Raw genomic sequence first — 55,995 nt, forward strand, 5'->3', positions numbered from 1 at the left:
CTTGCTCTCCTTGCAAAGGGCCAAAAGTGTAACCCATCTATCCGGAATGAACTGTCACCCATCTCTCGGGAAGGGCATAACACCCAAATAGATGCGAGATCCGACCCACGGGCGCTTCCATGTCCGGGGCGATCTAAGCAGCACATTTGTCTGCGTCTCCGGCAATCGGAACAAAAGCTTGCGCGCGGCTGTTTCCCTGTTGAAGGGACCGCAATCTGGGATGCGGATACAGTGGACGTACTGAACTTGGAACTGGCCAGGGCCAGGCTGCGCGTCAAGCGCGCAGAAACTTCGCTCAATCATGCAAAAGAAATGCTGGATGAAGAATGTGGCGTCGGGATCAATCTCGCGCTGTGCGACCGCATAAGGTCGGAGAAGAAGCGAGTGGCGGAGGCCAGAAAGCGGCTGATGAAGATCGCTTCGACCGCCTCAGCGTAAAGGGGTGACTTGCTCGAAGGCAAGAGAGATCCTGCCGCGTTGCCTTGTCCCTGGATGGGGTCGTGGTTAAACTCGGCGCCTCCGAGGGAGGCTCCAGGATGGCACTTGACCTTTCGGTAGATGCGCAGGCGCCCAAGGCGGCGACGCCGCCGGGCAGATATCTTTTCGGCCCGGTTGCCGATTTCCTGATGCTCGGCGGCAGCGCGTTTCTGATCCTGCCACTGCTGTTCCTGGTGCCGCGCGAGTATGAAGGCTCATTGGCCGCGACGATGGTCGTCGTGGCCTATCTGGTGAACTATCCGCACTTCGCCCACTCCTACCAGATTTTCTACCGCAATTTTGGCCGCAAGGCGCGTGGCGAGGGCTACGACAGAACCCTGCAGCTCCGCTACATTTTCGCCGGCGTCATCGTGCCAGTGGTCATGGCCCTGTTCTTTGCCTATGGCGCGGCGACATCGAACACGCGGCTGCTCGGCTTCGCGGCCAACGCGATGTTCTTCTTCGTCGGCTGGCACTACGTCAAGCAAGGCTACGGCATGCTGATGGTCGACGCCGTCCTGAAGCGCAAATTCTTCGACGACCGGGACAAGAAGGTGCTGCTCGTCAACAGCTATGCGGTGTGGATCCTGGCCTGGCTGCAGACGAATACGGCCGTGACGCAAGGGCAATATTACGGCCTTCAATATTACACCTTCGCGGCGCCGTCATGGATCACCGACATTGCCGTGCTGGCGGCCGTCGGATCGACGGCGGCCACGCTTTTCATGCTGGTCAGCCGCTGGCGAAGGAATGGCGGCGGACTGCCTTACAACGGCATCGTGGCCTATGTCGCCTCGCTCTATCTCTGGATCCTGATCGCCAGGATTAACCCGCTCTGGCTGCTCGTAGTGCCGGCGCTTCACTCGCTGCAATATCTGGCCGTGGTGTGGCGCTATCAAACCAATGTCGAGCGTGATGTCTCGGATGCCGCGCGGGATCCGGAGCCGAAGATGTTATCTGTGCTCGGGCCCCGCTATAGGTTGCGTGTGCTGGGATTCATCATCGGTGGCGGCGCGCTCGGCTATCTCGGCTTCTGGCTGATCCCGTTCGTGCTGACTGCCCTGGTACCCTACGACGAGCAGGTGCTCGGTTCGTCGCTGTTCTTCTTCATCGTGCTGATCTTCATCAACGTGCACCACTATTTCCTCGACAACGTGATGTGGCGCCGCGGCAATCCGGAAGTGTCCAAATATCTGTTCCGGTAAGGAAATCAGCGTTGCGGGTAAACGCGCCAGGTCACGCGATCAGCGACACATTTCCGCCGGCGTGGCGCTCGAGCCGTCCGGCAAGGTCCAGTTCCAGCAGCACCATCGATATCTGCGCTGCACTCATGCCGGTGTGTCGGATAATGTCATCCACCGCGATCGGCGTGGGCCCGAGCGCTTCCAGCACATCGGCGCGGTCGTTTTCGCCTGGCGGCGGCATGGCTGATATGTCGGGCGCCTCGGCAAGTGGGGCGGTTCTTGGAAGCCGGGCGCCGGCAAGCGGCGCCAGCGCGCCGAGCACGTCGGCCGCCTCGGTGACGAGCGTGACGCCGTCCTTGAGCAGCGCGTTGCAGCCGGCGGCGCGCGGATCGAGCGGCGAGCCCGGCACGGCGAAGACCAGCCGGCCCATTTCATTGGCCAGGCGCGCGCTGATCAGAGAGCCGGAGCGCTGCGCCGCCTCAACCACCACCAGTCCAAGCGCCATCCCTGCGACCAGGCGGTTGCGGCGTGGGAAATCCTGCGCGCGCGGCTGCCACCCGAAGGGCATCTCGGAAACGATGGCGCCGCCGCGATCGGCGATCTCATCGCAAAGGCCGGCATTCTCGGGCGGGTAGGGGACATCGAGCCCGCCGGCCAGCACGCCGACTGTGCCGGTCGAAACGCTGCCTTTGTGCGCGGCCGTATCGATGCCGCGCGCCAGGCCGGAAACGATGGCGTAGCCGTCTCGGCCGAGATCGGCCGCCAGCATGCGCGCCATCTTGATGCCGGCCAGCGAGGCATTGCGAGCGCCGACAATCGCCACCGCCGGCAAGCGGAAGACCGCGCCTTCGCCTTTTACCGCCAGCAACGGCGGCGGGTTGTCGAGGGTCTTCAGCAAGGGCGGATAATCGGCCTCGCCGATGCCGACGAAGCGGGCGCCGGCGCGCCGTGCGGCCTGCAACTCGGCTTCGGCCTCGGCGATGGAGGGGATGCGGACGATGCGATTGGCGCCGCCGGAGATCATCAGCTCCGGCAGCATTTCAAGCGCGGCTTCGGCCGAGCCGAAGCGGTTGATCAGCTCGCGAAACGAGGCCGGGCCGACATTGGGCGTGCGGATCAGGCGAAGCCAGGCAAGCCGCTGCCGATCGCTGAGACGCGGGCCGGCAGCCAGGGCGCTCATCCCTTCGCCCCGATCTTGCCCTCGGTGCCGGCGAGCAGTCGCGAGATGTTTGCTCGATGCTTGACGATGACGATCAGGCTCATCGCCGCGAACAGGCCCGCGATCTGCGGCGTGCTTGTGACATAGAGCGCGATCGGCACGACCACCGCGGCCGCCAGCGCCGCCAGCGAGGAATAGCGGAACAGGAAGGCCATCGCGAGCCAGACAACGGCGAAGACAAGCATGCCTTGCCAGGCAAGGCCAAGCAGCACGCCGAGATAGGTGGCGACACCCTTGCCGCCCTTGAAGCCGAGCCAGACCGGGAAGAGGTGGCCGAGAAAGGCACCGAAGCCGGCCAACAGTCCGAAGTCCGGCGAAAAATGTCCGGCGATCAGCACCGCGGCAGTGCCTTTCAGCGCATCGAGCAGCAGTGTTGCGGCAGCAAGGCCCTTGTTACCCGTCCTCAGCACATTGGTCGCGCCGATGTTGCCGGAGCCGATCTGGCGGACATCGCCGAGCCCGGCCGCACGGGTGATCAGAAGCCCGAACGGGATCGAGCCGAGCAGATAGCCGAAGACGAGCGCGATCACGTAACCCATTGTTTCCCCCATATTTCCTGCCGCCCGGTACCTCTCTCTATGATTGATACACTGTGCGCGATACAACCATAGTTTGCAAGTGCTGGCCCTGCTTGGGCGTGAATTTATCATAATGGTAGAGTCGGGAGGGTTCGCCAAGCAAGTCTATGCCGGGCAGGCTGAGCAGGGTTCAAGCGATGCGGTGGCTTATGCGGAAAACACCGTGCGGCCCGCCACCACCGTTTGCAGGACCTTGCCCTGCAGGCGTGCGCCCTCGAAACAGGTGTTCTTCGAGCGCGAGCGCAGACCGCTTTCGCTGACGATCCACGGCTCGTCCAGATCGACGACCGCGAGATCGGCCGGCGCCCCCGGCTTCAGCGTGCCGCCCGGCAGGCCGAACAGTCTGGCCGGCGCCGTGGACAGCGTCTCGATCAGCCTCAACAGCGGCACGTCGCCATTGTGGTAAAGCCGAAGCGCCGCGCCCAGCAACGTCTCCAGCCCGATGGCGCCGGCAGCGGCGTCGGCGAAGGGCAGGCGCTTGGTGTCGACGTCCTGCGGGTCATGCGAGGAGACGATGATATCGATCGTGCCGTCCTTGATCGCCTCGATCATCGCCAGCCGGTCGTCCTCGGCGCGCAAGGGCGGCGTCAGCCGGAAGAAGGTGCGGTATTCGCCGACGTCGTTCTCGTTGAGCGACAGATTGTGGATCGCGACGCCGGCCGTGACGTTGGCGCCATCGGTCTTTGCCCGGTTCACCGCGCCGGCCGCCATCGCCGACGAGATTTTTGCCGCGTGATAAGCGCCGCCGGTCAGCCGGGCCAGCGCCAGGTCGCGTTCCAGCGGGATCAGCTCCGCCTCGCGCGGAATGCCGGACAGGCCGAGCCAGCTCGCATAGAGCCCTTCGTTCATCACGCCGGACGAGGCGAGGTTGGCATCTTGCGTTTCGTGCGCGATGACGCCGCCGAAATCGCGGGCGTAGGTCAGCGCGCGGCGCATCACCAGCGCATTGGCGATCGTGTGGCGGCCATCGGTGTAGGCGACGGCGCCGGCCTCGCGCAGCAGGCCGAACTCGGTCATCTCGCGGCCTTCGAGGCCCTTAGTGATCGCTGCCGACGGGAAGATGTTGACGCTAGCGGTGTCGCGTGCCGTGCGCAGCACGAATTCGACCAGCGCGACATTGTCGATCACCGGATCGGTGTCCGGCATCATGACGATGGAGGTGACGCCCCCCGCCGCCGCGGCGACGCTTGCCGAAGCGATGGTTTCGCGATGCTCGCCGCCTGGTTCGCCGATGAAGACGCGCGCGTCGACAAGGCCTGGAATGATCGTCTTGCCGGCGCAGTCGACGACGGCGGCGCCTTCCGGCACGCCCTGGTTCAACGCGGCTTTCCCGGCAGCGACGATCTTGCGGCCGTCGACGATGACGCTGCCGATCTCGTCCACGCCGCGCGAGGGGTCGACAATGTGCGCCTTGCTGAAGACGGTCATGCTCATGCGCCGCGCCCCTCATGGTTGCGGCGCGGATCAAGCAGCGCTTCCATCACCGCCATGCGCACGGCGACCCCCATCTCCACCTGTTCCTGGATGACGCTTTGCGGTCCGTCGGCGATCTCGGAGGCGATCTCGACGCCGCGGTTCATCGGGCCGGGATGCATGACCAGCGCATCGTCTTTGGCAGCTTTCAGCTTCTCGGCATCAAGGCCGAAATAGCGGAAATATTCGCGGATCGACGGCACGAAAGCGCCTTCCATGCGCTCGCGCTGCAGGCGCAGCATCATGACCACGTCGGCGTCCTTAAGGCCTTCGGCCATCGAGCGCGACACGATCACGCCCATCCTGTCGATGCCAGACGGCAGCAATGTCGAGGGCGCGACGACGCGCACCTGCGCGCCAAGCGCGTTCAGAAGCATGATGTTGGAGCGGGCGACGCGCGAATGCAGGATGTCGCCGCAGATCGCCACGATCAGCTTCGACAGCGGCCCCTTGGCGCGGCGGATGGTCAGCGCGTCGAGCAGCGCCTGCGTCGGGTGCTCGTGCGCGCCGTCGCCGGCATTGACCACCGAGCAGCCCACCTTCTGGGCGAGCAGGGCAGCCGCGCCCGCCGATTGGTGGCGGATGATCAGGATGTCGGGGCGCATGGCGTTGAGGGTCATGGCCGTATCGATCAGCGTCTCGCCCTTCTTCACCGAGGAGCTTGCCACCGACATGTTCATGACGTCGGCTCCGAGACGCTTGCCGGCGAGCTCGAAGGACGACTGCGTGCGAGTCGATGCCTCGTAGAACAGGTTGATTTGGGTGCGGCCGCGCAGCGTCGAGGTCTTCTTTTCCGATTGCCGCGAGATTGCCACGGCCTGGTCGGCCCGATCGAGCAACAGCTCGATATCGGCGGGGGAAAGATCGCGGATGCCCAGAAGATGGCGGTGAGGGAAGAGCGGCAGGGACGAAGCGTCGGTCATCTCAAGGCGCTGCTATAGGGTGCGGTCCGGCCCGCCGCAAGCGCCAGGTTTGGATTGCGGGCGTTCTCCCCGGTATTTTCGTCGCGCGCTTTCCGTGGCTTGGGCTATAAGGCCCAGTGGCTTCGGATTCGCGACCGCGGGCTTGGAAATGGTAAGAACCTCTCGGCCAACTGAAGGATTGGGCAACTGAAGGATTGGGCGTGACCGACGAGGTGATCAACCAGCCGCCGCCGTTGGCAGGCGGCAATGCATGGCGGGGCGATCCGTTGCTCATCCAGCTAGCCGAGCGTTTTTCCGATCCCGTGCGCAAGGATCTCGACGGGCTTGGCCGATTCGTGATGACGCAGGAGGCGCAGGAGCTTGCCCGGCTTGCTAACACCGACACGCCGAAATTGCGCACCCATGACCGCCAGGGCCGTCGCCTCGACCTGATCGAATATCATCCGGCCTATCATGCCTTGATGCGCCGCGCGATCGCCGGCGGCCTGCATTCTTCGGTATGGGAAAACGGCGATGCCGAGATCGGCCGCCGCCATCAGGTGAGGGCGGCACGCTTCTACCTGACCGCGGAGCTCGAGACAGGGCATCTTTGCCCCATCACCATGACCAGCGCTTCGCTGGCGGCCTTGATGGCAAGCCCGAAGCTTTTCCGCGAATGGGCGCCGCGCGTAACCACGCGCAAATACGACCAGACGCAGAAGCCTCCGGTGCAGAAGACCGGGCTGACGCTCGGCATGGGCATGACCGAGAAGCAGGGCGGCACCGATGTGCGCGCCAACACCACCAGAGCGGAGCGAACCGGTAGTGGTTTTTACCGGTTGACCGGTCACAAATGGTTCATGTCGGCGCCGATGTCGGATGCCTTCCTGGTGCTCGGGCAGGTTCCGGAGGGGCTGTCCTGCTTTCTCGTGCCGCGCATCCTGGGCGATGGTTCCGGCAACGGGTTCCGCTTCCAGCGGCTGAAGGACAAGCTCGGCAACCGCTCGAACGCCTCGTCGGAGGTGGAGTTTGTCAACGCGATCGGCGAGATGGTCGGCGACCCGGGCGCAGGCGTGAAGACGATCATGGACATGGTGACGCTGACCAGGCTCGACTGTGCGGTCGCTTCGTCGGCGCTGATGCGGGCAGGCCTTGCAGAGGCCGTCCATCACACGCGTCATCGCCAGGTGTTCGGCTCCAACCTGATCGACCAGCCGCTGATGCAGCGGGTTCTGGCCGACATGGCGCTCGACGTCGCCGCGGCCACGGCGCTGTCGTTCCGGCTGGCGCGCTCTTTCGACGAGGCGGCAAGCGACCGCGGCGAGGCGGCCTTTGCCCGCGCCATGACGCCTGTCGTCAAATACTGGGTCTGCAAGATCGCGCCGCAGCTGCTTTACGAGGCGATGGAATGCCTTGGCGGCAACGGCTATGTCGAGGAAGCGCCGCTTGCCCGCTACTACCGGGAGGCGCCGGTCAATGCGATCTGGGAGGGCTCTGGCAATGTCATGGCGCTCGACGTGCTGCGCGTGCTCGGCCGCGCGCCGGGCCTGTTCGAGGAGGTGCTGACCGGCATCGACCGCGATCTCGGCACCGGCGGGCGGGGCACCATCGGCGTGCTGAAGGCCGCCATGCAGGTCGCCGCGACCGACCAGGGCTCGGCGCGCCTGCTCACCGAACAGCTGGCGCTTTCGGCCGCCGCGGCGGAGCTGCGCAGGCTGGGGGCAGGGCGGATCGCCGACGCTTTCGTCGAAACGCGGCTGGGCGGCCAGTGGCGCACCACCTACGGCATGCTCGACTCGCGCCACGACGCGCGCATGATCATCGACACGCTCTATCCACCGGTGACCTGATCCGCCTCTAAATCTCTAAACCAAGAGATTGAGCATCACGTCATCCGAAAACCGCATCACGCTTTTTCGGCATCATACCGTAGAGCGCATCGCGCCGAAACGGATTCGGGTGACGCGCTTCAAGTCGTTGTTGTGATGAATGTCGTTATCCCAGAACCGCTGCGCACTCTGGGCGACATGCATCAACGGCAGATTGCCGATTTGTGGATAGCTGTTAACCTTAACAAATGGTTTCCGTTGCGGCGAGCCGATGTAAAGCCCACTCTCCACTTTGCTGGAGTAGGGAAGGGTTAACCATGACCTCCCCGAACTCCGCCAGCGGGAAACGTATGCGGCACGTGTTGAGCTCAGTTCTGGCCTTGCATTGGGCGGTGGTTTTCGCCCTGCTTGCCTATGTCTGCATGGACGGCAGCCGCGGCATAGCGACGGCTCTTGGCGTGCTCGGCCTTTCCGTCCGGGGCAACCGGTTTCCGCAGTTTGAAAATGCGGCCGTGGTCGCGCCGCTTTCGATCGCGTTGTTGATCGTCGCGGTGTTGTTCTGCTGGGCCTTCGTCGAAACGCTGCTGAACGCGGCGGCAAGGCCGGACGCGGGCGAGAGCGTGGCCCGGATCGCCTTCATCTCGGCATCTTTCCTCCTTTCGCTGATCCTCATCGGCGGCGTGGTTCAAGGCATAGACGGCCTGTTCATGATCGTCGCCATCCAGATGACGGCGCTGCTTGCCTCCTACATCGCCGTGCTGGCTGAACGTCGCTCCACCTTTGCGGCAATGCACTTGCCCGAGGGTGATATCCGCGCCGCCTCGCGCATGGCGATAGGAGCCGCGCACAGTTCGCTTCTTTCCCGCATATCCGGCCGCCCGGAAAACAAGCCTGGAGGCAGGCGCTGATGCGCACGATATTCACGCTCTGGGCTGCTCCGATGGCCATTTTTTGGGGATGGTTCTTCCTGTCGGCCAACGACATGAATTTCGGCTATGCGATGCTGAGCCGACAGGTGCACGATTTCGCTTTCCAGCTCTACGGCCAGATGCTCGGCGTCGATCCGGCGATCATTCCGGGCATGGTGGCGCGGACCTGCATTTTCGACTTTTTCCTGCTCATGGGGCTTTGGGCCTTCCGGCGCCGGCACAACATCGCCGAATGGATCAGACAGCGCCGGCAGGGCGATATCAGTTCCGATCGGCTCGGCCGAGCGACTGAAGCCGGTCCAACGCTCCCTGCAGAATAAAGGCGGCGGCCGCCGAATCGATCTTGCCGGCGCGCTTCTTGCGCGAGAAATCCATCTCGATCAGCGTCCGTTCGGCCGCAACCGTCGATAGCCGCTCGTCCCACAGCACGAAGGGCAGGTCGGAAAGCGGCGCCATGTTGCGGACGAAGGCGCGGGATTTTTGTGCTCGGGGCCCTTCCGAGCCGTCCATGTTGACCGGGAGGCCGAGTACGACGGCGCCGACATTGTCCTTCTGGAGCTGAGCGAGAAGCTGGGCGGCATCCAGCGAAAATTTCTTGCGCAGGATGACCGGGCGCGGATGGGCGAAGGACAGCCCGCGGTCGGAAACCGCCACACCGATCGTCTTGTCGCCGAGATCGAGCCCGGCGAGCGTCTTGCCGCCGGCAAGCCGCGCCGGAAGTTCCTCGATTGAAATAATGCCCAACGGCTTCCTCTGACATCCAGGCGTCACATCCTTTTGACGTTTAGGAGGAGGGCGCCACTTTCAATTTGCGACTAGCGTTCTATCTTCCGGCAACGGAGAAATCGAGGAAAGCGTTCATGAAACTGACCTGGTACGGACATTCGGCATTCCGCGTCGAGACCAAGGACGCCACCATTCTCATCGACCCCTATCTGGTCGGCAATCCATCGTGGACGGGCGGCTGGGAGGGGCCGGCGGAAGGCGTGACCCATGTTCTCCTGACTCATGGCCACAACGACCATGTCAGCGGCGCGGTCGAAGTGCTGAAGAAAAGCGGCGCCATGCTGGTCGCCAATTTCGAGATCTGCATGTACCTCGTCGGCCAGGGCGTCAGCGGCGACAAGATCAATCCGGGCAATATCGGCGGCACCGTCGATTGCGGCCCTTTCACCACGACCTTCGTCCAGGCGCTGCACTCGTCCTCCTTCGGCGGCGAAGGCGGCACGAACACCTATCTCGGCAATCCGGGCGGGCTTGTCCTGCACTTCCCCGATGACAAGACGCTCTACCACATGGGCGACACCGACATCTTCTCCGATATGGGGCTGATCAACGAATTGCACGAACCGAAGATCGGCATCGTCCCGATCGGCGACCGCTTCACCATGGGCGGCGCCGTGGCGGCCCTTGCCTGCCGCCGCTTCTTCGGCTTCGACACGGTCGTTCCCTGCCATTTCGGCACTTTCTCGATGATCGACCAGACCGCCGACAAGTTCGTCGCCGGCATGGAAGGCTCGGGCGTGAAGGTGACGCTGCCGGACATCGGCAAGGCGATCACGATCTAGGTTTCTCTGCGTCGGAAGAGCTCTGCTCGCAAGCCAGGAAAAGATACGCTGTAGCCAGGCCGGCAAACCGTGGCAGCCACTATCACTGCGAGGGCGTGGCATTGCCGCGTAAGCGACCGGGGAGCGACCGCGTGGCGATCGAACCGGCATGATCCGTGTTGCACGCTGAGCGCCGCGCCGCTATAGCCCGAACTGGTTTTCCCGAGGCGATAGAACATGTCCGTTGATCTTCAGACCGTGAAGCGCGTCGCGCACCTTGCCCGCATAGCGGTGAGCGAGGAGGACGCCGAGCGCATGACCGGCGAATTGAACGCCATCCTCGGCTTCGTCGAGCAGTTGAACGAGGTCGATGTTTCGGGCGTCGAGCCGATGACCTCGGTCACGCCGATGGAGATGAAGAAGCGCCTGGATGCCGTCACCGACGGCAACAAGGCCGCCGACATCGTCGCCAACGCGCCGGCGACGGACGAGAACTTCTTCCTCGTTCCGAAGGTGGTGGAGTAGAGCGTGGCTGTCGAGATCGCCGTCGAGACGCCTTTGCAGGACGACGTGCGCGCGTTGGTCGCCGAACTCAACGCCGCGCTGCTCGAACTGACGCCGCCCGAGCACTGCTATCATCTCACCGTCGAGCAGATGGCCGACGAGGATACGACGGTGTTCATCGCCCGCGACAACGGCCTTGCTGTCGGCTGCGGCGCGCTCAAGCGCCATGACGATGCGGTCGGGGAGGTCAAGCGTATGTACACGCGGCCTTCGCATCGCGGCCGCAAGATCGGCGCCGAGATTGTCGCACGTGTCGAGGCGCTTGCCCGGCAGGAAGGGCTGAAGCGCCTGGTCCTTGAAACCGGCGATCGGCACCCCGCCGCCTGGACCGTATATGAGCGCGCCGGATTCTCGCGTTGCGGACCGGTGCTGGATTATCCCGATTCCGAGTGGTCGGTGTTTTACGAAAAGAGCCTTGCCTGATGAGCGATCTCACACATCTCACCATTTCCGAGGCCCGCGCCAAGCTGCGCGGCAAGGAGATCACCGCGGCCGAGATCACCGAGGCCTATCTCGCGGCGATCGAGCGCGCCAATCCCGTGCTCAATGCCTATGTGACTGTGACCGCCGACAAGGCGCGCGACATGGCCAAGGCTTCCGATGCCAGGTTGGCCACGGGCGAGGGCGGCGCGCTGGAAGGCATTCCGCTCGGCATCAAGGACCTGTTCGCCACCGAAGGCATCCACACCCAGGCTTGCAGCCACGTGCTGGACGGCTTCAAGCCGCGCTACGAGTCGACCGTGACGACCAATCTGTGGGCTGACGGCGCCGTCATGCTCGGCAAGCTCAACATGGACGAGTTCGCCATGGGCTCGTCCAACGAGACCTCCTATTACGGCCCGGTGATCAATCCGTGGCGTCGCTCGCGTGTCGATACGGTCGTCATGCCGACGACGCATCAGGGTGATGGCGGCTTTGTGTCCGCCGGCGGCACGAAGACGGCGCGGACCTTGGACAACGCCCAGCTGGTGCCGGGCGGCTCGTCGGGCGGGTCGGCTTCGTCGGTGGCCGCCTTCCTTTGCGCCGGCGCCACCGCCACCGATACCGGCGGCTCGATCCGCCAGCCAGCCGCCTTGACCGGCACGGTCGGCATCAAGCCGACTTACGGCCGCTGCTCCCGCTGGGGCATCGTCGCCTTCGCTTCCTCGCTCGACCAGGCCGGGCCGATCGCGCGCGATGTGCGCGACGCCGCGATCCTGCTGAAGTCGATGGCCTCCGTCGACCCGAAGGACACGACCTCGGTCGACCGTCCGGTGCCGGACTATGAGGCGGCGATCGGCAAGCCGATCAAGGGCATGAAGGTCGGCATTCCGAAGGAGTATCGTGTCGACGGCATGCCGGAAGACATCGAGGCGCTCTGGCAGAAAGGCATCGCATGGCTGAAGGACGCCGGCGCGGAAATCGTCGACATCTCCCTGCCGCACACCAAATATGCCTTGCCGGCCTACTATATCGTGGCTCCTGCCGAAGCTTCGTCGAACCTCGCCCGCTATGACGGCGTGCGCTACGGCCTGCGCGTGCCCGGCAAGGATATCGTTGACATGTATGAGAAGACCCGCGCCGCCGGTTTCGGCCGCGAGGTCAAGCGGCGCATCATGATCGGCACCTATGTGCTGTCGGCGGGCTATTACGACGCCTACTATCTGCAGGCGCAGAAGGTGCGCACGCTGATCAAGCGCGACTTCGAGAACGTCTTTGCCGCCGGCGTCGATGTGATCCTGACGCCGGCGACGCCGTCGGCCGCCTTCGGCATCGCCGACGAGGACATGGCCTCCGATCCGGTCAAGATGTATCTCAATGACATCTTCACCGTGACGGTGAACATGGCGGGCCTTCCCGGCATTTCGGTGCCGGCCGGCCTCGACGGCAAGGGCCTGCCGCTCGGCCTGCAGCTGATCGGCCGCCCGTTCGACGAGGAAACGCTGTTCCAGACGGCCAACGTCATCGAGCAGGCGGCTGGGAGGTTTCAGCCGGAGAAGTGGTGGTAGCGTCGTCCCTCATCTGACAAGGGGCGATGCATGTTCTACTATCTTTCCAAGATTCTCTGGTTCTTCATCCAACCGATCAACCTGGCGATCTTCCTGTTGCTTGCCGGCCTGCTGGCAGCGCTGTTTGGGCGCCGGCGGCTGGCGGCTGCGGGCAGTGTGCTCGGCATCGCGATCCTGGTCCTTTCGGCCTGGACGTCGGTCGGCGCGATGATGCTCACTCCGCTCGAAGAGCGCTTTCCCAAGCCGCCATTGCCCGAGAAGGTCGACGGTATCGTCGTGCTAGGCGGCGGCTTCGAGGGCGCCATCAATCTGGCGCGCGGCGGCTATGAGTTGAACAGCAGCGGCGACCGCATGGTGGAGACAGCGATCCTTGCGAGACGCCTTCCCCAAGCGAAGATCGTCGTATCGGGCGGCAATGGCTCGCTTTTTCTCGACGGCGAGGGCGACGCCGACACGGCGCCGCGGCTGCTCGGCGCTTTAGGCGTTTCCGCCGATCGCCTGATCCTAGAGGATAAATCCCGCAACACTTACGAGAATGCGGTGTTCTCGCGAAAACTGGTCGAGCCGAAGCCGGGCGAGACCTGGCTGCTGGTAACCTCGGCTTTCCACATGCCGCGCGCCAAGGCGCTGTTCGACAAGGCGGGGTTTGCGACCGTTCCGTGGCCGGTCGACTATCGCACCTCGGGCAGGGAAGGCGTCGGCCTCTACCGCGACAATCCGGTGGATTCGGTGCAGGCGACTACCATCGCAGTGCGCGAATGGATCGGGCTTTTCGCCTACAGGCTGTCCGGCAAGATCGATCAGTTCTTTCCCGGGCCGGGCGGCTGACCGAGCACGGCTTGCCGCGCCGCCGAGAAGAACTGGCGCCGCACCAGCACCGCCAGAAGCACCAGCGTCGATATCACGAAGACGACCGGGTCGACGAACCAGCCGAGATAGCCGATCGAGAAGAAGACGGCGCGCAGTCCGGAGTTGAAGTGCTTGCCGGCAAGCACATTCATGCGCGTCGCCCGCCACACCGCCGTTTCGCTGACCGGGTTGCGCGAAGCCGGGCCATGCGGGGTCGGCACCGCGCCGATCAGGATCGAGCAATAGTTGAACAGGCGGTAGGCCCAGCCGAATTTGAAGAAGGCGAAGGCCAGGACAAGCACCAGGCCGAACACCTTGGTCTGGAAGGCTTCGCGCGACGAAGCCGCGCCGAAGGGCAGGTCGGCCAGAACCTCGAGCACGCGGTCGGAGGCGCCGAGCAGGGCAAAGCAGCCGCCGAGCGCGATCAGAGAAGAAGAAGCGAAGAAGGCGGTGCCTTGCTGCAGGCCGCCCATGATGGCGGTGTCGACGATGCGGATCTCGCGCTCGGCCATGTTGCGCATCCAGGCTTCACGCTGGGCGTTCATCGCCGTGGTCAGTGACATGCGACGGACCAGCTTGCCGTCCGAGGCGAGCGTGTGCACTACCCAGACGACCAGGAAGAAAGCCAGAGCCGCCAGATCGGCCACCGAAAGATGAAGTGAATCGCCCATTCATTGCTTTTAACACAAGGGGTGCCGGCACTTCGACAGGCGGCAAGCGATGTCGCTGGCGGAGCAAACAAGGTCGGCAGCCGCCGCGCCGCGCCATGCAAAACAGCGGAAACATCGCGGGGAATTCCTATATGTAAGCCTTGAGCGGTCCTCAGGAGACGACGCCCCAGTGTTCCTTTCGGTTTTCGACCTGTTCAAGATCGGCATCGGCCCATCGAGCTCGCACACCATGGGGCCGATGACGGCCGCGCGCCGCTTCCTCGACGAGATCCTGGCCGGCGACTGGCCCCGGCCCGCCGGCGTCAAGGTTGACCGCATCGGCGCCAGCCTGCACGGCTCGCTTGCCTATACCGGCATCGGCCACGGCTCCGACCGCGCCGTCATCCTCGGCTTGGCCGGCCAGACACCGCAGACGGTCGATCCGGACGAAGCCGACGGCATCGTCGCCCGCATCGGCACGGAGAAGCGGGTTTCGCCGCCCGGGCATCCGACATACCGCTTCGATCCCGCCAAGGACCTCGTGCTCGACCGCAAGACGCCGCTGGCTGGCCATGCCAACGGCATGGCCTTCTATGCCTATGATGCGTCCGACCGGCTGCTGCTCAAGCGCATCTACTATTCGATCGGCGGCGGCTTCGTCGTTTCCGAGGAAGAGCTGCAGCGCATGAAGGCAAAGGGCTCGGTGACGACCGAGGGCAAGAAGGTACCGTACCCCTTCAAGAACGCCGCCGAAATGCTGGCCATGGCGGCCAAGAGCGGGCTTTCGATCGCCGAGATGAAGCGCGCCAACGAGGAAATGCATATGTCGCGCGAGGAGCTCGACGAAGGCCTCGACGCGATCTGGGGCGCGATGAAGGGCTGCATCGATCGCGGCTTGTCGCAGGACGGTATCATGCCGGGCGGTTTGAAGGTGCGCCGCCGTGCGCGGCAGCTGCACGACAAATTGCAGGAACAGTGGCAGCAGAACAGGCCAAATCCGTTGCTCGCCAATGATTGGCTTTCGATCTACGCCATGGCTGTCAACGAGGAGAACGCTGCCGGCGGTCGCGTGGTTACGGCGCCGACCAATGGCGCTGCCGGCACGCTGCCGGCAGTGCTGCGCTACTGGCTGCATTTCCATCCCGAAGCCGACCAGCCGAGCATCCGCGACTTCCTGCTGACGGCCGCCGCCGTCGGCGGCATCATCAAGTCCAACGCCTCGATCTCGGGCGCCGAGGTCGGTTGCCAGGGCGAGGTGGGTTCCGCTTCGGCGATGGCCGCCGCCGGGCTTTGCGCCGTCATGGGCGGCACGCCCGAGCAGGTGGAGAACGCCGCCGAGATCGCGCTCGAGCATCATCTCGGTATGACATGCGATCCTGTCGGAGGCCTTGTGCAGGTGCCCTGCATCGAGCGCAACGCGCTGGGGGCGGTGAAGGCAGTGACGGCGGCCTCCTTGGCCATCAAGGGCGACGGCACGCATTTCGTACCGCTCGACGCCGCGATCGAGACCATGCGCCAAACCGGCCTCGACATGAACGAGAAATACAAGGAAACCAGCCTCGGCGGCCTCGCGGTCAATGTGGTGGAGTGCTGAGGTCTTATCGAGACCCCAGGCTGGCCCTGTGGAGAAGTCGCTCAAGGCGTTGACGCGTCAACCCTTGCGGCTAAATCTTGGGGCATGTCACTCAATCTTATCAAACTGTGCGTCGGTTGCGACAGCGTCGAGGACCTCGAAGAGTGGATCGCCTTCCGCCTCGACGAGCGGCGCCGTGCGGGCGAGCCGGCCGAGCACTGGCACACCACCCGCATGGTGCCGACGCGCGGCGACGAGATCACCGACGGCGGCTCGCTCTATTGGGTGATCAAGGGCAGCGTGCAGTGCCGGCAACTGATCACCGAGATCCGGCCCTTCGTCGACGGCGAGGGCATCGGCCGTTGTCATCTGGTGCTCGATCCTGAGGTGGTGCGCACCGACTGGCAGCCGCGCCGCGCCTTCCAGGGCTGGCGTTATCTCAAGCCCGCCGATGCGCCGGCCGATCTCGGCAAGGGCAGGGCCGCACTCGCCGAAATGCCGCCGAAGCTCAGGCTCGAACTCGCCGAACTCGGCCTGCTGTAGCGCCGCGCCGGCCGGCAAGCCCGCCGCTGGCCCTTCGGCTCGTTCGATGTGGGACTTGCAAGCGCCGGACCTTGGTCCCATCCTATTTGTTATGCTCGGTCATCCGTATGGCGGTGCTAATCGATGGGTGTGATCCTCGCTTTGGCAGCGGTGCTTGTGGTGCTTTTCGGCGCCGCCATGCTCTTTGTGCGCGCTGATCCCGCAAGGATGGCCGATAGTCTGAGATCGCTTGGACCGGCTTTTCTGGGCTTGGTCGGGGCGCCCATGCTGATCTTCGGCCGCAGCCTTATCGGCGGACTGCTTTTGCTCGCGGCACTGGCCTGGGTCGGCTGGATACGCACGAGGCGGCCTCCGGCGCGCGCCGCCGCTTCCAAACATTCGACGGTGCGCACTGCCGCGCTCGAAATGGACCTCGACCACGACAGCGGCAAGCTCGAGGGGCTCGTCCTGGCCGGGCGTTATGAAGGCAAGATGCTGGGCGCAATGGGGCTGACGGACCTGCGCCAGCTTCACGGCGAGCTCAGCCCGGACATGGAGAGCCGCCAGCTCCTAGAGACGTATCTTGACGGCCGTTTTCCCGTCTGGCGCAAGGACGCGCAGCCGCACGGTGGCGAAGGGCTGGGTGTTGCGCCAGGTGCGGGCTCCATGACTAAGGAGGAGGCCTACAAGGTCCTTGGTCTTGAAGCGGGGGCTGCCGCGGCGGATATCCGCAAGGCGCACCGCCGCCTGATGCAGCGCCTGAACGCCGATGTCGGCGGCACGTCTGTCCTGGCGGCGCGGATCAATGAAGCCAAGGACGTCCTGCTCTCCAATCACGATTAGTCTCCTTCGACGCGGGTACTTTCCCGGAGATTTCAACAGCCGCCTATTGCTCGACGGCGTAGCACGAGATTTTCTTGCGCTTCAGGGCGTCGCAGGCCTTCCAGGCGGCGTCCTTCGAGCCGAAGCCGCCGAAACGGGCGCGGTAGTAGGTGGTGCCGTCCTTGTCGAAAGCGACCGTGAAGCCCGATGCGTCCGCCAGGACCCTCGGCGCCTGCTTGCTCGTCTTTTCGAGCAGCGCCTGGGCTCCGGTTTTCGTCGGCGACGATGCAACCTGAACGACCCAGCCGGAGGGCACTGACGACGTCTTGACCGGATCGATCGCCGGTGCTGCGGGCGATGGGTCGGCATAAGCGGTGACGACCTGGGCCGAGGCTTCCTCGGTTTTGGCGGGCGGCGCCATCGCGGCCACGGCAACCGTCTTCACCTTCTTGATCTGGATCACCGGTTTCGTCTCTTCGGCGACCTGTTGGCTGTCGTCCTGGACGTCATCGTCGGCTGAGGCGACGACAGCGTCATCCGTAGCCGGCTTGGCGTCCGGAGTCGGCGCGTCATGCTTGGGCAAAAAGACCTTGGCCAAGGTCTTGATCGGATTGTCGTTGCCCTTGGCGATGAGATCGCCGCCGCCGCGCGTCGAGGCGCGCGGCAGATAAGTGTTGATCAGCGCGGCCATCTGGTTGTCGCGGCTGCGGCCGGAAGCGCCGCCCATCACCACCGCGACGAGGCGACGGTCGCCATCGGCAACGGAGGAGACGAGGTTGTAGCCTGACGCGCGGGTGTAGCCGGTCTTGATGCCGTCGACGCCCTTGATGCGGCCGAGCAGACGGTTATGGCCGTTGATGCGCTGACGGCCATATAGAAACGAGCGCTGCGAGAAATAACCGTAATATTGCGGATAATGCTCGCGGAGCGCGATGCCCAGCATCGCCATGTCGCGAGCCGTGGTGAACTGGCCGGGGTCGGGTAGGCCGTTGGCGTTGCGGAAGACGGTGCCGTTCATGCCTAGCTGGCGCGCCTTGGCCGTCATCATGCGGGCGAAATTGTCTTCGCTGCCGCCAAGCATCTCGCCAAGCGCGGTCGCCGAGTCGTTGGCTGATTTCGTCACGATCGACAGGATCGCGGTCTCGACCGGAACCGAGCCGCCGGCGCGCACTCCGAGCTTGGTCGGCGCCTCGGCGGCGGCATGAGCGGAAAACGGAACCGGGGTGTTCTTGCTGATCCTGCCCTTCGCCAGCGCTTCGAAGGTGAGGTAGAGCGTCATCATCTTGGTAAGCGAGGCGGGATAGCGCCGGCCATTGGCGTCAGCGGAGTAGAGCACCTTGCCGGTCTTGGCGTCCACGACGATGGCCGAGGCTCTTGCTGCCATTGCCGACGCTACGTCGGCGACGACAACCGTCATCGCGAGCGCGGCGATCATAATTGCCCTGAGGGAGAAAGATTTGGAGACTAGCCCCGACAACGCCTGACGCACCGTTACTTACCCTGAATTTTCGTTGCCCCGGAGGCGGCAAAGGGAGTGCCGGCCTCACTTCCAGCCAAGCTATCGCGCCCAGCGTTACCAATCCGTTTATGGTAACCGCCGCGTTCACCATTTTTCGGCAAATCGAGTTTCTCTTTAATCGAATTTTACCGGCTGCCGGCGCTGGACCCCCTGCATATCAAGGGATTCTTGACTTTTGTGCATCGCACAATATATTGAGGTGCATTGCACAAGGGCGCCCCGGGGCAAAAAGGGCGTTTCAACCAAAGGGAAGTATGAAATGACCCAGACCTATGAGGACTTCACGAAATACGGCAAGGAATTTGCCGACACCGGGCTGAAGAGCTTCGCCTCGCTCACCAAGGGCGCGCAGGCGATCGCCACTGAAGCCGGCGAATACACCAAGAAGAGCTTCGAAGCCGGCACCGCCGCCTTCGAGAAGCTGTTCGCGGCCAAGTCGATCGAGAAGGCCGTCGAGATCCAGGCCGATTACGCCAAGCAGAGCTATGAGAGCTTCGTGGCCGAGGCCAGCAAGATCGGCAATCTCTATGCCGAACTCGCCAAGGAAGCGTACAAGCCCTTCGAATCGGTGGTCGCCAAGGCGAAGTAATTTCGCCCGATCACGCCGGACACGGCCAGCGGGCCAATCAAAAGGACCCGGTCGCGGAAACGCGGCCGGGTTTTTTCATGCGTGATCGCAACCTGACGCACCTTGCCGCATTCACGATTGAGAAATTCGCTGCAGTTTGCCCACCTAGCCATATTGTCAGCTAAACAGAAGGGCTTAAAATCGTCCATCGAGAACCTACATGTTGAACTCGCATGAGGATTCGAAAAGGCTGGACTACGTGACGATCGGTTTGACTGCCACGGCAGGCGTGGTGCGAATGCAAAGTGACGGAGACCGCAACGATCCCGGTCGCGGCACCGCTGTCATCACGCGCACCAAAACCAAGACCAAGAAGCCCAGTCTCTACCGGGTCCTCATTCTGAACGACGACTACACCCCGATGGAGTTCGTCGTTCACGTCCTGGAACGATTTTTCCAAAAGGACCGCGAAGCCGCCACACGCATCATGCTTCATGTTCACAATCATGGAGTGGGCGAGTGCGGCATCTACACATTCGAGGTGGCCGAGACCAAAGTGTCCCAGGTCATGGATTTCGCCCGACAGAATCAGCATCCGCTGCAATGCGTGATGGAGAAGAAGTGAGGTAACATGCCGGCTTTCTCCCAAGGCCTGGAAAAGGCGCTACATCAGGCGCTGACATTCGCCAACGAGCGGCATCATGAGTATGCGACGCTCGAACATTTGCTGCTCGCCCTGATCGACGATACCGAGGCGGCCGCCGTCATGCGCGCCTGCAACGTCGATCTCGACGAGCTCAAGCACACCGTTCTCACCTATATCGACACCGAGCTCGACAACCTCGTCACCGGTTACGACGAGGATTCGAAGCCGACGGCAGGTTTCCAGCGCGTCATTCAGCGCGCCGTGATCCATGTGCAGTCATCCGGCCGCGAGGAAGTGTCCGGCGCCAACGTGCTCGTCGCCATCTTCGCCGAGCGCGAGAGCCACGCTGCCTATTTCCTGCAGGAACAGCAGATGACCCGCTACGACGCGGTCAATTACATCTCGCATGGCATTGCCAAGCGCCCAGGCGCTTCGGAATCGCGCACGCCGCGCGGCGCCGAGGACGAGCAGGGCGGCCAGAACGGCGCCGAACCGCAGGAAGAGGGCGGCAAGAAGAAGCAGCAGGACGCGCTGACGGCCTACTGCGTCAACCTCAACAACAAGGCGCGCGCCGGCAAGATCGATCCGCTGATCGGTCGCGACAGCGAGATCAACCGCACCATCCAGGTGCTGTGCCGCCGTTCCAAGAACAACCCGCTCTATGTCGGCGATCCGGGGGTCGGCAAGACGGCGATCGCCGAAGGTCTCGCCAAGCGTATCGTCGAAGGCGATGTGCCGGAAGTGCTGCAGGACGCCACCATCTTCGCGCTCGACATGGGCACGCTATTGGCCGGCACCCGCTATCGCGGCGACTTCGAGGAGCGGCTGAAGCAGGTCGTCAAGGAGCTCGAGGACTATCCGGGCGCGGTGCTGTTCATCGACGAGATCCACACGGTGATCGGGGCCGGCGCCACCTCGGGCGGCGCCATGGATGCATCGAACCTTCTGAAGCCGGCGCTGTCGTCCGGCGCTATCCGCTGCATCGGCTCGACCACCTACAAGGAGTTCCGCCAGTTCTTCGAGAAGGACCGCGCGCTGGTGCGGCGCTTCCAGAAGATCGATGTCAACGAGCCGACCATCGAGGACGCCATCGAGATCATGAAGGGCCTGAAGCCCTATTTCGAGGAGTTCCACAAGGTCCGCTACACGAGCGAAGCGATCAAGGCCTCGGTCGAGCTGTCGGCGCGCTACATCAACGACCGCAAGCTGCCGGACAAGGCGATCGACGTGATCGACGAAACCGGCGCCTCGCAGATGCTGGTGCCGGAAGCCAAGCGCAAGAAGACGATCGGCATCAAGGAGATCGAGGCGACGATCGCCACTATGGCGCGCATCCCGCCGAAGACGGTATCAGCGGATGATGAGAAGGTGCTGCAGGGGCTCGATATCGAGCTGAAGCGCGTCGTCTACGGCCAGGATACGGCCATCACCGCGCTGACCTCGGCGATCAAGCTGGCGCGCGCCGGCCTGCGCGAACCGGAGAAGCCGATCGGCTCCTACCTGTTCTCAGGCCCGACCGGCGTCGGCAAGACGGAAGTCGCCAAGCAGCTTGCCGCCTCGCTCGGCGTCGAGCTGATCCGGTTCGACATGTCGGAATACATGGAACGCCACACCGTCTCGCGGCTGATCGGCGCGCCTCCCGGCTATGTCGGCTTCGACCAGGGCGGCCTGCTCACCGACGGCGTCGACCAGCATCCGCATTGCGTGCTGTTGCTCGATGAGGTCGAAAAGGCGCATCCGGACCTGTTCAACATCCTGTTGCAGGTGATGGACCACGGCAAACTGACGGATCACAACGGCAAGCAGATCGACTTCCGCAACGTGATCCTGATCATGACCACCAATGCGGGCGCCTCGGACGCGCAGCGTGCGGCGATCGGCTTCGGCTCGACCAAGCGCGAGGGCGACGACGTCGAGGCGATCAACCGGCTCTTCACGCCGGAGTTCCGCAACCGCCTGGACGCGATCATCCCGTTCGGTTCGCTGCCGGTGCCGGTTATCCATCAGGTGGTGCAGAAGTTCGTCATGCAGCTTGAGGCCCAGCTCTCCGAGCGGGGCGTCACCTTCGACCTGTCGCCGGACGCGATCGCCTGGCTGGCCGACAAGGGCTATGACGAGCGCATGGGCGCGCGTCCGCTCGGCCGCGTCATCCAGGAGCACATCAAGAAGCCCCTGGCCGACGAGGTGCTGTTCGGCAAGCTCAAGAAGGGCGGCACGGTGCGCGTCACCGTCGAGAAGAAGGAAACCGGCGAGTCCGGCCTGAAGCTCGAATCGCTCGCCGACGAGTCGCCCGTGCAGCCGAAGAAGGAAGAGCCGGAAGACTCGCCGAAGCCGAAGAAGGCGGTGGCCAAGAAGCCGGCGCCCAAGAAGGCCGTGGCGCAGAAGCCGGAGCCGAAGGGCAAGGACGGCAACAAACGCAGCCTTGTGCCGCAACTGCCGCGCAAGGGCTGATCGGCCTTCATTTGAAATGCAAAAGAGCCCCGGCAATGGGGCTCTTTTCTTTTGAGCGGTCAGCGCGCAGTCACCGGGTCGAAGGCTGGGTCAGCTTCCCAGCGCCGCGCGGATCTTGCCGGCGTTCTCGGCCAGCACCTCAGGCTTCTCCATCTGACCGGAATGCGGCTTCAACGGCACGCCTTCGAAGCGCGGCACGACGTGGACATGGAGATGGTAGACGGTCTGCCCGGAGGCCGATTCGTTGAACTGCATGAGGGTGACGCCGTCGGCGTCGAATGCCTTTTTCACTGCCACGGCCACCTTCTGGACGACCGCGAACAGCGGACCGAGCGTTGCCGGATCGGCGTCGAGCATGTTGCGGGACGGCGCCTTGGGCATCACCAGCGTGTGGCCCATGCCTTGCGGCATCACATCCATGAAAGCGACGACCGCATCGTCCTCGTAGACGCGGTGCGACGGAATCTCGCCGCGCAGGATTTTTGCAAAGATATTGCCGGGATCATAGGCTTCGGCCATGGGGTGACACTCCCAATTGCATTCACCGTCCGGTGTAGCGAAGCCGCCGATGGGCGGCAAGGCGCTCAGGCGAGATCGCTGAAGCGCGTCGTAAGGAATGGATTCGGGCGACGCGCTTTAAGTCTCTGTTTTCATGTTTTCATCGCAGCGGCATGGCGCGCGGTGAGGCCGGCTATTCCCCAAGATCCTTGCGGAAGGGCGTGTGCTCTTCGAGATATTCGGCCATGCGTTCGACCTCGCGGCGCTCGCGCCTGAGATAGTCGGCGACGGCGTTGCGCAAGCCGGGATGCGAGAAGTAGTGCGCCGAATGCATGGTCACCGGCCGGTAGCCGCGCGCCAGCTTGTGCTCGCCCTGCGCGCCTGCCTCCACCACCTTGAGCTTGCGCTCGATGGCGAAATCGATCGCCTGATGGTAGCAGACCTCGAAATGCAGGAAGGGGTGATCCTCGATGCAGCCCCAGTTGCGTCCGTAGAGCGCGTCGGAACCGATGAAGTTGATGGCGCCGGCAATATAGCGGCCGTTCCGCTTCGCCATCACCAGGAGGATGTCGTTGGCCATGCGCTCGCCGATCAGCGAGAAGAACTGTCGGTTGAGATAGGGCCGCCCCCATTTCCTGCCGCCGGTATCCATGTAGAAGGCGAAGAAATCGTCCCAGGCGCTTTCGGTGATGTCCTTGCCGGTCAGCCAGTCGATCGAGATGCCGTCGGCAAGCGCTTCGCGGCGCTCCTTCTTCATTGCCTTGCGCTTGCGCGAGGCAAGCGTGGCGAGGAAGTCGTCATAGGTCGAAAAGCCTTCGTTGAAGAAATGGAACTGCTGGTCGGTGCGATGCAGGAAGCCCGCCGCTTCCAGTGTCGCCACATCCGGCTCGGTGGCGAAGGTGACATGCGCGGACGAGACGCCGAGCTTGTCGGTCACCAGCTTCAGGCCTTCCGCCAGTCCTGCCTTCACCGCACTTTCATTCTCGCCTTTGCCGACCAGCAGGCGAGGGCCGGTGACCGGTGAAAACGGCACCGAGCATTGCAACTTGGGATAATAGCGGCCGCCGGCGCGCTCGAAGGCGTCCGACCAGCCGTGGTCGAAGACATATTCGCCCTGGCTGTGCGATTTGAGGTAACAAGGGACGGCGCCGAGAAGCCTGCCTTGCGCGGTTTCCAGCCGCAAGTGATGACCCTGCCAGCCAGTGCGCCGGACAGCGCAGCCGGAATCTTCCAATGCGCTTAAAAAAGCGAATGAAACCAGCGGGTTGTAGCCGTTTTCTTGGTCGCCGCGTGTGGTTCCGGCAAAGCCGTTCCATTCCTCGCAGGTGAAGGCGCCGATGCCCGCCGCGATGCGGATCGCATAATCCGCGTTCGGTGCCCGTCCATCGTCTTCGTCGCCCTGATCCATGGGGCTTATTTAAGCTTCGCAGGGGTAGCTACAAGTCACGTTTGAGGCACTCGGCTCAGCCAACTCTCACCAGGCCGGGCTCGAAACCCTCGAAGGTCATCTGGTCGGCATATTTGAAGGTGAGGTCGACCGCCGGCTGGTCATGCACGGTCCAGGTAATGACCGGCATCTTCAGCTTTTCGCGCACGAAGCTGACGAAGGGGTTGGGCAGGTCGCCGGCAGCGTAGGAGGTGAAGGCGAGACCGTGCGCGAGCATGGCGAAATGTGCCTCGATCAGCTGGTTGTCCCTGCCATAGGCGGTCAGCCCGCCGGGGATGCCCGGGGCGTCCTTGGCGAAGTCGCGGATCAGCCAGTGGTCGAACGACATGATCGCCACCTTGCCGTTGTAGCGCTTGAGCAACCGGCCGACGCTTGCCACCAGCCCGGCATCATGGCCGGGAACGCCTTTCAACTCGACCACCAGCGGCACACGGCCGTCGATCAGGTCGAGCGCCTCCTCGAGCGTCGGCACGTGGTCCTTGGTGCCGCCGACCTTGAGCGTCGCCAGTTCGGCCGCGGTGCGTTGCCACACGAAGCCATCCTGGCCGGTGAGGCGTTTCAGTTCGCCGTCATGGATGATGACCGGGACGCCGTCGGACGAGACATGCACGTCGCATTCGATGGCGTAGCCGCGCTCGGCGGCCGCGGCGAAAGCCGACAGCGTGTTTTCCCAGCGCGTCTTGTTCATGTCGTGGAAGCCGCGATGCGCGACGGGCTGCGCAATCAGCCAGGACAGATCGGTCATGTTGAGCCTCACTCGACTTCGAAGATCGCTTCGATCTCGACCGCGGCGTTGAGCGGCAGCGAGGCGGTGCCGACGGCGGAGCGGGCATGCTTGCCGCGCTCGCCAAGTGCGGCGACCAGGAAGTCGGAGGCGCCGTTGGCGACAAGATGCTGCTCGACGAAATCCGGCGCGGAGGCGACGAAGACGGTGATCTTGACCAGGCGCCGGATCTTTTCGAGATCGCCCAGTGCGGCCTTGGCCTGCGCCAGGAGGTTGATGGCGCAGAATTTCGCGCCTTCCTTGCCTGCAGCGGTGTCGATGTCGCGGCCGAGCAGCCCGCTTGCCTGCAGCTTGCCGTCCTTCAGCGGCAACTGGCCGGCGGTGAACAGCGTGTTGCCGGTGCGGCAATAGGGCACGTAGTTGGCGGCGGGCGCGGCGGCGGCCGGGAGGGTGACGCCAAGATCGCTTAGCCGCTTTTCGATTGTTTCGCTCATTGGTTTTCCCTATTGCTGGAAGACGCCGCGTTGGCCGGGCCGAAATTGCTATTTTTGCCTCGCTTCCGCCATGACTTTTTTTAAGCTGGACTATCTTTCCCTGCGGTCTGCCTCGCAGCCGCGACGATCGGAGCAACGCATGCGCGCAACGCGCCTTTTTCTCGCCGCCGCCTGTTTCTCGGCGATGCTCCCGATGGCGCCGGCCCTTGCGGTGCCCGCGCTGCAGGCGCATCGCGCCGTCTACGATCTCACGCTCAACAAGGCCTCCGACCGCTCAGGCATTACCGGCATTACCGGCCGCATGGTCTATGAGTTCAATGGTTCCGCCTGCGAAGGCTATACGGTGAAATTCCGCTTCGTCACTCAGATTGCCACCGCCGACGGCACGAAGCTGACGGACCAGCAGACGACCACGTTCGAGGATGCCGAAGGCAAAACGTTTTCGTTCGTGACGAAATCCTTCACCGACCAGAATCTCGACAAGGAAGTGAAAGGCACCGCGACCCGGGAGCAGAAGGGCCTCAAAGTCGAGATCGACAAGCCTGAGAAGAACAGCCTCGAGCTTGCAGCGACGCAGTTCCCGACCCAGCATCTGGTCGAGTTGATCGGCAAGGCCGAAAAGGGCGAGAATTTCTACCAGACCAATCTGTTCGACGGCTCCGAGGACGCCAACAAGGTGATGACCACCACCGTGATCGTCGGCAAGAAGACCGATGTCCAGAAATCCGACCCGGAGGCGCCGGCGCTGGCCAAGCTCGCGACCGACAAATACTGGCCGGTCGACATCGCCTATTTCGACGATACCGACAACAAAGGCGAAGAGGTGCCGGAATACCGGATCAGCTTCAAGCTGCACGAGAACGGCATCACCCGCGACCTCGTCATGGACTATGGCGAATTCTCGATGACCGGCAAGCTGGTGAACCTGTCACTGTTCGATCAGACCAAGCCTTGCCCGGCGTCGAAATAGCAATTGCTGACGGCAGCCGGCCCGGCTTGCAGGCTTGGCCTCCGAATACCATGCGTGAGGCTCACCGAATGCGGTGGGCCTGATGGCAGTTTATGTCGATGCGGCGATCTGGAAATGGGCCGGCCACCGCTGGTGCCATCTGCTCGCCGACAATACCGACGAACTCCATCGCTTTGCAGCCGAGCTGGGCCTTAAGCGTTCGTCCTATCAGGGGCCGCCCAAGACATCGGCGCCGCATTACGATATCACTGGCTTCGAGCGTGATCGCGCGGTCAGGCTTGGGGCGATCGAATGCAGCCGCGAGGACATCGTGGCGATCTTCCGCCGCGTGCGGGTTCCGAATGGGAAGGTAAGACGATGACGATGACGGCGTTCCTGGCTTATTGCGTCGCGATCTCGTTGGCCGCCGCCACGCCTGGACCGGCGATGTTCGCGGTGATTACCAATGGTCTGTCGCGTGGGTTCTTGCGGGCTTTCATAGCCGGCATGGGGGTCGCCGCGGGCGACGCCGTCCTGGTCACCCTGGCGTTGCTCGGGTTGGTGGCGTTGGCCCAGACCTTCGAGTGGATTTTTCTTTTGCTGAAATACGCCGGCGCCGCTTACCTGGTCTTTCTCGGCATCAGGATGTGGCGGGCGGCCGCCCAGAAGCCGGACGACTCTCGTCAGACACAGGCGCGGCTGTCGCGGTCCTTCTTTCTCGGCGCGTCCATTGCGCTCGGCAATCCGAAGGCCATTCTGTTCCACGCCTCCATCATGCCGCTGATCCTCAACCTTGACACCATGACCTTCGCCGATGGCCTGCTCGTGGTCCTTGTCGTGGTCAGCGTCAATATCATCACCATGGGCCTCTATGCCGCGATGGCGGGGCGGGCAGCCGGATGGTTCAAGACCCCGAAGCGCATGCGCCTCATGAACAGGCTCGCTGGCGGGGCGATGATCGGTACCGGTGCGCTGATTGCCGCACGTTGATGCGCGAAGTGACGCCCGGCTTGCGTTTGTGACGCTTCCCCTCTATATGCGCGCTCATTCCACACACGGACTTTGGTGTCTGCCCGGGAGAAATCCGGCTGAGACCTCCGGTGGCATCAGGACATAAGTCCGAAATGCCTGTGTCCGTGGAGGCCAACCGGAAAGGAACTAAAGAATGGCTCTGCCAGATTTCAGCATGCGCCAGCTTTTGGAAGCTGGTGTTCACTTCGGCCACCAGACCCACCGCTGGAACCCGAAGATGGCGCCATACATCTACGGCGCCCGCAACAACATCCACATCATCGACCTGTCGCAGACGGTGCCGCTGCTGCACCAGGCCCTGAAGCAGGTGTCCGACACCGTCGCCAAGGGCGGCCGCGTGCTGTTCGTCGGCACCAAGCGCCAGGCGTCCGACATCGTCGCCGACGCGGCGCAGCGTTCGGCCCAGTATTATGTCAATTCGCGTTGGCTGGGCGGCATGCTCACCAACTGGAAGACGATCTCGAACTCGATCCAGCGCCTGCGCAAGCTCGACGAGACGCTCTCCGGCGAGGCCCAGGGCCTCACCAAGAAGGAGCGCCTGAACCTCGACCGCGAGCGCGAGAAGCTCAACAAGGCTCTCGGCGGCATCAAGGACATGGGCTCGACGCCGGACCTGATGTTCGTCATCGACACCAACAAGGAAGCGATCGCCATCCTCGAGGCCAAGCGCCTCGGCATCCCGGTCGTGGCCATCATCGATTCGAACTGCGACCCGGACAAGATCGACTTCCCGATCCCCGGCAATGACGACGCGGCCCGCGCCATTCAGCTCTATTGCGATCTGATCGCCAAGGCCGCCATCGACGGCATCGCCCGTCAGCAGGGCGCGCTCGGCGTCGACATCGGCGCTTCGGCCGAGGCTCCGGTCGAGCCGGCGCTCGACGCTCCGGCTGCAGAAGCTCCGGAAGCTTGATAAGGAAGGCCGGATCCCGGCCTTCATCTTTCCAATAAGTTGGCGCGCTAAAGCGCTTTTGCCGAGCGCATCACCCGAGTCCCGGTTGGTGCGTCGGCGCATTTGAGACAAAGAGGCGACAATGAGCATTTCGGCTGCACAGGTCAAAGAACTCCGCGACTTGACCGGCGCGGGCATGATGGACTGCAAGGCGGCGTTGAACGAGACCAACGGCGACATGGAAGCGGCCGTCGACTGGCTGCGCAAGAAGGGTATCTCCAAGGCCGACAAGAAGGCCGGGCGCACTGCCGCCGAGGGCCTGATCGGCGTCGACGCCGGCGTGCGTGAAGCGGCCATCGTCGAGGTCAATTCCGAGACCGACTTCGTCGCCCGCAACGAGCAGTTCCAGCAACTGGTCCGCAATGTCGCGAAGGTCGCGCTCGCCTATGGCGTAACCGAAGCGGTTGCCGCCGCCAAGTATCCAGGCTCCGACAAGACGGTCACCGAGACCGTCAAGGACGCGGTCGGCACCATCGGCGAGAACATTAATTTCCGCCGTTCGGCCAAGCTCACCGTGCCGCATGGCGTGGTGGCGACCTATGTCCACAATGCGGTTGCCGATGGGCTGGGCAAGCTCGGCGTGCTGGTCGCGATCGAGACCACCGGCAACGAGCATGCCGCGAACGCCTTTGCCCGCCAGGTTGCCATGCACGTCGCCGCCACCAACCCGGTGGCGCTGACGGCCGAAGAGGTCGACCCGGCGCTGATCGAGCGCGAGAAGGCGATCTTCTCCGACCAGGCGCGCCAGTCGGGCAAGCCGGAAGCCATCATCGAGAAGATGGTCGAGGGCCGCCTGCGCAAGTTCTACGAAGAGGTGGTGCTTTTGAAGCAGGCCTTCGTGCTCAATCCCGACATTACCGTCGAGAAGGCGCTGAAGGATGCCGAGAAGGAGATCGGCGCTCCGGCGAAGATCACCTCTTATCTGCGCTTCGCGCTGGGCGAAGGCATCGAGAAGGAAACGACCGATTTCGCGGCGGAAGTCGCGGCCGCGGTCAAGAAATAGCTCCGATCCGAGGGGAGCGCGCGGCGTTTCCTTAAGGTGACGAGCTCACGAGCTCAGGCGACTCGGCCGGGTGTCCGCATGGACGCCCGGCCGAATTCTTGTGCGGTATCGATAAAGGCCCTGAGCTTCGGCGCCATCGACGCGCGGCGCGGGAAATAAAGGAAAAGGCCAGGCTCCTCGATCGCCGTCTGCGGCAGGATCTGGACGAGGCGCCCGGCGGCAAGGTCGGCGCGCACCAGCGGCTCGAAGACGTAGGCGAGCCCGACGCCGGCCAGCGCCAGATCGACGGCGCCAAGCGAATCCGTGACGACGGTCGTGCCGCGCGTCTCGACAACGACATCCTTGCCGTTGTCGTTCAGGTCCCAGCGGTAAAGCGCGCCTGACCGAACCAGCCGGTAGCCGATGCAGTTGTGATTGGCGAGATCGGCCACGTCGCGCGGACGCCCGCGCTTTGCGACATAGGCGGGAGAAGCAACAATCACGGCTTTGAACGGTGGCGTCATCCTGACGGTGACCATGTCCTGCGCGATCATTTCACCCAGCCGGATGCCGGCGTCAAACCCTTCCCCGACGATATCGATAAGTCCCTGATCGGCAACGATCTCGACCGTCACGTCGGGATAGCGTTCCGCCATCGCCGCGACCACCGGCGTCACCGCCAGGGGGATCGCTATGTTGGAGGCGTTGATCCTGAGCAGGCCGGCGGGCCTTCCCTTCACGCCTCGAATGCGGTCCATCCGCTCGGCGATGTCTTGCAGGGCAGGGCCCGCAGTCTCCACCAGCGCTTTGCCTGCCTCGGTCAGCGAGACGCTGCGCGTCGTGCGCGCAAAGAGCGGCTGGCCGATGCGCTCCTCCACCAGCCGCACCGCATGGCTGACGGCAGACGGGCTCATGCCCAGCTCAGCCGCGGCAAGCGCGAAGCCGCCGCGTCGGGCCACGGCGACAATGACCGGAAGGTGTGTGAGCAGATCGCGATCCATTCATGAATGATATCGCACAGTCTTTGCGAACAATGCAATCTTATCGATGCCCCTGAGCCGGCTCATATTGGCTTCAACACATCGGCGGCGGGCTGATGGCCAAGGAGAGACCAAATGAACGCGTTGAGACATGTAACTTTTGCCGCAGGAATGGTGCTGGCGCCGGTCGATGCCGGCGGTGCCGAACCGGCCGGCTGGCAGGCCCTTGCCGACGAGCGTGCCGTCATCCGCATCGCCGACGCCATCGACCGCGCGGTGGATGCGCAGGACTGGAAGCTGGCGCGCAGCTATTTCGCCGAGCGTGTCACCGCCGATTTCAGCAGCCTGTCCGGCCAGCCCGCGGCCAACATCGCGTCCGACGACCTGATCGGCGCCTGGGCGGGCAACCTCAAGGGTAGCAAGACCAGCCTGCATCTGCGCACCAACCATCAGGTCGTGCTCGAAGCCGATGCCGCGACTGTCCGCTCCAATGGCTATGCCTGGAACCGGATGGAAGGCAATGGCGATCCGCTCTGGGAAGTCTGGGGCATCTACGAGCACCACCTGACGCGCTCGGCTTCCGGCTGGAAGGTCGACGGCTTCACCTTCCGCATGACGCATGAGCGCGGCAATCCCTGGGTCAAGGCCACCCCCGGCCAGTGACCGGCAGGAAATCAGTTCAGAATCGGGAGACCACCACCATGACCATGACCTATTACACGCTTGGCAACAGCGGCCTGCGCGTCAGCCGGCTGGCGCTCGGTACCATGACCTTCGGCACCGAATGGGGCTGGGGCGCGGACAGGGACACAGCCCGCGCGATATTCGACTCCTATGCCGAAGCGGGCGGCAATTTCTTCGACACGGCCGACCTCTATACTGGTGGTACCGCCGAGACCTGGCTCGGCGAGTTCGTCGCCGAGCGCGGCCTGCGCGATAAGGCGGTGATCGCCACAAAATTCACCATGAATTCCGAGGCCGGCAATCCGAATGCCGGCGGCAACGGCCGCAAGAACATTATGCGGGCCGTGGACGCCTCGCTGAAACGGCTCGGCACTGACTATATCGACCTTTATCTTCTGCATGTCTGGGACAGGATTACCCCGGCTGAGGAGGTGCTGCGCACGCTGGACGACCTCGTTCGCCGGCAAGGTGCGCCATATCGGCCTCTCCGACGTGCCGGCCTGGTATGCCGGCCGCGCCCAGGCGATCGCCGAACTGCGCGGCTACGAGCCGGTCTCGGCGCTGCAGCTCGAATATTCGCTCGCCGAGCGCGCCATCGAACATGAATATGTGCCTTTCGGCACCCGTCATGGCGCCGGCATCATGGTGTGGAGCCCGCTGGCCAGCGGGCTGCTCAGCGGCAAATACAAGCCGACGCAAGCCGGAAGGGCCGGGCGGCTCGACGGTTTCCGCAACACCACGCATCCCGGCTTCCAGAAGTTCAGCGACCGCAACTGGGCGATCGTGGCGGAACTCGAGAAGGTGGCGGCCGAGCTCGGCCGCAGCATGGCCCAGGTTGCGCTCAACTGGGTGGCGACGCAGCCAGGCATCGCTTCCGTCATCCTTGGAGCGACGAAGCTCACTCAGCTGCAGGACAATCTCGGCGCGCTCGATTTTTCGATTCCCGCCGAGCTTCGGGCGCGGCTGGAAAAGGTCAGCGCCATGCCGGCGCCGTTCCCGCATTCCTATTTCGGCTCCGAGATCCAGGTCCGGGTGACCGGCGGCGCCGTGACCGGCGACAAGCCGGCCGGTTATTCGCCCGCGGTCATGATCGAAGGCGAGGCGGTCAGCGTCTCCAGCCGTTGATCAAAGAGGCGGCAACTGACCGAAAAAGCCTGGAATTTTGCACGACGGCGCGGCGTGACATCGCCGCGCCCTTCGTGTATCGGGTCAACCCGTCATGACAGCATCGCCGGATGAAGCGGGGGCGGTTTTGCCTCCAAAATTGTCGCGCCGAGATATTCGAGGAATGAGATGACGGTGAAGCCCCTCTATCGACGTGTCGTGCTGAAGGCTTCCGGCGAAGCGTTGATGGGCGAGCAGCATTTCGGCATCGATGTCTCCGTTGTCGACCGCATCGCCGCCGACATTGCCGAGGCGCGCGCGCTGGGCGTCGAAGTGGGTGTCGTCATCGGCGGCGGCAACATTTTTCGGGGCGTGGCTGTGGCCTCGAAAGGCGGCGACCGGGTCACCGGCGATCACATGGGCATGCTCGCCACCGTCATCAACTCGCTGGCGCTGCGCACCTCGCTCAACAAGATCGGCGTCGATGCCGTTGTGCTTTCGGCGATCGCAATGCCGGAACTTTGCGAGAGCTTTTCCCAACGCCAGGCGACAGCCTATATGAACCAGGGCAAGGTGGTCATTTTCGCCGGCGGCACCGGCAATCCGTTCTTCACCACCGATTCGGCCGCGGCCCTGCGCGCCGCCGAGATCGGCGCCGATGCGCTGTTCAAAGGCACGCAAGTCGACGGGGTCTATTCGGCCGACCCCAAGAAGGACCCGAACGCGGTCCGTTTCGACCGCATCAGCCACGCCGAAGTCATCAAACGCGGGCTTGCGATCATGGACACAGCCGCGATTGCACTTGCGCGTGAAAACAACATTCCGATAATCGTCTATTCGATCCACGAAAAAGGTGGTTTCGGCGATATTCTAAGGGGCGGCGGCCATTGCACGGTCGTCGCGGACAAATAAGCGAGGCCGGCATCCGTTGAACGGTACCGCGGACGGCACGACGGCATAAGCAGTGAACCCGGCGAACGGGTCGAGGAGATGATCATGAGTGGCGAGTTCGAAGACCTGAAGCGACGCATGGACGGGGCGATCGCCGCCTTCAAGCACGACCTGGCGTCGCTGCGCACCGGCCGAGCCTCCAGCAACCTGCTCGACGCCGTCCAGGTCCAGGCCTACGGCACGACGATGCCGATCAACCAGGTGGCCAACGTCACGGTGCCGGAGCCGCGCATGATTTCGGTCTCGGTCTGGGACAAGTCGATGGTCAGCGCGGTCGACCGCGCTATCCGCGAAGCCAATCTGGGCTTCAATCCGATCGTCGACGGCACCAATCTCAGGATCCCGCTGCCGGAACTCAACGAGCAGCGCCGCAAGGAACTGGTCAAGATCTCGCATGGCTATGCCGAGAACGCACGCGTCGCGGTGCGCCATGTCCGCCGCGACGGCATGGATTTCCTCAAGAAGGCTGAGAAGGACGGCACCATCAGCGAGGACGATCAGCGCAAGCGGTCCGACCAGGTCCAGAAGCTGACCGACGAGATGATCAGCACCATCGATCACCTGCTTTCCGATAAGGAAGCTGAAATCATGCAGGTTTAGGGTCGGGATTTTCCGGCTCGAAAGCGAGACTATGGCAACGCCCGCGCATGTCGCGATCATCATGGATGGAAACGGACGCTGGGCCAAGGCGCGCGGCTTGCCGCGCCTTGCGGGACACCGCGCCGGCGTTGAGGCCCTGCGCAAGACGGTCCGCGCCGCACCCGAGCTCGGCATCTCCTATCTGACGGTCTACGCATTTTCATCGGAGAACTGGTCGCGGCCGAAATCCGAGGTCAGCGACCTCATGGGGCTTTTGAAGCTGTTCATCCGCCGCGATCTTGCCGAACTGCATCAGAACGGTGTGCGGGTGAGGGTGATCGGCGACAAAGAGGGGCTGCAGCCCGATATCCGGGGGCTGCTGCAGGAGGCCGAATCGCTGACCGCCGGTAATGAGGCGCTGACACTGGTCATCGCCTTCAATTACGGCGGCCGCGACGAGATCGTGCGCACAGCGCGCAAGCTGGCGGAGGCCGTCGCGCGCGGCGACATGGCGAGCGAGGCGATCACGGCCGAAAGCTTTGCCGCATCGCTCGACACACAGGGCGTTCCCGATCCCGAGCTGGTGATCAGGACCAGCGGCGAGCTCAGGCTGTCGAACTTCCTTCTCTGGCAGGCTGCCTATAGCGAGCTCGTTTTCCTGCCTTGCTATTGGCCGGACTTCAGCCGCGAGCACCTGGCCGACGCCTTGCGCGACTTTGCCGGCCGCGAACGACGCTTTGGCGGGCTCGCCGCCCGCGATGTCGCGCTTTAGGCGCCGCCACGCATGAGCAACCTCCAGCAGCGCGTCATCTCGGCAATCGTGATGGCGGCTCTGACGCTTGCGCTCACCTGGCTCGGCGGATTGCCGTTCCGGCTGTTCTGCGCCGCAATAGCGGCGCTGATCTTCTATGAATGGACGCGCATGGCGCGTGCCGGGAACGGCGCGGCGCTCGGCTTCCTGCCGGAAGCACTGATTCTGATCTTCGTCGGCGCCCTGATCGCCGGCCTGCCGGCCTTGTGGCTGCTGCTCCTCGTCGCGATCCTGGTGGCGGTCGCGGCCATTGTCGCTCGGACCAAGGGGGCCGCGCCGTGGGAAGCCTCGGGGGTGGCCTACGCAGCACTATCCGGCTTTTCGCTCGCCTATCTCCGTGACGACAATCATTCCGGGCTGATTGCGATTCTCTTCCTGTTCGCCGTGGTCTGGGCAACCGACATAGCTGCCTATTTCGTCGGCCGCGCGGTCGGCGGCCCGAAGCTCGCGCCGTCAATCTCGCCCGGCAAGACGCAGAGCGGCGCGCTGGGCGGCGCCGTCGGCGGCGTTATCGCCGGAGTTTTGCTCTCAATCGCAGCCGGCGCCGGCAATCTCGTTCAGCTTGGCCTGGTGGCGCTTGCTCTGTCGATCGTTTCGCAAGCCGGCGACCTGTTCGAATCATGGGTCAAGCGCCGGCACGGCGCCAAGGATTCGAGCAATCTCATTCCCGGCCATGGCGGCGTCATGGACAGGGTGGACGGGCTTGTCGCGGCCGCGTTCGCACTGTACGTCATGGGCTGGGTCGCGGCGGGCGCCGAGCATCCGGCATTGGGGCTTTTTCCAAACTGAACGACACAGCAGTAAGGCGAAAAATGGCGCGCGCCACCGATTCGCCCGGATTGATGCCACAGTCGCGGTGGAATGTCGCTCGCGGGCGAATTTGAGGGCATGACTTGAACGACATCTTTCACGCGGTTTTCAGTACACAAGGCTTCGTCCTTGGCACGCTCGTGCCGTTTTTGTTCGTGCTGACCGTCGTCGTGTTCGTCCACGAGATGGGCCACTATCTGATCGGCCGCTGGTGCGGCATCGGCGTGAAGGCTTTTTCCATTGGCTTCGGCCCCGAGCTCTTCGGTTTTTACGACCGCCGCGGCACGCGCTGGAAGCTTTGCGCCATTCCGCTTGGCGGCTACGTCAAATTCGTCGGCGACATGAATGCGACTTCGAGCCAGCCGAGCACGGAGGAGATCGAATCGCTGACGGATGCCGAGCGCGAGGTCGCCTTCCACACCCAACCGATCTGGAAGCGCGCTGCTACCGTCGTTGCCGGGCCGCTATTCAATTTCCTGCTGACGATCGCCGTGTTTGCGGTGCTGTTTTCCCTCTATGGCCGTCCGGTCCTGGAGCCGATGGTGGCCGAGGTGACCGCCGGCAGCCCGGCGGAAAAAGCCGGAATCCAGCCAGGCGACCGATTCGTCAAAGTCGATGGCAGCAAGGTAGAGACCTTCGCCGACGTGCAGCGGCTGGTTTCAGGCCGGGCTGGCGACGCCATCACCTTCACCATGCTGCGCGACGGCAAGGAAATCGACGTTACGGCCGCGCCGGAGCCCATGGAGCAGCAGGATGCACTGGGCAACAAGGTCAAGGTCGCGGTCATCGGCGTCGTCAACAACGCCGAACTCGGCCAGCCGCGCCTGATCTCCTACACGCCGGCCGGCGCCGTGGTGGCGGCGGTCGAGGAAACCGGGCACGTGATCGAGCGCACCGGCCAGTTCCTGCAGCGCTTTGCGCTTGGACGCGAGGACAAATGCCAGTTGGGCGGTCCGATCAAGATCGCGAAGATGTCGGGCCAGGCAGCCAAGCTCGGCTTCGAGTGGCTGGTGCAGCTTGTTGCATTTCTGTCAGTCGGAATAGGATTTCTCAATCTGCTGCCGATTCCCCCCCTCGACGGCGGCCACCTGTTGTTCTACGGCGTGGAGGCCGTCATCAGGCGGCCCGTTTCGGAGCGAACGATGGAGATGGCCTACCGGACCGGGTTGTTCCTGGTGCTCGGATTCATGGGCTTCGTATTTTGGAACGATCTGTTTGGATGCTGAAATCATGAAGAAATTTGGCTTCAGCTTCGGTCATATTGAGATGCCGTTTACCATGCGTGGGGATATGCGTGACGCGAAAGCCACGCGGTACGGTTAAGTAAATACAAATTAACCGGGAGCCTTGCGTGTAGGGAAAATCCGGTTAATACGGTAAGGGAAAATACCGCACGTCCGGTTTTCTCGCCGTGGGGACTACGAGAAAAAGGTACAAAAGCCCGATGAAGGCAGCATCCAAGTTTCTGAGCGCCGCTTCCGCGGCGGCTTTGTCCGCCGCTCTGGTCGTGCCAGGCGCGCTCGCAGTGCAGTTCGCCGCCACGTCGGTGGCCGAGGCCGCGGTCATTTCGCGTGTCGAGGTCAGCGGCAACCAGCGCGTCGATGCGGAAACCATCCGCAATTACATTTCGATCAAGCCGGGCAAGCCTTTCTCCAGCTCCGATATCGACGACGCCGTCAAGGCGCTATTCGGCACAGGTCTGTTCTCGGACGTTCAGATCAACCAGGTCGGTTCGAGCCTGGTCGTCAAGGTTTCCGAATACAAGGTCGTCAACCAGGTCCTGTTCCAGGGCAACAAGAAGATCAAGGACAACGCGCTTCAGATGGGTATCCAGCTGAAGCCGCGTGCAACCTTCTCGCAGCAGGCGCTGGACGCCGATGTCGAGGCGATCAAGACGGCTTACAAGCGCATTGGCCGCGACGACGCCGCGGTGACCACGCAGGTCATGGATCTCGGCGACAATCGCGTGAACGTTGTCTTCAACATCAACGAAGGCGGCCGCACCCAGATCGCGGCGATCAACTTCGTCGGCAACCACGCTTATTCCAGCCGCCGCCTGTCGGACGTCATCAACACCAAGCGCTCGTCCTGGCTGTCCTTCGTGCTGCGCGACGACGTCTATGACGAGGACAAGCTGCGCGCCGACCAGGAGCTGCTGCGCCGCTTCTACTACAATCACGGCTATGCCGACTTCCAGGTCGTCTCGGCCGTCGGCGAGCTTGACGACGCCACCAACAAATACACGGTCACCATCACCGTGCAGGAAGGCGATCGCTATACGTTCGGCGACGTCAGCGTGGAAAGCACTATCCCGGAAGTCGATTCGAAGTCGCTGGAATCGGCGGTCGAAACCCACAAGGGCGACGTCTACAATGCCAAGGACGTCGAGGATTCGATCGTCGCGTTGACCGAGAAGGTCGCGGGTTCGGGCTACGCCTTCGCCCAGGTGACGCCGCGCGGCGACCGCAATTTCGAGAACCACACCATTTCGGTTGTCTACACCATCGACCAGGGCACCAAGGCCTATGTCGAGCGCATCGAAATCCGCGGCAACGACCGCACGCGCGACTATGTCATCCGTCGCGAATTCGACGTCAGTGAAGGCGATGCCTTCAACCAGGTTCTCATCCAGCGCGCGAAGAAGCGGCTGGAAGCCCTTGATTATTTCCAGTCTGTCGACATTTCGACCGTCCCCGGCTCGGCGCCGGACCAGGTCGTGCTGGTGGTCACCGTGGTCGAGAAGTCGACCGGCGAATTCTCGATCGGCGCTGGTTATTCGACTGGCGGCGACACGCCCGGCCCGTCGATCGAAGGCTCGATCACCGAGCGTAACTTCCTCGGGCGCGGCCAGTACATCAAGCTGTCGGCCGGCGGCGGCAGGCATTCGCGCGACTATGCCATTTCGTTCACCGAGCCTTACTTCCTCGGCCGGCGTATTGCGGCGGGCTTCGATATTTACAAGTCCACCCGCGAATACGATCACTACGACACAGACACAACCGGCGCGACGATCCGCTTCGGCCTGCCGATCACCGACAACGTTTCGACGCAGCTGGCGTACAATATCTCGCAAGAGAAGTATTCGATTGCTGATAACTGTCTGACAGGCGGCGTGTATGTTCCTGGCAGCCCATGCACGATCTCTCCGGCCATTATTGAGGGTGTCGGCGAGAGCCCTTGGCTAAAGTCATCGGTCAGTTTGGGCTTGGTCTACAACACCATCGATGACATGAAGAACCCGCATGAGGGTCTCTACGTCACTGGTGTAACCGAAGTTGCTGGTCTCGGCGGCGATGCTAAGTGGGTCAAAGTGACCGGGCGTGCAAGCGTGTATCAGACGTTGTCGGAGCAGCTCGACCTTGTCGGCCTCGTTTCTGGCGGCGCAGGCTACATTGCGGGCTATGGCGACAACGGTCTGCGTATCTTCGACCAGTTCCAAAGCAACGATCGCATGATCCGCGGCTTTGAGTATGGCGGCATCGGCCCTGTGGATCCGCTCACGGGCGATCATCTCGGCGGCACGACCTATTTCAATGCGTCGGCCGAAGCGCAGTTCCCGCTGCCTGTCATTCCAGAAAGCTTCGGCTTGCGTGGTGCCGTGTTTGCCGATGCGGCAACGCTTTACGGAACCAAGATTACTTCGGTTGCGCAGGAATCGACGGACATGAAGCTACGCGCCTCGGTCGGTGTCGGCCTGATGTGGGCGTCGCCGTTCGGCCCGATCCGCATCGACTATGCGATCCCGGTCAAGAAAGAGTCGACCGACGACGTGCAGGAATTCAACTTCGGTATCGCGACCCGCTTCTAACTTTGTGGTTGCGATGGTTCCGGGCCGGATGACGGCCCGGAGTGGACCGATCCAACCCAGCTGGATATTACTTCTGGAATGACCGATCCGGTGTTCTTCGCGCCTTCACGCCGGTACACGGCTGGCGAGGTCGCGAATCTGACCGGCGCCAGCCTGTTCGATTCCGATCAGGCCGAAATTGCCATCGAGGCGCTGGCTCCCGCCAACGAGGGTGGCAACGGCGCGCTCGTCTTTGTCGACGGCAAGCGCAATTTCGCCTTGATGCCGTCGCTCAGGGCGGCCGCGGTGCTATGCCCCGCCGATTTCGCCAGCAAGGCGCCGCCGGGCATTGCGGTGCTCATGCATCCACGCCCGCAGCAAGCTTTCGCGATGGTCGGGCGCCTATTGTTTCCGCAGGCTGCGACTCCGGGACCATTGACCGGAGAAACCGGCATATCGCCCCATGCGTTTATCGATCCATCCGCGCATATCGAGGACAGGGCGATCGTAGAGGCGGGCGCCGTGATCGGTCCCGGCGTATCCATCGGCAGCGGCACGGTCGTTGCGCCCCACGCCGTTGTCGGCCGTTCCTGCCAGATCGGCCGCGACGGCTTCATCGGCCCTGGCGTCAGCATTCAATATGCGCTTATCGGCAACCGCGTCATCATCCATGGCGGCGCCAGGATCGGCCAGGACGGTTTCGGCTTCGTTGGCGGCGCCAAAGGGCCTGAACGCGTGCCGCAGATCGGCCGCGTCATCATCCAGGACGATGTCGAGGTGGGCTCCAATTCGACCATCGACCGCGGCGCCATGTCCGACACCGTCATCGGCCAGGGCACCAAGATCGACAATCTGGTGCAGATCGCCCACAATGTTCGCATCGGCCGCAATTGCATTATAGCCGGGCTTTCGGGTATTTCCGGTTCCGTCGTCGTCGGCGACAATGTCACCATGGGCGGCGGTGTCGGCCTCGCCGATCATCTGACCATCGGGCCAGGAGCCAAGCTTGCTGCGAGAAGTGGATTCATGAACAACGTGCCGGCAGGCGAGGTCTGGGGAGGTTACCCGGCGCAACCCATGGCGGAAGCCATGCGCGAGATAGCGATGCTGCGCAGGATGGCCAGGACGCGCAAGCAAGGCGACGGAAATGGCTGATACGGTGGCAACTTCACTCGACGCGGTCGACATCATGGGGCTTATGAAGCTCCTGCCGCACCGCTATCCGTTCCTGCTGATCGATCGCATCGTCGACATAGACGGCGACGAGTCCGCCGTCGGCATCAAGAACGTGACCATCAACGAGCCGCATTTCCAGGGCCACTTTCCCCAGCAGCCGGTCATGCCCGGCGTGCTCATCATCGAGGCCATGGCCCAGACCGCGGGCGCGATCTGCATTCGCAGCCTCAACACCGAGAAGCCGTCGCTGGTTTATTTCATGACCATCGACAACGCGAAATTCCGCAAGCCGGTCGTTCCGGGCGATCAGCTCAGGATCCATGTCAAAAAAATCAAGAAACGCGGCAACCTGCTTAAATTCGCCTGCGAGGCGATGGTTGACGGCGCGAAAGCCGCCGAAGCCGAGGTTTCGGCCATGATGGTTACCGGCTGACGGTTCGAAATGCTCATGAAAGTCGCGACATCCATTCATCCTTCTTCGGTCGTCGAAGAAGGAGCCAGGCTCGGCGAAGGCGTCCGCATCGGACCCTTCTGCCATGTCAGCGCCGATTCGATCATCGGCGACTGCGTCGAACTGGTCAGCCATGTGTCGGTGATGGGCGCCACGTCCATCGGGGCCGGGACAAAGGTCTATCCAATGGCGACGCTAGGCGCGCCGCCGCAAAACACCAAACACAAGGGCGGTCGCACCACTCTGGTCATCGGAGCGAATTGCACCATTCGTGAAGGCGTCACAATGCATGTCGGCACCGACACCAGCCGTGGCGAGACGACTGTGGGCGACAACGGCAACTTCCTAGCCTACGCCCACATCGCCCACGATTGCGTCGTCGGCAAGAATGCCACCTTCGCCAATGGCGCGACGCTGGGCGGACATTGCGAGATTGGCGACAACGTCTATATCGGCGGCCTGACCGCCGTTCATCAATTCGTGCGCCTCGGCGACAATGCTTTCATCGGCGGTTGCGCGGCGGTCGTTGGCGACGTCATTCCTTATGCCATCGCCGCTGGCAACCGCGCCAAGCTGCGTGGCCTGAACATCATCGGGCTCAAGCGCTCCGGCCTGCCGCGTTCCGAAATCTACCTGCTGCGCAAGGCTTATAGGGCGATCTTCGATCGTTCCCGCACCGTCGGTGAGAATGTGGAGCTCGCCAAGGCCGAGTTCGCCGGGTCGCCAACGGCCATGAAGATCATCGATTTCATCACAAGTCGCGGCAAACGGCACTTTGCCGTCCCATCGCTCAAGGGCGACGGCGACGACGACAGCGGCGATGACGAGGGCTGAGCCGGCCAAGGCAGGGCTCGTACTCGCGCCGGGCTCCAGGGTCGGCATCATCGCCGGTGGGGGCAGCCTGCCCGTCGAGGTTGCCGATGGTCTGCTCAAGCAAGGTTTTGTGCCCTTCGTGATCATCGCCGAGGGTGAGGTCGACCGCGAGGCGGACTTTTCCGCCTACGAGCGGCAGACGCTGGCACTGGAAGATATCGGCCTGCTGCTTCCCTTGTTGAAGCGCAATGGGATCACGCATCTCGTCCTTGCCGGCGAAATCAAGCGCAGGCCGCGTTTGAGCAAGATTCGACCGACACTTGGCTTGCTGGCCATAATACCTTCCGTGATCAGAGCGCTGAGACGCGGCGACGACGGCTTGCTGAAGGTGTTGACCCGAACCCTTGAAGATCGGGGCATTGCGGTGGTCGGCGCGCATGAGGTCGTTCCCGAACTGACGGCCGGCGAAGGCACGTTGACGGCGGCTCATCCAAATCAATCGGACTGGCGCGACATCAAAGCCGGGCGCGCCGCCGCCAAAGCCATTGGCGCGCTCGATATCGGCCAGGCGGCGATTGCGATCGGAGGTCGAGCCATCGCGCTGGAAGGCATCGAGGGCACTGCCGGCCTGCTCGACAGAACGCGGGAATTGCGCGGCCACGGCAGGCTGGCCGGCAAGGCGCGCGGTGTGCTGGTCAAATGCGCCAAGCCTGGGCAGGAGCTGCGCGCCGACTTGCCCTCCATCGGCCCGCATACGATCGACGCCGCACATGCCGCCGGGCTGGCCGGCATTGCGCTGGAAGCCGGCCACGCCCTAATTCTCGAAGGTCCGGAAACGCTGGCGCGCGCCAATGCTCTCGGCCTGTTCATCATCGGCCTGCCCGCCATGGAGGCGTCCAATGGGGAGCCGGCTAATGGTCGCTGACAAGTCGCTCAAGCTCGCGATCGTCGCCGGCGAGGAATCCGGCGATCTGCTTGGCGCCGACATCGTGCGGGCGCTCGAACGCACGACCGGCCGCAAGGTGCAGCTCGTCGGCATTGGCGGCCGCCACCTGCAGCAACTGGGGCTGACCCCACTCTTCGACGGCGGCGAGATCGCGCTGATGGGCTTCAGCGCGGTGCTGCGCGACCTGCCGCGGCTGATGCGCCGCATCAGCCAGACGGCGGCGATGATCGCGGCCGAGCGGCCCGATTGCCTGATCACCATCGACAGTCCGGACTTTTCGCTGCGTGTCGCAAAGAAGATCCGCGCAACGGCACCGGCCATTCCGATCGTCCATTATGTCTGCCCGAGCGTATGGGCCTGGCGGCCGGGCAGGGCGGTGGCGATGAAGCCCTATGTCGATCACATCCTCTGTATCCTGCCGTTCGAGGTGAAGGCGCTCGCTCGTCTTGGCGGACCGCCGGGCACTTATGTCGGCCATCGGTTGACGCAGGATCCGGGCGTGCTTGGCGCCGCCAAGGCGCAGAGGCAGCCGCGCGATCTCGCCGACGACCGCATCAAGACGGTGCTGGTGCTGCCCGGCTCGCGCCGTGGCGAGGTGCGGCGGCTGATCGAGCCCTTCGGCAAGGCGATGTCGGCGCTGCGCCAGCGCGGCCACCGCCTGCGCTTGCTGTTGCCGACGGTGCCGCATGTCGCCGAGCTGGTGAAGGCCTCGGTCGCGAGCTGGGACGACAAGCCGGAAATCATCACCGAGCCGGAGCGCAAATGGCAGGCCTTCGGCCAGGCCGATGCAGCGTTGATCGCCTCTGGGACGGTTTCGCTGGAACTGGCGCTCGCGGGCGTTCCGATGGTTTCCTGCTACAAGCTCGACCCGATCGCGCGCCAGCTTCTGCAGCATTTGGTGACGACGTGGTCGGCGCTGCTGCCCAATTTGATATCCGACCGCGCGCTGGTGCCGGAATTCTACGATCAGTATGTCCGGCCGGAGAACCTGGCGCGGCAGCTGGAAGCCCTGTTTGCCGACACCGGCATGCGCGCCTGGCAAAAGGCGGGCTTTGCCGAGATTGCCCGGCGCATGGCGACCGAGCGACCCTCGGGCGAGATCGCCGCCGAGGTGGTGATGGGGTGCATAAAGAGAGCGAATAGGGAGTAGCGAATAGCGAATAGGGTTGTGTCGGCTTTGCCGCTTTCCCCCATTCGCTACTCGCTATTTCGCTATTCGCTCAATTACCTTTTGGCAATCGGCACGTAATCGCGTTCCGTAGCGCCGGTGTAGAGCTGGCGCGGGCGGCCGATCTTCTGGTGCGGATCCTCGATCATTTCCTTCCACTGCGCGATCCAGCCGACGGTGCGGGCGACCGCGAACAGCACGGTGAACATGGTGGTGGGGAAGCCCAGCGCCTTCAGCGTGATGCCGGAATAGAAGTCGACATTCGGGTAGAGCTTCTTTTCGATGAAATACTCGTCGGTCAGCGCGATCTTTTCCAGCTCCATCGCGATGTCGAGCAGAGGATCGTCCTTGATGCCGAGCTCGCCCAGCACCTCATGCGCGGTCTTCTGCATGATCTTGGCGCGCGGATCGTAGTTCTTGTAGACGCGGTGGCCGAAGCCCATCAGCCGGAACGGGTCGTTCTTGTCCTTGGCGCGGGCGATGAACTCGGGGATATGGTCGACATGGCCGATCTCGCCCAGCATGTTGAGGGCCGCTTCGTTGGCGCCGCCATGCGCCGGACCCCACAGGCAGGCGATGCCGGCGGCGATGCAGGCGAACGGGTTGGCGCCCGACGAGCCGGCCAGGCGCACGGTCGAGGTCGAAGCGTTCTGCTCGTGGTCGGCGTGCAGGATGAAGATGCGGTCCATGGCGCGCGCCAGCACCGGATTGATCTTGTATTCCTCGCACGGCACGGCAAAGCACATGTGCAGGAAGTTGGCCGCGAAGCCGAGATCGTTCTTCGGGTAAATGAAGGGTTGGCCGATATGGTACTTATAGGCCATCGCCGCGATCGTCGGCATCTTGGCGATCAGGCGCATGGAGGCGACCATGCGCTGATACGGGTCCGAGATGTCGGTCGAGTCGTGATAGAAGGCCGACAGCGCGCCGACCACGCCGCACATCACCGCCATCGGATGCGCGTCGCGGCGGAAGCCGGTGAAGAAGCGCGACATCTGCTCATGCACCATCGTGTGGCGCGTCACGCGATAGTCGAAGTCGTCCTTCTGCGCCTTGGTCGGCAATTCGCCGTAGAGCAGCAGATAGCAGACCTCGAGGAAGTCGCCATGCTCGGCGAGCTGATCGATCGGGAAGCCGCGATGCAGCAGGATACCGGCATCGCCGTCGATGAAGGTGATCCCCGATTCGCAGCTCGCGGTGGAGGTGAAGCCGGGATCGTAAGTGAAGGCGCCGGTGGTGCTGTAGAGCGAACCGATGTCGATGACGTCCGGCCCGACCGTCCCGCTTCGCACCTTTAATTCGTGCGTCTTGCCGGCGAGCTCGAGCCTGGCGGCCGACTCGCGCTTTTTGCTGCCCGGTTCCGGTTTTGTCGCAGCTTCGCTCATTCTCAACTCCTTTTGTTCCTCATGCCGGCAAGGCAATTCCTGCAAACGACACGTCGAAGTCACCGGAATGCGCGAACTCGCCACCGCATTTTAGGAGGTGCGTGCCAGATTGGGCCAAGCCCAATGTTGCACTGCGAAACACACCTTTCAATGCCAATCTTCTTGGGCCAGCTCGCTCCTAATCGATTTGATCTCCAATGCGCGCGAGGCTTTCCTGACGGCCCAGCACCGCAAGCACGTCGAACACGCCGGGCGAGGTGGTGCGGCCGGTCAGCGCGGCTCTCAGGGGCTGCGCCACGGCGCCCAGCTTGTGCCCGCCGGCCCGCGCGAAGTCGCGGATCGAAGCCTCGGCCGAGGCGGCGTTCCAGTCGCCCTGAACAGAAGACAATGCGCCATGCGCGCCGCGCAGAATCGCGCGCGCATCCGCGTTGAGCAAGCCCGCCGCCTTCTCGTCCAACGGCAACGGCCGCTCGACGAACAGGAACGCCGCGCCGTCGATCAGTTCCACAAGAGTTTTCGCCCGCTCCTTGAGGCCGGGCATGGCGGCAAGCAGTTGCGCCTTGCGCCTGTCATCGAGCTTTGCCGCGAGCGCCGGGCCGCCTTCGAGATAAGGCAAGGTGGCGACGAAGATGTGGAACAGCGCCCGGTCCTCCATCTTGCGCATATGGACGCCGTTCAGCGCCTCGAGTTTGGCGAAGTCGAAGCGGGCCGCGCCCTTGTTGACGTCGCCGATGTCGAACCAGGCGATCATGTCCTTAATCGACATCACCTCGTCGTCGCCATGGCTCCAGCCGAGCCTGGCCAGATAGTTGAGCAGAGCCTCGGGCAGGTAGCCCATGGCGCGATATGCCTCGACGCCGAGCGCGCCGTGCCGCTTCGACAGCTTGGCGCCGTCGGCGCCGTGGATCAGCGGGATGTGCGACATCGATGGCACGTCCCAGCCCATGGCGTTGTAGATCACCGTCTGGCGCGCGGCATTGGTCAGGTGATCGTCGCCGCGGATGATGTGGGTGACGCCCATGTCGTGATCGTCGACGACGACGGCATGCATGTAGGTCGGGACGCCATCGGAACGCAGGATGATGAAGTCGTCGAGATCCTTGTTGGGGAAGCGCACCTCGCCCTGCACGCGGTCGTTGACGATCGTCACGCCCTCGGTCGGCGCCTTGATGCGGATCGCGCCCTTGACGCCTGCGGGCGCCTCGGATGGGCCGCGGTCGCGCCAATGGCCGTTGTAACGCGGCGGCAGGCCCTTGGCACGTGCGGCCTCGCGCATCGCCTCCAGCTCCGCCGGCGTCTCATAGCTGTAATAAGCCTTGCCCATGCGCACGAGCTGCTCCGCCACTTCGCGGTGACGCGGCGCGCGCTCGAACTGCGAGACGGCTTCGCCATCCCAGGAGAGGCCAAGCCAGGTCAGCCCGTCGAGAATGGCAGCCGTAGCGGCTTCGGTGGAGCGCTCGCGATCGGTATCCTCGATGCGCAGCAGCATCGTGCCGCCGGTGTGCTTGGCATAGAGCCAGTTGAACAGCGCCGTGCGCGCCCCGCCGATATGCAGGTAGCCTGTAGGCGAGGGGGCAAAACGGGTGACGACCTTGTCGGACATGGAACTCTCGAGGAAGCGCTGAAAAATGCATGTTTCGCGCAGACTTCCACGCGACCGGCGTTCATGTAGCATAGGCGGTCTGGGGCGCAAGGGGCAGACCCGATGGCTGGACGTGGCCGGGGCGCGGAGGAGGGCGGGGGAACGACAGCAGGCGTCAGCGAACGCCTGATGTTTGCTCATGCCGTGCCCGCTGAGGAAGCGCCGCTTTCGCTTCCGGCGCCGCGCCCGCCAGCTGAGCTTCTGCCGCCTGGCGGCGGCACGTTACCGCCAGCCTCGCCGACAGCCAATGTCGGCCGGATCCGCAGACAGCTTGGCCGCGTTTCGCTTCCCGCGTTGCGCCGAAGCATAGGCACAGCGGCCGCGACCGAGCTCGACCGCGGCGTCGGCTTCCTGCTGGTACCGGCGTTCCTGGCCGTCGGCGTGATCTGTTACTTCTCGCTGAGCGCCGAGCCGGACCTCTACAGGCCGCTTGCGGCGGTCGCCCTGATGGCGGTCTGCGCGGCGGTCTCGCGTTCCCGGCACAGAACGCATCTTGTCTTCATGGCGGCGTTTTTCTGCGCCTTGGGGTTTCTCGCGGCCAAGCTGGAGACCTGGCGGATGGCGACCCCGATGCTGGGTTCCGAAATCCAGACACGGCTGACGGGCCGCCTCGTCACCGCCGAGGCGATGGCCAACGGCCGTGTCCGGCTCACCATAGATCTGACATCCACGGAACGTCCGAAGCTGCGCTACGCGCCGGACCGCATCAGGCTGTCGGCGCGCAGGATCCCCTCCGGCATGGCGGCCGGGTCGATGCTGACCGGCTATGCCAAGCTGCTGCCGCCGACAGGTCCGGTTCGGCCGGACAGCTACGACTTTTCCTTCGACAGCTATTTTGCCGGCATCGGCGCCAGTGGCTTTTTCCTGGGCGATCCGAAACTTGTCGCGCCGACCCCCAGTGCGCCAACGGAGGTGCCGTTTGGCGCACGTGTGGCATCGGCCGTAGAAAACGCACGCGAGGGAATTGCCGACCACATCAGGAGCAGCATCGGCGGTTCCGAGGGCGAGATCGCGGCGGCGCTGATCGTCGGCGTTCGTGCCGGCATTCCGGACGAAATCAACGAGTCGATGCGGCGGACCGGCATCTACCACATCATTTCGATCTCCGGCCTGCATATGGCGCTGGTCGCCGGCACGATCATGGTCCTGCTACGCGGCACCTTCGCGCTGTTTCCGGATTTCTCGTCGCGCCGGCCGGTGAAGAAATATGCCGCTGGCATCGCGCTGGCGTCGATCGCCGCCTATCTCGTGATCTCCGGCATCGTGGTGGCGGCCGAGCGAAGCTTCATCATGCTTGGCGTGATGCTGGTCGCCGTGCTTTTCGACCGCGCGGCGCTGACCATGCGCAACCTGGCGATCTCTGCCATCGCCGTCATCCTGGTCTCGCCGCATGAAGTGGTCGGCCCGAGCTTCCAGATGTCCTTCGCCGCCACCGCCGCCCTGGTCGGCGCCTATGCCGGCTTTGCCGACTATCGCGCCGGCAAAACGACCGCGCCGCCGGCAAAGCGTTCGTTTCTCGGGCTTCTATCGCGAAAACTGGCAATTGGAGCGGGTGGCGCCGCCGTGACGTCGCTCATCGCGGGCAGCGCGACATTGTTGTTTGCCATCTGGCACTTCCAGCGGGTGTCGCCGCTCAGCCTGCTGGCCAATCTGGCGGTCATGCCGATCGTCTCATTGGTCGTCATGCCGTTCGCCGTGCTGAGCGCGCTGGCCATGCCCTTCGGCTTCGACGGCCCTTTCCTTTTTGTCATGGGCAAAGGCCTGACGGCGATGATCGCCATTTCGGCATGGATTTCCGAGCGCTCACCGGTCGACGCCGTTGGGCTGATCTCGATCCAGTCGGTGCTGCTGGCGACGGTCGCGCTGGTCATCGCGACCATGGCTACCACTTGGCTGAGGCTTGCCGCCGTACCTTTCGCGCTCGCTGCGCTGCTGGCCATTCCGCACGTCCGCACACCGGACGTGCTTATCTCGGAGGATGCGCATCTGGTGGCGATGCCGATCGGCGGCGGCGAGCTTGCCGTCAATCGCGAACGCTCCAACGAGTTCACCACCGACAACTGGAAACGGGCGCTGAAAGCCGAGGAGATCGTGCCGCCAGAAAGGTTCGCCAAAGATACGCTGGACATTGCCGATCCCGTCGACCTGCCGCCCGGCTCGCCCTTCTATTGCAGCGGCGATCTCTGCATCGGTCGGCATCCTTCCGGCGCGATCGTCGCGCTCGCCGAGACCCGCGACACCGCCCGGCCGGCCTGCGGCTTCGCCGACCTCATCGTCATCAACGACGCCACGGCCTATAACCCGTGCCGCGATCCGCGTGTGCTCGTCGTCACCAAGCGGCAGCTGGCGCGCGACGGCAGCGCCGCCGTTTTCTTCGATCCGCAATCGGCAACCGCGCGGCCAACCGTCCGCTACGCGGTCGTAGAACCATACCGACCCTGGCACGAGCAGCGGAAATACACGCGCGAGGCGAGGGGACTGGCGCCCTATAAGCAGCCGGAAAAACCAGCCGCCGCACCGGCCCAATAGATTGTCGTCCGGGCGAAGAAGGCCGGGCAGTTCTGCTCAGTAGCGGCGGATAAGTCCGACGAGCTTGCCCTGAACCTTGACCCGATCCGGTCCGAAGATCCGGGTCTCATAGGCCGGGTTGGCGGCCTCGAGCGCGATCGAGGCACCCTTGCGGCGGAAACGCTTAAGCGTCGCCTCCTCATCGTCGACCAGCGCCACCACGATCTCGCCCGGGCTTGCGGTGTTGGCATTGCGGATGATGACGGTGTCGCCGTCGAAGATGCCGGCCTCGATCATCGAGTCGCCCTTGACCTCCAACGCGTAATGCTCGCCGCCCATGATCATGTCCGGCGGCACCGAGATCGAATGCGTCTGGTGCTGGATAGCGTCAATCGGCACGCCGGCGGCGATGCGGCCCATCACCGGAATGGATACGGCCGCCGCGGCCTCGTCGTCATTGCTTGGCGTCGGGGTGCGCGATGGCGTCGTCGGCTTGACCTGGCGACTGAGATTGCCTTGGCCGCCCTGGATGACGCTCGGCGAAAACTTCTTCGCGGCATTCAGGCCAGGCGCGATCGAGTCGGGTAGGCGCAGCACTTCCAGCGCGCGCGCCCGGTTCGGCAGCCGGCGAATGAAGCCACGTTCCTCCAGCGCAGTGATCAGCCGGTGGATGCCGGACTTGGAGGCAAGGTCGAGCGCCTCCTTCATCTCATCGAATGATGGAGGAATCCCGCTCTCCTTCAGGCGTTCATGGATGAACATCAGGAGTTCATGTTGTTTGCGCGTCAGCATCGGCGGCCCCCACGGGTTCTGAAACCAGAATCAGAAAAACAAACCCAGAACAAACACTATCTGTTCCAGTTGTGTTCCGCAACCGTTTAAAGTTTAGTGAATTTGTTAAGGCTGCCGAAACAATGTCGCATCCGGTGATGCCCTGGCCGCCCCTTGTAGACAGCGGCATTGATTCCGCTCGATTTTGGAGCTTCGGTAAGCTGAAACAAGAGCGCCGACACGATCACGAAGCCGCGGATGGGATCACGTCGGCTCGTTCCGTAAGCGCGCGGCAGCGTGAACGAAACGAATCCAAAATGCCAACCTTGGCGAAGTTCCGGTCCGCAGTCTTCGCCGTCTATGGACCAGCTAACATAGGACCAAAGGTTCTTGCCCTGTCGCCGACGGTGGTGAGACAACCCCCTTGGCCAGATCGAAATGGAGGCGGCAGCACAATGAGGGGAATTCCTGATCTCGCCGAAGTCGAGGCGATGGATGCCGCGGATCCGCTGCGCGCCATGCGCGATCGCTTCGTCTTGCCGGAAGGCATCATATACCTCGACGGCAATTCGCTGGGCGCCGCTTCGGTGGACGCCTTCAGCGAGATCGAGACTGCCGCGAGGCAGGAATGGGCGCGGGATCTCATCCGCGCCTGGAACACCGCCGGCTGGTTCGATATGCCCATCGAGCTGGGTGACCAGCTAGGACGGCTGATCGGCGCGAAACCCGGCCAGACGGTCGTTTGCGACACGACTTCGATCAACATCTACAAGGTCCTGCATGCGGCACTTGCAATGCGGCCCGAGCGTTCGGTGATCGTTGCCGAGGGCGACAGCTTTCCGACCGACCTCTACATGGCGGAAGGCGTCGCATCGACGCGGCCCGGCACGGTGCTGCGGCTCGAAGGCACCGATGCCCCGACGATTGAGGAACTGGTTGACGATCGCGTCGCGGTCATCCTGGTCAACCACGTCAACTACAAATCCGGCCGGCTGCGCGACATGGCGGCGCTCACCCGCAAGGCTCATGAAGCCGGTGCGCTGATCGTCTGGGATCTCTGCCACACGGCGGGTGCGCTGCCGGTGGATCTCGACGGCTCGAATGCCGATTTCGCCATCGGCTGCACCTACAAGTATCTCAATGGCGGGCCGGGCTCGCCAGCCTTCATCTACGCCGCGAACCGCCATCACCGCGACATTCGCCAGCCGCTCAGCGGCTGGTGGGGCCATGCCCGGCCTTTCGCGTTCGAGCAGGGCTACGCTGCGGGCACGGGCATCCGGCGGTTCCTGTGCGGAACGCAGCCGGTGCTGTCGATGCGCGCGCTGAAAGGGGCGCTGGATCTCTGGAACGATGTCGACATGAGGGCCGTGCGGAGAAAAAGCGTCGCGCTGACGGACCTGTTCATCCGGCTTGTCGAGGCCAGATGCGGCGGCTTCGGTCTTGAGCTGGAGAGCCCGCGCTCAGGCGCTGAGCGCGGCAGCCAGGTCTCGTTCGCCCATTCAAATGGCTACCAGGTGATGCGCGCCTTGATCGAGCGCGGCGTGATCGGCGATTTCCGCGCGCCATCCACCATTCGTTTCGGCTTCACGCCGCTCTATGTCGGCTACCGCGATGTCTGGAATGCAGTCGAGGTGCTGCAGGACATCCTGCGCACTGGCGTCTGGCAAGACGCGCGCTTTGCCGTCAAAACAACCGTTACCTGACTTTGAATCGGCGATGCCGAACAAATGATCTGATCGCGGAGATACCGTTGCTGGGACATCGTATTGTCGACTGGGATGACGCCTATGCAAATGGCGCCAATATCGCCGGCGGCGACCGCTGGCCGGCGGCGTGGGATGGGCCGGCGCGGGCATTCCGCGAAAGGCTGCAGTCAGAGGGCAGGGCGCGGCTCGATGTTATCTACGGCGAAGCGCCGCGCAATCGCTTCGACCTGTTTCTCCCGTCTGCGGCGCCAAAGGGGCTCGTTGTGTTCATCCACGGCGGCTATTGGATGGAGTCGGACAAGAGCTCCTGGTCGCATCTGGCTGGAGGCGCGCTCGGCCGCGGCTTTGCCGTCGCCATGCCCTCCTACACGCTGTGCCCGCAGACCAGGATCAGCGGCATAGTCGGCGAGGCCGCGGCAGCGATCGAGAAGGCGGCGGCCATGGTCGATGGTCCGCTGATGCTGACCGGGCACTCGGCCGGCGGGCATCTCGCCAGCCGGATGGTGACCACGGTCTCACCGCTATCATCCGATGTGGCGCGGCGCATACGCCAGGTCGTTTCGATTTCAGGCCTGCACGACCTTCGGCCGCTGATGTTCACAGCGCTGAACGAGACCCTGAACATCGACGAGCCGGAAGCGCGGAGCGAAAGCCCGGCATTGTTGCGGCCTCGACAGGGAGCCTGCATCACCTGCTGGGCCGGCGGCGGCGAGCGTGCGGAATTCCTGCGCCAGAGCGCGTTGCTCGCCAACATCTGGACCGGGCTCGGCGCCTCCACCCGTTCAGTGGTCGAGCCGGACCGGCATCATTTCAACGTTGTCGATGGCCTCGCCGACCCGGATCATCCTCTGACCCGTATGTTGATCGACGAATAAGAGTTACGATCGACTTCGTCGACGTATCAGGATCGACCTCGTAGACGCCTAGCGAAGCATGAGCACGCTGCATTCAGCGCCGGCTTCCGCCGCCGGCGCAAAGGGCTCGCGCACGATCAGGCCGTTGGCGTCGGCGAGCATCCGCAGCATCGAGGAGTCCTGGATTCCGAAAGGCGTCGCGACCAAGGTGCCGGCGTCCTCGCGCACGACCGCGCGCACATAGTCCTGCCTGAGGTCGTTGGCTCGCATCGCAGTGCCAAGCCGAGCCGTTCGCATATCCTGATGGTGATCGCGGCCACCGAGCCGGGCAAGCAGCGGCTTCAGGAACAGTTGCGAGCAGACAATGCTTGCCACCGGATTGCCGGGCAGGCCGATGCAGCGGATATGGCCAAGCCGGCCAAACATCAGTGGTTTGCCGGGGCGCATGGCGATTTTCCAGAAATCGAGCTGCATGCCTTCGCCGGTCAGCACGCTATGGACGAGGTCGTGGTCGCCGACCGAGGCGCCGCCGAGCGTGACGATGACATCGGCGTCCGCCTCGACCGCTTTCCGGACCAGCGCGGCAATCGCCTCCTGGCGGTCGGCGGCGATGCCGAGATCGAGCGCGAGCGCGCCGACCGACTGGGCGGCGGCTCCAACGCCGTAGGCATTCGACGAAATGATCTGGTCGGGGCCGAGCGCGCTGCCCGGGGGCAGCAATTCGTCGCCGGTGGCGATGATCGCGACCAGCGGCCGGCGCACGACGTTCAGGGCTGGGTGGTTGGCCGAGGCCGCCAGCGAAAGGGCCGCTGCATCGAGCACGCGGCCCTTTTCGAGCAGCACGTCGCCCTGGCCGAAGTCGAGCCCGCGGCGACGCACATTGCGTCCTTCCGTGGTCGGCTCCGTCACTTCGATCCTGCCATTGCCGAGATCGCGGACGTTTTCCTGGATGACGACCGTGTCGGCGCCCTCCGGCAACGGTGCCCCGGTGAAGATGCGCACGGCCTGGCCTTCCCCGACAGTTCCGGAGAAACCGCGCCCGGCAGGCGCCATGCCGATGACCTCGAGTAGCGCCGGCGCCGAGGCGACATCGCAGAAGCGCGCGGCATAGCCGTCCATCGCGGAGGCATCGAAAGGTGGCTGCGTGCGCAGCGCGACCACCGGCTCGGCCAGCACGCGACCCGCCGCGTCAGCCAGCGGAACGCGCTCGCCCGGCAGAGCCGTCACGCCGTCCAGCAGGCGTTCGAGCGCCTCGGTGACCGGAAGCAAGGCCATTATGAACCTGCCTTGTAGTCGCCTGATTTGCCGCCGGTCTTCTCGACCAGCCGGACGCCGGAAATCACCATCCCGCGGTCCGCTGCCTTGGCCATGTCGTAGATGGTGAGGCAGGCGACTGAAGCGGCGGTCAGCGCCTCCATCTCCACGCCCGTCTTGCCGGTGACGCGGGCGAGCGCGGTGACCTTGAGACCTGGCAAGGAATGGTCCGGCTCGATCTCGACGCCAACTTTGGTCAGAAGCAGCGGATGGCAGAGCGGGATCAGTTCGTGCGTCTTCTTTGCGGCCATGATGCCGGCGATACGGGCAGTCCCCAATACGTCGCCTTTCTTGGCGTCGCCGGCCAGGATCATCTCCAGCGTTTCCGGCTGCATGGAGACGAACCCTTCAGCGACTGCCGTGCGCGTCGTCTCGGCCTTGTCGCCGACGTCGACCATGTTGGCTTCGCCCTTGGCGCCAAGATGAGTAAGGGAGGCCATCCTCAAACGGCCTCGGCACGCGCCTTGCCGGTGAGCAGCAGTTGCGTGGCGGCGGCCACGTCGGCCTGCCGCATCAGGCTCTCGCCGACCAGGAAGGTGCCGATCTTGCTCTTCTCCAGCCGGCGGCAGTCCTGATGTGTGAAGATGCCGCTTTCGCTGACCAGCAGCCGATCCGCCGGCACCATGGCCGCCAGCCGCTCCGAAACGTCGAGGCTGGTTTCAAAGGTTCTGAGATCGCGGTTGTTGATGCCGATCAGCCTCGACGAAAGGCGAAGCGCGCGTTGCATTTCCTTTTCGTCGTGCACCTCGACCAGAGCGTCCATGCCGAGCTCGAAGGCAGTCGCTTCAAGATCCCTGGCAAGCGCGTCGTCGACGCTCGCCATGATGATCAGGATCGCGTCGGCGCCCCAGGCGCGTGCTTCGTAGACCTGGTAGGGATCGAACAGGAAATCCTTGCGCAGAGCCGGGAGGCGCACCGCTGCCCGAGCGGCTGTCAGGAATTCGGGAGCGCCCTGGAAAGACGGGGCGTCGGTAAGCACCGAAAGGCAGGCGGCGCCACCTTTCTGGTAGGCCTGTGCCAATGACGGCGGATCGAAATCGGCCCGGATCAGGCCCCTGGAAGGGCTGGCCTTCTTGATCTCGGCGATCAAAGCGAAGCCGCCATCTCGGCGCTTGGCTTCCAGCGCGGCAAGGAAGCCGCGCGGCGGCTCGGCGTCCCCGGCCTTCGTCTTGATCTCGGCGAACGACACGGCGAGCTTCGCCGCGGCGATCTCTTCACGCTTGTAGGCTTCGATCTTGCGCAGGATATCGGACAAGGGTCTATCCGTTCGAAATCTCGATGAGCTTGTCGAGCACCGCAAGCGCGCGGCCGCTGTCGATCGCTTGCGCCGCCGCCGCGATGCCGTCGGCCAGCGTCGTCACCTTGCCGGCCACAACCAGCCCTGCGCCGGCATTCATCAGCACCGTATCGCGATAGGCGCCGGCGGCTCCGCCAAGCATATCGCGCAATTCCTTGGCGTTGTAGGCCGCGTCGCCGCCGCGCAGCTCTTCTTTTGTGTGCCGCTTCAAGCCAACGGCTTCCGGTGTCAAGGTAAAGCTGCGAATCTCGCCGCCGGCGAGCTCCGCCACCTGGGTCTCGCCGGTGGTGGTGATCTCGTCATAGCCGTCGCCATGAACGACCCAAGCGTGATCGGCGCCCAGCGCCTTGAGCGTCTCGGCCACGGGCATGATCCACTCCGGCAGGAAGACGCCAACCATCTGGCGGCTGACGCCGGCAGGGTTCGACAGCGGTCCGAGCAGGTTGAAGATGGTGCGCGTGCCGAGCTCGACGCGGGTCGGCCCGACATGCTTCATCGCCGGATGATGCGCCGGCGCGAACATGAAGCCGACGCCGGCCTCATGGATGCAGCGTCCGATCGTCTCCGGCGGGATGTCTATTCTAACGCCCAGCGCCGTCAGCACATCGGCGGAGCCGGTCAGCGAGGACAGGCCGCGATTGCCATGCTTGGCGACCGGCACGCCGGCCGCGGCAATGACGAAGGCCGAAGCGGTCGAGATGTTGACCGAATGCGAATTGTCGCCGCCGGTGCCAACGATGTCGATGGCGCCTTGCGGCGCCTCGACGCGCAGCATCTTGGCGCGCATCGTGGCGACCGCGCCGGAAATCTCGCCCACCGTCTCGCCGCGCACGCGCAGCGCCATCAGGAAGCCGCCGATCTGGCCGGGCGTCGCGTCGCCCGACATGATG

Annotated in this window: 55 protein-coding genes and 1 pseudogene (1 of these 56 only partly in view); 37 read left to right on the top strand and 19 right to left on the bottom strand. The window is 63.8% G+C overall.

Translation table 11 applies throughout. The annotated features are described in order from the left end of the window. Positions 1-231 precede the first annotated feature (231 nt). Together LB523_RS18650 and LB523_RS18655 are read left to right on the top strand one after the other, a co-directional pair. The gene (locus tag LB523_RS18650; protein ID WP_140708746.1) at positions 232-438 is read left to right on the top strand and encodes a hypothetical protein; all 207 of its coding nucleotides are present in this window, start codon (positions 232-234) and stop codon (positions 436-438) included. Between the two features lie 98 nt (positions 439-536). Continuing rightward, positions 537-1,682 carry a hypothetical protein gene (locus LB523_RS18655; RefSeq protein WP_224605768.1) on the top strand — a complete coding sequence of 382 codons (1,146 nt, stop codon included), beginning with the start codon at positions 537-539 and terminating at the stop codon, positions 1,680-1,682. Positions 1,683-1,713: 31 nt separating this feature from the next. On the opposite strand, the gene dprA is transcribed toward LB523_RS18655, so the two are convergent. The 4 genes from dprA to LB523_RS18675 all read right to left on the bottom strand — a co-directional run bounded on the left by dprA (position 1,714) and on the right by LB523_RS18675 (position 5,854). Then, positions 1,714-2,841 carry a DNA-processing protein DprA gene (gene dprA / locus LB523_RS18660; RefSeq protein WP_224605770.1) on the bottom strand — a complete coding sequence of 376 codons (1,128 nt, stop codon included), beginning with the start codon at positions 2,839-2,841 and terminating at the stop codon, positions 1,714-1,716. Beyond that, a complete protein-coding gene (gene plsY / locus LB523_RS18665) occupies positions 2,838-3,419 on the bottom strand; it encodes a glycerol-3-phosphate 1-O-acyltransferase PlsY (protein WP_224605773.1) in 582 nt (193 codons plus the stop codon). Before plsY ends, dprA begins: the two co-directional genes overlap by 4 nt. Before the next feature lie 186 nt (positions 3,420-3,605). Further along, complete coding sequence (locus LB523_RS18670; RefSeq protein ID WP_224605775.1) at positions 3,606-4,892, bottom strand: dihydroorotase; 1,287 nt, start codon at positions 4,890-4,892, stop codon at positions 3,606-3,608. Next, a complete protein-coding gene (locus tag LB523_RS18675; RefSeq protein WP_140696184.1) occupies positions 4,889-5,854 on the bottom strand; it encodes an aspartate carbamoyltransferase catalytic subunit in 966 nt (321 codons plus the stop codon). The genes LB523_RS18670 and LB523_RS18675 overlap by 4 nt, the downstream gene beginning before the upstream one ends. A gap of 200 nt (positions 5,855-6,054) precedes the next feature. Here LB523_RS18675 and LB523_RS18680 point away from each other — a divergent pair, with 200 nt between their 5' ends. The 3 genes from LB523_RS18680 (at position 6,055) to LB523_RS18690 (ending at position 8,911) form a co-directional block, all read left to right on the top strand. Continuing rightward, positions 6,055-7,683, top strand: a complete 1,629-nt coding sequence (locus LB523_RS18680; protein ID WP_224605777.1) for a DNA alkylation response protein — start codon at positions 6,055-6,057, stop codon at positions 7,681-7,683. Between the two features lie 329 nt (positions 7,684-8,012). Then, positions 8,013-8,570 (top strand): hypothetical protein, encoded by a 558-nt coding sequence (locus LB523_RS18685; protein WP_224606047.1) that lies wholly within the window; start codon positions 8,013-8,015, stop codon positions 8,568-8,570. Then, on the top strand, positions 8,570-8,911 hold the full coding sequence (locus tag LB523_RS18690) for a DUF6105 family protein (RefSeq protein ID WP_224605778.1): 342 nt from the start codon (positions 8,570-8,572) through the stop codon (positions 8,909-8,911). Before LB523_RS18685 ends, LB523_RS18690 begins: the two co-directional genes overlap by 1 nt. Here LB523_RS18690 and ruvX read toward each other — a convergent pair. Next, positions 8,853-9,335, bottom strand: a complete 483-nt coding sequence (gene ruvX, locus LB523_RS18695; RefSeq protein ID WP_224605780.1) for a Holliday junction resolvase RuvX — start codon at positions 9,333-9,335, stop codon at positions 8,853-8,855. The genes LB523_RS18690 and ruvX overlap by 59 nt on opposite strands. A 116-nt stretch (positions 9,336-9,451) precedes the next feature. On the opposite strand from ruvX, the gene LB523_RS18700 reads away from it, so the two are divergent. The 5 genes from LB523_RS18700 (at position 9,452) to LB523_RS18720 (ending at position 13,518) form a co-directional block, all read left to right on the top strand. Beyond that, a complete protein-coding gene (locus LB523_RS18700) occupies positions 9,452-10,159 on the top strand; it encodes a metal-dependent hydrolase (protein ID WP_224605782.1) in 708 nt (235 codons plus the stop codon). 216 nt (positions 10,160-10,375) lie between these two features. Next, the gene (gatC, locus tag LB523_RS18705) at positions 10,376-10,663 is read left to right on the top strand and encodes an Asp-tRNA(Asn)/Glu-tRNA(Gln) amidotransferase subunit GatC (protein ID WP_140841247.1); all 288 of its coding nucleotides are present in this window, start codon (positions 10,376-10,378) and stop codon (positions 10,661-10,663) included. Positions 10,664-10,666: 3 nt separating this feature from the next. Further along, entirely contained in the window at positions 10,667-11,125 is a 459-nt protein-coding gene (locus tag LB523_RS18710) for a GNAT family N-acetyltransferase (RefSeq protein WP_224605785.1), read from the top strand. After that, a complete protein-coding gene (locus tag LB523_RS18715) occupies positions 11,125-12,690 on the top strand; it encodes an amidase (protein ID WP_224605788.1) in 1,566 nt (521 codons plus the stop codon). Before LB523_RS18710 ends, LB523_RS18715 begins: the two co-directional genes overlap by 1 nt. Before the next feature lie 30 nt (positions 12,691-12,720). Beyond that, positions 12,721-13,518, top strand: a complete 798-nt coding sequence (locus tag LB523_RS18720) for a YdcF family protein (protein WP_224605791.1) — start codon at positions 12,721-12,723, stop codon at positions 13,516-13,518. Here LB523_RS18720 and LB523_RS18725 read toward each other — a convergent pair. After that, the gene (locus LB523_RS18725) at positions 13,491-14,210 is read right to left on the bottom strand and encodes a DUF599 domain-containing protein (RefSeq protein ID WP_224605794.1); all 720 of its coding nucleotides are present in this window, start codon (positions 14,208-14,210) and stop codon (positions 13,491-13,493) included. The two genes, LB523_RS18720 and LB523_RS18725, sit on opposite strands and share 28 nt — an antisense overlap. 169 nt (positions 14,211-14,379) lie before the next feature. Here LB523_RS18725 and LB523_RS18730 point away from each other — a divergent pair, with 169 nt between their 5' ends. From LB523_RS18730 to LB523_RS18740, 3 genes are all read left to right on the top strand, one after another. Next, positions 14,380-15,783: an L-serine ammonia-lyase gene (locus LB523_RS18730; RefSeq protein WP_224605798.1), complete on the top strand. Its 1,404-nt coding sequence runs from the start codon at positions 14,380-14,382 to the stop codon at positions 15,781-15,783. A gap of 84 nt (positions 15,784-15,867) precedes the next feature. Continuing rightward, positions 15,868-16,305 carry a DUF1489 family protein gene (locus tag LB523_RS18735; RefSeq protein WP_095765343.1) on the top strand — a complete coding sequence of 146 codons (438 nt, stop codon included), beginning with the start codon at positions 15,868-15,870 and terminating at the stop codon, positions 16,303-16,305. 123 nt (positions 16,306-16,428) lie between these two features. After that, positions 16,429-17,127: a molecular chaperone DnaJ gene (locus LB523_RS18740; protein ID WP_095765344.1), complete on the top strand. Its 699-nt coding sequence runs from the start codon at positions 16,429-16,431 to the stop codon at positions 17,125-17,127. Positions 17,128-17,170: 43 nt separating this feature from the next. On the opposite strand, the gene LB523_RS18745 is transcribed toward LB523_RS18740, so the two are convergent. Beyond that, on the bottom strand, positions 17,171-18,595 hold the full coding sequence (locus tag LB523_RS18745; protein WP_095765345.1) for a D-alanyl-D-alanine carboxypeptidase: 1,425 nt from the start codon (positions 18,593-18,595) through the stop codon (positions 17,171-17,173). A 289-nt stretch (positions 18,596-18,884) separates the two neighbouring features. On the opposite strand from LB523_RS18745, the gene LB523_RS18750 reads away from it, so the two are divergent. The 3 genes from LB523_RS18750 to clpA all read left to right on the top strand — a co-directional run bounded on the left by LB523_RS18750 (position 18,885) and on the right by clpA (position 22,290). Then, positions 18,885-19,214, top strand: a complete 330-nt coding sequence (locus LB523_RS18750; RefSeq protein WP_140841261.1) for a phasin family protein — start codon at positions 18,885-18,887, stop codon at positions 19,212-19,214. A 277-nt stretch (positions 19,215-19,491) separates the two neighbouring features. Further along, positions 19,492-19,818: an ATP-dependent Clp protease adapter ClpS gene (gene clpS, locus LB523_RS18755; protein WP_036258315.1), complete on the top strand. Its 327-nt coding sequence runs from the start codon at positions 19,492-19,494 to the stop codon at positions 19,816-19,818. Between the two features lie 6 nt (positions 19,819-19,824). Next, the gene (clpA, locus tag LB523_RS18760; protein ID WP_095765347.1) at positions 19,825-22,290 is read left to right on the top strand and encodes an ATP-dependent Clp protease ATP-binding subunit ClpA; all 2,466 of its coding nucleotides are present in this window, start codon (positions 19,825-19,827) and stop codon (positions 22,288-22,290) included. 90 nt (positions 22,291-22,380) lie between these two features. On the opposite strand, the gene LB523_RS18765 is transcribed toward clpA, so the two are convergent. The 4 genes from LB523_RS18765 to LB523_RS18780 form a co-directional block, all read right to left on the bottom strand. Beyond that, on the bottom strand, positions 22,381-22,809 hold the full coding sequence (locus LB523_RS18765; protein ID WP_140627829.1) for an HIT family protein: 429 nt from the start codon (positions 22,807-22,809) through the stop codon (positions 22,381-22,383). A gap of 172 nt (positions 22,810-22,981) precedes the next feature. Then, on the bottom strand, positions 22,982-24,196 hold the full coding sequence (locus tag LB523_RS18770; RefSeq protein ID WP_224605801.1) for a GNAT family N-acetyltransferase: 1,215 nt from the start codon (positions 24,194-24,196) through the stop codon (positions 22,982-22,984). A gap of 55 nt (positions 24,197-24,251) precedes the next feature. Then, positions 24,252-24,980, bottom strand: a complete 729-nt coding sequence (locus tag LB523_RS18775; RefSeq protein ID WP_224605803.1) for a glycerophosphodiester phosphodiesterase — start codon at positions 24,978-24,980, stop codon at positions 24,252-24,254. Positions 24,981-24,988: 8 nt separating this feature from the next. Continuing rightward, positions 24,989-25,453, bottom strand: coding sequence for a RidA family protein (locus tag LB523_RS18780; protein ID WP_140627834.1), 465 nt, complete (start codon positions 25,451-25,453; stop codon positions 24,989-24,991). Between the two features lie 139 nt (positions 25,454-25,592). Here LB523_RS18780 and LB523_RS18785 point away from each other — a divergent pair, with 139 nt between their 5' ends. From LB523_RS18785 to tsf, 5 genes are all read left to right on the top strand, one after another. Next, on the top strand, positions 25,593-26,423 hold the full coding sequence (locus tag LB523_RS18785) for a cell envelope integrity EipB family protein (RefSeq protein ID WP_095765616.1): 831 nt from the start codon (positions 25,593-25,595) through the stop codon (positions 26,421-26,423). A gap of 82 nt (positions 26,424-26,505) precedes the next feature. Continuing rightward, entirely contained in the window at positions 26,506-26,784 is a 279-nt protein-coding gene (locus LB523_RS18790; protein ID WP_140841277.1) for a DUF4031 domain-containing protein, read from the top strand. 2 nt (positions 26,785-26,786) lie between these two features. Further along, a complete protein-coding gene (locus LB523_RS18795; RefSeq protein WP_224605806.1) occupies positions 26,787-27,392 on the top strand; it encodes a LysE family translocator in 606 nt (201 codons plus the stop codon). 175 nt (positions 27,393-27,567) lie between these two features. Next, positions 27,568-28,347: a 30S ribosomal protein S2 gene (rpsB, locus tag LB523_RS18800; RefSeq protein WP_095765354.1), complete on the top strand. Its 780-nt coding sequence runs from the start codon at positions 27,568-27,570 to the stop codon at positions 28,345-28,347. Positions 28,348-28,468: 121 nt separating this feature from the next. Next, positions 28,469-29,389, top strand: a complete 921-nt coding sequence (gene tsf, locus LB523_RS18805; RefSeq protein ID WP_224605809.1) for a translation elongation factor Ts — start codon at positions 28,469-28,471, stop codon at positions 29,387-29,389. A 53-nt stretch (positions 29,390-29,442) separates the two neighbouring features. Here tsf and LB523_RS18810 read toward each other — a convergent pair whose 3' ends face one another. Beyond that, the gene (locus LB523_RS18810; RefSeq protein ID WP_224605812.1) at positions 29,443-30,369 is read right to left on the bottom strand and encodes a LysR family transcriptional regulator; all 927 of its coding nucleotides are present in this window, start codon (positions 30,367-30,369) and stop codon (positions 29,443-29,445) included. A gap of 114 nt (positions 30,370-30,483) precedes the next feature. Here LB523_RS18810 and LB523_RS18815 point away from each other — a divergent pair, with 114 nt between their 5' ends. The 13 genes and pseudogenes from LB523_RS18815 to lpxB all read left to right on the top strand — a co-directional run bounded on the left by LB523_RS18815 (position 30,484) and on the right by lpxB (position 43,610). Then, the gene (locus LB523_RS18815) at positions 30,484-31,011 is read left to right on the top strand and encodes a nuclear transport factor 2 family protein (RefSeq protein WP_224601209.1); all 528 of its coding nucleotides are present in this window, start codon (positions 30,484-30,486) and stop codon (positions 31,009-31,011) included. Positions 31,012-31,049: 38 nt separating this feature from the next. After that, a pseudogene (locus tag LB523_RS18820) lies at positions 31,050-32,157 on the top strand (aldo/keto reductase). Between the two features lie 168 nt (positions 32,158-32,325). Beyond that, on the top strand, positions 32,326-33,048 hold the full coding sequence (gene pyrH / locus LB523_RS18825) for a UMP kinase (protein ID WP_095765617.1): 723 nt from the start codon (positions 32,326-32,328) through the stop codon (positions 33,046-33,048). 84 nt (positions 33,049-33,132) lie between these two features. Further along, positions 33,133-33,687 carry a ribosome recycling factor gene (gene frr / locus LB523_RS18830; RefSeq protein WP_095765618.1) on the top strand — a complete coding sequence of 185 codons (555 nt, stop codon included), beginning with the start codon at positions 33,133-33,135 and terminating at the stop codon, positions 33,685-33,687. Positions 33,688-33,718: 31 nt separating this feature from the next. Then, positions 33,719-34,438 (top strand): isoprenyl transferase, encoded by a 720-nt coding sequence (locus LB523_RS18835; protein ID WP_224605815.1) that lies wholly within the window; start codon positions 33,719-33,721, stop codon positions 34,436-34,438. A gap of 12 nt (positions 34,439-34,450) precedes the next feature. Then, the gene (locus tag LB523_RS18840) at positions 34,451-35,266 is read left to right on the top strand and encodes a phosphatidate cytidylyltransferase (RefSeq protein ID WP_224605817.1); all 816 of its coding nucleotides are present in this window, start codon (positions 34,451-34,453) and stop codon (positions 35,264-35,266) included. Between the two features lie 104 nt (positions 35,267-35,370). Then, positions 35,371-36,513 (top strand): RIP metalloprotease RseP, encoded by a 1,143-nt coding sequence (rseP, locus tag LB523_RS18845; RefSeq protein ID WP_224605819.1) that lies wholly within the window; start codon positions 35,371-35,373, stop codon positions 36,511-36,513. A gap of 218 nt (positions 36,514-36,731) precedes the next feature. Continuing rightward, complete coding sequence (gene bamA / locus LB523_RS18850; protein ID WP_224528734.1) at positions 36,732-39,095, top strand: outer membrane protein assembly factor BamA; 2,364 nt, start codon at positions 36,732-36,734, stop codon at positions 39,093-39,095. Positions 39,096-39,173: 78 nt separating this feature from the next. Next, positions 39,174-40,229 (top strand): UDP-3-O-(3-hydroxymyristoyl)glucosamine N-acyltransferase, encoded by a 1,056-nt coding sequence (lpxD, locus tag LB523_RS18855; protein WP_224605821.1) that lies wholly within the window; start codon positions 39,174-39,176, stop codon positions 40,227-40,229. After that, the gene (gene fabZ / locus LB523_RS18860) at positions 40,222-40,683 is read left to right on the top strand and encodes a 3-hydroxyacyl-ACP dehydratase FabZ (protein ID WP_095765364.1); all 462 of its coding nucleotides are present in this window, start codon (positions 40,222-40,224) and stop codon (positions 40,681-40,683) included. The genes lpxD and fabZ overlap by 8 nt, the downstream gene beginning before the upstream one ends. A gap of 15 nt (positions 40,684-40,698) precedes the next feature. Next, entirely contained in the window at positions 40,699-41,535 is an 837-nt protein-coding gene (gene lpxA, locus LB523_RS18865) for an acyl-ACP--UDP-N-acetylglucosamine O-acyltransferase (protein ID WP_224605823.1), read from the top strand. After that, positions 41,522-42,439: an LpxI family protein gene (locus tag LB523_RS18870; protein ID WP_224605825.1), complete on the top strand. Its 918-nt coding sequence runs from the start codon at positions 41,522-41,524 to the stop codon at positions 42,437-42,439. Before lpxA ends, LB523_RS18870 begins: the two co-directional genes overlap by 14 nt. Beyond that, entirely contained in the window at positions 42,429-43,610 is a 1,182-nt protein-coding gene (lpxB, locus tag LB523_RS18875; protein ID WP_224605827.1) for a lipid-A-disaccharide synthase, read from the top strand. Before LB523_RS18870 ends, lpxB begins: the two co-directional genes overlap by 11 nt. 74 nt (positions 43,611-43,684) lie before the next feature. Here the strand turns inward: lpxB and gltA are convergent, their stop codons facing one another. Beyond that, on the bottom strand, positions 43,685-45,013 hold the full coding sequence (gene gltA, locus LB523_RS18880) for a citrate synthase (RefSeq protein ID WP_095765367.1): 1,329 nt from the start codon (positions 45,011-45,013) through the stop codon (positions 43,685-43,687). Positions 45,014-45,191: 178 nt separating this feature from the next. Further along, on the bottom strand, positions 45,192-46,616 hold the full coding sequence (gltX, locus tag LB523_RS18885; protein WP_224605830.1) for a glutamate--tRNA ligase: 1,425 nt from the start codon (positions 46,614-46,616) through the stop codon (positions 45,192-45,194). Between the two features lie 102 nt (positions 46,617-46,718). Between gltX and LB523_RS18890 the strand changes: the two genes are divergently transcribed. Next, entirely contained in the window at positions 46,719-49,184 is a 2,466-nt protein-coding gene (locus LB523_RS18890) for a ComEC/Rec2 family competence protein (RefSeq protein ID WP_224605832.1), read from the top strand. A 36-nt stretch (positions 49,185-49,220) separates the two neighbouring features. Here LB523_RS18890 and lexA read toward each other — a convergent pair whose 3' ends face one another. Continuing rightward, a complete protein-coding gene (gene lexA / locus LB523_RS18895) occupies positions 49,221-49,955 on the bottom strand; it encodes a transcriptional repressor LexA (protein WP_140721410.1) in 735 nt (244 codons plus the stop codon). A gap of 434 nt (positions 49,956-50,389) precedes the next feature. On the opposite strand from lexA, the gene kynU reads away from it, so the two are divergent. Together kynU and LB523_RS18905 are read left to right on the top strand one after the other, a co-directional pair. Then, entirely contained in the window at positions 50,390-51,637 is a 1,248-nt protein-coding gene (gene kynU, locus LB523_RS18900) for a kynureninase (protein WP_224605834.1), read from the top strand. Between the two features lie 47 nt (positions 51,638-51,684). Continuing rightward, the gene (locus LB523_RS18905) at positions 51,685-52,515 is read left to right on the top strand and encodes an alpha/beta hydrolase (RefSeq protein ID WP_224605836.1); all 831 of its coding nucleotides are present in this window, start codon (positions 51,685-51,687) and stop codon (positions 52,513-52,515) included. A 48-nt stretch (positions 52,516-52,563) separates the two neighbouring features. On the opposite strand, the gene glp is transcribed toward LB523_RS18905, so the two are convergent. The 4 genes in view from glp to trpD are tightly spaced (at most 4 nt apart) and all read right to left on the bottom strand, a layout consistent with a single transcriptional unit that may run on beyond the window. Continuing rightward, complete coding sequence (gene glp, locus LB523_RS18910; protein WP_224605838.1) at positions 52,564-53,769, bottom strand: gephyrin-like molybdotransferase Glp; 1,206 nt, start codon at positions 53,767-53,769, stop codon at positions 52,564-52,566. After that, positions 53,769-54,248 carry a cyclic pyranopterin monophosphate synthase MoaC gene (gene moaC / locus LB523_RS18915; RefSeq protein ID WP_095765374.1) on the bottom strand — a complete coding sequence of 160 codons (480 nt, stop codon included), beginning with the start codon at positions 54,246-54,248 and terminating at the stop codon, positions 53,769-53,771. Before moaC ends, glp begins: the two co-directional genes overlap by 1 nt. A 2-nt stretch (positions 54,249-54,250) precedes the next feature. Further along, complete coding sequence (gene trpC / locus LB523_RS18920) at positions 54,251-55,063, bottom strand: indole-3-glycerol phosphate synthase TrpC (protein WP_140841311.1); 813 nt, start codon at positions 55,061-55,063, stop codon at positions 54,251-54,253. A gap of 4 nt (positions 55,064-55,067) precedes the next feature. Beyond that, positions 55,068-55,995 carry the 3' portion of an anthranilate phosphoribosyltransferase gene (gene trpD, locus LB523_RS18925; RefSeq protein WP_095765376.1) on the bottom strand. Its footprint extends 83 nt past the window's final position, so the window shows 928 of its 1,011 coding nt (coding positions 84-1,011); the start codon falls outside the window, past its right edge; the stop codon is at positions 55,068-55,070.

It is taken from the genome of Mesorhizobium sp. ESP-6-4 (assembly GCF_020164735.1).
Classification (GTDB): Bacteria; Pseudomonadota; Alphaproteobacteria; order Rhizobiales; family Rhizobiaceae; genus Mesorhizobium.

What these genes read in the sequence shown, in the direction of transcription:
- LB523_RS18655 (WP_224605768.1), top strand. Translation starts at nt 537, where the DNA reads ATGGCACTTGACCTTTCGGTAGATGCGCAGGCGCCCAAGGCGGCGACG.
- dprA (WP_224605770.1), bottom strand. Translation starts at nt 2,841, where the DNA reads ATGAGCGCCCTGGCTGCCGGCCCGCGTCTCAGCGATCGGCAGCGGCTT.
- plsY (WP_224605773.1), bottom strand. Translation starts at nt 3,419, where the DNA reads ATGGGTTACGTGATCGCGCTCGTCTTCGGCTATCTGCTCGGCTCGATC.
- LB523_RS18670 (WP_224605775.1), bottom strand. Translation starts at nt 4,892, where the DNA reads ATGAGCATGACCGTCTTCAGCAAGGCGCACATTGTCGACCCCTCGCGC.
- LB523_RS18675 (WP_140696184.1), bottom strand. Translation starts at nt 5,854, where the DNA reads ATGACCGACGCTTCGTCCCTGCCGCTCTTCCCTCACCGCCATCTTCTG.
- LB523_RS18685 (WP_224606047.1), top strand. Translation starts at nt 8,013, where the DNA reads ATGCGGCACGTGTTGAGCTCAGTTCTGGCCTTGCATTGGGCGGTGGTT.
- LB523_RS18690 (WP_224605778.1), top strand. Translation starts at nt 8,570, where the DNA reads ATGCGCACGATATTCACGCTCTGGGCTGCTCCGATGGCCATTTTTTGG.
- LB523_RS18700 (WP_224605782.1), top strand. Translation starts at nt 9,452, where the DNA reads ATGAAACTGACCTGGTACGGACATTCGGCATTCCGCGTCGAGACCAAG.
- gatC (WP_140841247.1), top strand. Translation starts at nt 10,376, where the DNA reads ATGTCCGTTGATCTTCAGACCGTGAAGCGCGTCGCGCACCTTGCCCGC.
- LB523_RS18715 (WP_224605788.1), top strand. Translation starts at nt 11,125, where the DNA reads ATGAGCGATCTCACACATCTCACCATTTCCGAGGCCCGCGCCAAGCTG.
- LB523_RS18720 (WP_224605791.1), top strand. Translation starts at nt 12,721, where the DNA reads ATGTTCTACTATCTTTCCAAGATTCTCTGGTTCTTCATCCAACCGATC.
- LB523_RS18725 (WP_224605794.1), bottom strand. Translation starts at nt 14,210, where the DNA reads ATGGGCGATTCACTTCATCTTTCGGTGGCCGATCTGGCGGCTCTGGCT.
- LB523_RS18735 (WP_095765343.1), top strand. Translation starts at nt 15,868, where the DNA reads ATGTCACTCAATCTTATCAAACTGTGCGTCGGTTGCGACAGCGTCGAG.
- LB523_RS18740 (WP_095765344.1), top strand. Translation starts at nt 16,429, where the DNA reads ATGGGTGTGATCCTCGCTTTGGCAGCGGTGCTTGTGGTGCTTTTCGGC.
- LB523_RS18750 (WP_140841261.1), top strand. Translation starts at nt 18,885, where the DNA reads ATGACCCAGACCTATGAGGACTTCACGAAATACGGCAAGGAATTTGCC.
- clpS (WP_036258315.1), top strand. Translation starts at nt 19,492, where the DNA reads ATGCAAAGTGACGGAGACCGCAACGATCCCGGTCGCGGCACCGCTGTC.
- clpA (WP_095765347.1), top strand. Translation starts at nt 19,825, where the DNA reads ATGCCGGCTTTCTCCCAAGGCCTGGAAAAGGCGCTACATCAGGCGCTG.
- LB523_RS18765 (WP_140627829.1), bottom strand. Translation starts at nt 22,809, where the DNA reads ATGGCCGAAGCCTATGATCCCGGCAATATCTTTGCAAAAATCCTGCGC.
- LB523_RS18770 (WP_224605801.1), bottom strand. Translation starts at nt 24,196, where the DNA reads ATGGATCAGGGCGACGAAGACGATGGACGGGCACCGAACGCGGATTAT.
- LB523_RS18775 (WP_224605803.1), bottom strand. Translation starts at nt 24,980, where the DNA reads ATGACCGATCTGTCCTGGCTGATTGCGCAGCCCGTCGCGCATCGCGGC.
- LB523_RS18780 (WP_140627834.1), bottom strand. Translation starts at nt 25,453, where the DNA reads ATGAGCGAAACAATCGAAAAGCGGCTAAGCGATCTTGGCGTCACCCTC.
- LB523_RS18785 (WP_095765616.1), top strand. Translation starts at nt 25,593, where the DNA reads ATGCGCGCAACGCGCCTTTTTCTCGCCGCCGCCTGTTTCTCGGCGATG.
- LB523_RS18790 (WP_140841277.1), top strand. Translation starts at nt 26,506, where the DNA reads ATGGCAGTTTATGTCGATGCGGCGATCTGGAAATGGGCCGGCCACCGC.
- LB523_RS18795 (WP_224605806.1), top strand. Translation starts at nt 26,787, where the DNA reads ATGACGGCGTTCCTGGCTTATTGCGTCGCGATCTCGTTGGCCGCCGCC.
- rpsB (WP_095765354.1), top strand. Translation starts at nt 27,568, where the DNA reads ATGGCTCTGCCAGATTTCAGCATGCGCCAGCTTTTGGAAGCTGGTGTT.
- tsf (WP_224605809.1), top strand. Translation starts at nt 28,469, where the DNA reads ATGAGCATTTCGGCTGCACAGGTCAAAGAACTCCGCGACTTGACCGGC.
- LB523_RS18810 (WP_224605812.1), bottom strand. Translation starts at nt 30,369, where the DNA reads ATGGATCGCGATCTGCTCACACACCTTCCGGTCATTGTCGCCGTGGCC.
- LB523_RS18815 (WP_224601209.1), top strand. Translation starts at nt 30,484, where the DNA reads ATGAACGCGTTGAGACATGTAACTTTTGCCGCAGGAATGGTGCTGGCG.
- pyrH (WP_095765617.1), top strand. Translation starts at nt 32,326, where the DNA reads ATGACGGTGAAGCCCCTCTATCGACGTGTCGTGCTGAAGGCTTCCGGC.
- frr (WP_095765618.1), top strand. Translation starts at nt 33,133, where the DNA reads ATGAGTGGCGAGTTCGAAGACCTGAAGCGACGCATGGACGGGGCGATC.
- LB523_RS18835 (WP_224605815.1), top strand. Translation starts at nt 33,719, where the DNA reads ATGGCAACGCCCGCGCATGTCGCGATCATCATGGATGGAAACGGACGC.
- LB523_RS18840 (WP_224605817.1), top strand. Translation starts at nt 34,451, where the DNA reads ATGAGCAACCTCCAGCAGCGCGTCATCTCGGCAATCGTGATGGCGGCT.
- bamA (WP_224528734.1), top strand. Translation starts at nt 36,732, where the DNA reads ATGAAGGCAGCATCCAAGTTTCTGAGCGCCGCTTCCGCGGCGGCTTTG.
- lpxD (WP_224605821.1), top strand. Translation starts at nt 39,174, where the DNA reads ATGACCGATCCGGTGTTCTTCGCGCCTTCACGCCGGTACACGGCTGGC.
- fabZ (WP_095765364.1), top strand. Translation starts at nt 40,222, where the DNA reads ATGGCTGATACGGTGGCAACTTCACTCGACGCGGTCGACATCATGGGG.
- lpxA (WP_224605823.1), top strand. Translation starts at nt 40,699, where the DNA reads ATGAAAGTCGCGACATCCATTCATCCTTCTTCGGTCGTCGAAGAAGGA.
- LB523_RS18870 (WP_224605825.1), top strand. Translation starts at nt 41,522, where the DNA reads ATGACGAGGGCTGAGCCGGCCAAGGCAGGGCTCGTACTCGCGCCGGGC.
- lpxB (WP_224605827.1), top strand. Translation starts at nt 42,429, where the DNA reads ATGGTCGCTGACAAGTCGCTCAAGCTCGCGATCGTCGCCGGCGAGGAA.
- gltA (WP_095765367.1), bottom strand. Translation starts at nt 45,013, where the DNA reads ATGAGCGAAGCTGCGACAAAACCGGAACCGGGCAGCAAAAAGCGCGAG.
- gltX (WP_224605830.1), bottom strand. Translation starts at nt 46,616, where the DNA reads ATGTCCGACAAGGTCGTCACCCGTTTTGCCCCCTCGCCTACAGGCTAC.
- LB523_RS18890 (WP_224605832.1), top strand. Translation starts at nt 46,719, where the DNA reads ATGGCTGGACGTGGCCGGGGCGCGGAGGAGGGCGGGGGAACGACAGCA.
- lexA (WP_140721410.1), bottom strand. Translation starts at nt 49,955, where the DNA reads ATGCTGACGCGCAAACAACATGAACTCCTGATGTTCATCCATGAACGC.
- kynU (WP_224605834.1), top strand. Translation starts at nt 50,390, where the DNA reads ATGAGGGGAATTCCTGATCTCGCCGAAGTCGAGGCGATGGATGCCGCG.
- glp (WP_224605838.1), bottom strand. Translation starts at nt 53,769, where the DNA reads ATGGCCTTGCTTCCGGTCACCGAGGCGCTCGAACGCCTGCTGGACGGC.
- moaC (WP_095765374.1), bottom strand. Translation starts at nt 54,248, where the DNA reads ATGGCCTCCCTTACTCATCTTGGCGCCAAGGGCGAAGCCAACATGGTC.